Origin of the sequence: Hydrogenophaga sp. ANAO-22 (assembly GCF_042466645.1) — a bacterium.
GTDB lineage: Bacteria > Pseudomonadota > Gammaproteobacteria > Burkholderiales > Burkholderiaceae_C > Hydrogenophaga.
The window spans coordinates 2,900,820-2,954,625 of the sequence record NZ_CP159956.1 but is presented as its reverse complement, the minus strand read 5'-3'; the positions used below and the strand labels follow the sequence as shown (position 1 = coordinate 2,954,625).

Below are 53,806 nucleotides of genomic sequence, written 5' to 3'. Positions count from 1 at the left end.
TCATGGACCACCCGGAGTCCGTGGCCGTCCTGCTGTGGAACCGCGAGGTGCGGGATGCCTTCGCCACCTTGCTGGGCAAACCGATGCACGGGCATCGTGGCCAGGACCGCTGGGAACGCGCCACGATGCTGGCGCTCGACACGGGGCTGCCGCCCGAGTGGTTCAGCGGCGCCCCAAGTGACCAACGCAGAAAATCGTTCCACACCCACGTCGCCGAAAAGAGCGCGAAGCACAAGAACCACATCTGGCAGGTTCCGGGGAGGGTATCCAAGGTGTACCAGGTCGGGAAGCCCGCTCCCTACCGAGGTCTGCACGTGAACTCGCTGGTGAATCAAAACGGCAAGATCCGGGACGCGTTGTGCCGCCACATGGCGTGGGAAGCGACCATGGCCTTCATGCAAGGTTGCGAATGCTTCAAGCAGTTCTTGTGCAACGTGGCCGAAGGCACCTACCCCTTCGACGTCGACACACTGGAGCATCTGCATTACGAGCACGTGTGCGACAGCAGCGACAGCCGTGTCCAGTTCACGCCACAACACTTCGGCCGCCTCCTCGTGCGCCTGCTCTCGTGCATGAAACCGGGTGAGCGCCAAGGACACTTGATCTGCTGGAACATCCCGAAAGACCTCCATGCTCACGGCCACGAGATGGCCGTGTTGCTCGAGAAGGAGGACGATGGGATTGACAAGGTCTGGCTGTACGACCCCAATGTTTCCGGCAATGCCCTGCACATCAAGACCTCGCCCGACAGACTTTCAAGCCACAGCATCGCGGTCTATGACGCGCTGGACTACATCGTCAAATCGGCGAACGTACTGTCCATGGACATCGGCAACCGGACACTGGCCAAAGCTTGGGCAGGTCACTTCATCGAGTCGGACGACATAACGCTTCTGGAAAGCTTCGTGGAGGCCCTGGCCAACGGCACCGTGCATGAAATGGCGGCGGCACTGAAAACGATCAGGAACTGGAACGCCTTCGCTCACATGCACACGGAGGTGCGGCGCGCCCTGACCATGGCGGTGCAATGGGGCCACGTGCAGGCCATCGAATGGCTTGCACAATGGCTGCACACCACAGAGGTGCATGAGAACTTCCAGGAAGCGATCAATGAGGATGCCGAGCAGGCGGCGAAGCTGTGGAGCTTGGCGTTGAACAACGAGACCATGCTCGATCTGCTCACCCGCGAAGAAGAGGTTCCTTTGCGCACCGCAACCGCGCTGGCCTACCTGAATCTGCTCGCGGGCGCTTCACGGCACATGAACAAGGCCTCGAAGCGGGAGCTGTACCAGATCCTGCATGCCTTTCAGAACGGCTCGCCCTGCTGCTACGAGAGGCTCTCTTGGGGCCACCAACTCCTGAGTCGCGACGCCGGCTTTCGCACCGCGTTCGAGCAGCTCATGGCGAAGCTGAAGTTCTGGTGAACCCCGGACCGCCCCGCGTCCTCAGTCGATCTGGATCTTCGCGTCGCGCACGATGCGCGCATAGGTCGCGATTTCCTTGGTGATGTAGGGCGCGAACTGCGCCGGCCCCATGGGCGCGGCGATGAAGCCCTGCGCGCCCAGGCGCTCGGTCACCAGCGCCGAGCGCATGGCCTTGGCACTTTCTTCCGTGAGCCGCTTGCTGATGACCTCGGGCAGCTTGCCCGGCGCCCACAGGCCGTACCAGGTCACCATCTCGAAACCGGGGATGCCGGACTCGGCCACGGTGGGCACGTTCGGCATGCTGGGCAGGCGGGCCTTGGTGGTGACGGCCAGGGCCTTGAGCTTGCCGCTGGCGATGTGCGGCGCGGTGGACGGCAGGGCGTCGATGATCACGCTGATCTGGCCGCCGAGCAGGTCGTTCAGCGCCGCCGCCGTGCCGCGGTAGGCGACGATGGGCATCTCCAGCTTGCCGCCGAACTTGATGGCTTCGAGCGAGACGTGCATGGGCGAACCGATGGCCGAGGTGCCCAGGCTGAAGCCCTGCGGCTTGGCGCGCGCGGCTTCGAGGAAGTGCTTCAGGTCGTCGGCCGGCACGCTGGGATGCGCCGCCACCACCATGGGCACGGAGCCGAGGAAGGAGACCGGCGTGAAGTCGGTGACCACGTCGTAGGGCACCTTGCGCACCATGAGCGGGTTGGCGATCAGCGTGGGCGACTGCACCAGCAGGGTGTAGCCGTCGGCCGGGGCCTTGGCCACGAGGTCGCTGCCGATCACGCCGCTGGCGCCCGCGCGGTTCTCCACCACGAAGGGCTGGCCCATCTGCTCGGTGAGGCGCTGCGCGAGCACGCGCGCCACCAGATCGACCGTGCCGCCGGGCACGTAGGGCACGATGATGCGCACCGGGCGGTTGGGGTAGGTCTGGGCGTGCGCCGCGAGGCCGGTGGCGGCGAGCAGGCCGGCCAGCAGCGCGCGGATCCATGGGTTCTTCATCGTCGTGTCTCCTTGAAAGGTGGGTGTGGCGACTAGCAGCAGGGCATCTTCAGCAGGCGCAGCGCGTTGCCGAAGTAGATGCCCTCGCGCTCTTCTTCGGACAGCTTGAGCGAGTCGATGGCTTCTGGAATCGTGCGGATGAACATGGGGCCGCCTTCGGGATCGAAGGGGCAGTCGGACGCGAACACCACCTGCTTCGCACCGAAGAACTCGAGCCCGCATTGCAGCCCCGCGCGCCCGCCGGCCAGCGCGGTGTCCGCGTAGAACAGGCGGAAGTAGTCGATCGGGCGCTTGGCCATGCTTTTGAGCAGGCCTTCGTAGTCTTCGTCCGAGGTGCGGCTGCCGAACTGGTCCAGGCCGGGGCCGACACGGCCGTCGAAGAACGGGATCATGGCGCCCATGTGGTGGGTGATCACCTTGAGCCCGGGCAGCCGGTCGAAGAAGCCGGAGAACACCATGCGCGTCATGGCCGCGCTGGTCTCGTAGGGCCAGCCGAAGGTCCACCAGATCTCGAACTTGGACTTCTTCTCCGAGGCGTAGTCGGCCATGTTCGCGCCGCGCGCCGGGTGCATCCACACCGGCACGTCGTAGGTCTTCACGGCGGCCTCGAAGATGGGCCAGAACTCCGGCTCGTCCAGCGGGCGGCCGTTCACGTTGGTGAACACCTGGATGCCGCGCGCACCCAGGGTGTTGATCGCGTGGTCCATTTCTTCCAGGCACGCCGCCGGGTTGTTCATGGGCAGCGAGGCCACGAAGGCGGGGAACTTGTCCGGGTGCGCGTCGCGGATCTTGGCCATCTCCTCGTTGGCCAGGCGGGCCAGCGCGGGCGAGTCTTCGGGGCCGGCGATCAGCTCGATGGGCGGGTTCGACAGCGTGAGGATCTGCTGGTACTCCGGAAAGCCTTCCATCATCTTCAGGCGCGCGTCCAGGTCGTACAGCACCGGAATCGTCAGCCAGCGCTTGATGGCGCCTTTGTCCTTGGCCAGCTCGGCCATGCGCTCGAAGTACTTGCGCGGCAGGATGTGGGCGTAACTGTCGATCTTTCGCATGGGCTTTTCTCGCTCTTTATTCACCAATTGGAGAATTATAGGGAAAAGCAAAGGGGCGTGAAGCCCCCGATTTCCCCTGGTTTTCCCTGAGCAGTGAAGAAAGCCGCTACGCGAGCACGAACGCCGAGATCACCTCGGTGATGTGGGCCAGGCGCTGCGTGAGCTGCTTGGGCGCCTTGAAGTCGCGGTTGAAGCCGGCCGAGAGGGTGTGGATGTTGGAGAGGTAGAAGTACGAGCAGCCGGCGATGGTGATGTAGAGCTGCACCGGGTCGATGCCGGCGCGGAACAGGCCGGCCTTCTGCCCGCGCTCCAGGATGTCGCCCAGCGACTGCACCAGCGGCGAGTTCAGCTCGCGGATGCGCTGCGAGCCGTGCAGGTGGCGCGCCAGGTGCAGGTTCTCGCTGTTGAGCAGGGTGATGAACTCGGGGTGGGCGATGTAGTAGTCCCAGGTGAATTCCACCAGCCGGCGCAGCGCGATCAGCGGCGGCATGCCCTGCAGGTCCAGGTAGAGCTGGGCGTTGCGGATCTCGGCGTAGACGCTTTCCAGCGCGGCGGCGAAGAGGCCGTCCTTGTCCTTGAAGTAGTAGTAGACGAGCTTCTTGTCCACCGCCGCCTTCTCGGCGATGCGCTCCACGCGCGCGCCACCCAGACCGGTGCGGGCGAACTCCTCGCGCGCGGCGACCAGGATGGCGGCCTTGGAGCGCTCGGCGTCGCGGATCTTGGGCTCGGAAGGGGCCTTTCTGGCGGTCACGGCGGAGGTCCTTGTGCGGGGGAAAGTGGGGCGGGCAATGCCGCCACAGCGTACCCGAACTCCCCCGCGCAGCCCTTTATTCACCATTAAGTGAATAAAGGGCTTTGCCGGGGCGCACCGCCAGGCGCCACAGGCGCGCGGCACGGCCGATGAAGACACCCGTGAACGCGCCATAGAGTGCCGCGACGCTCAGCACGTAGGGCGTGTCCCGGACCAGCTGCGGCGCCATGGTGAGATCGACCCCGACCACGTACTTCACCAGAAAGATGCCCACGATCAAGCCCAGCGGGACGGCGCTGCCCGGCAGGCGGTACAGGCGCCGCGCCGGGTCGTACTGGGCGCCATCGGCGCGGCCGCGCGCCACCAGAGCGAAGGTCAGCACCGCGGCGATGAGCCAGGCCGAGATGGCCAGGGCCAGGTGAGGCGTCGCACCGAAGGCCGAGACCGTGCCCGAGACCGAGAAGAGCGTCATCGCCAAGGGCATCAGCGACACGCGGGCCAGGCCGGCGCTGCGCTCGCGCAGCTGGCTGGCGCCCAGCGCGAGCAGCGCCACGAGCAGGCCCCACACCCACAACGGTGTCTGGCGCAGGACGGGGACGACGGCTTCGGGGTGGTTGGCGAGCAGTTGCAGCAGCATGGTGGGCTCCGCGAGGAAGGGGTTGAGGGAGGACGCACTGTGCCGGGGGCGAGGGCGCCTGGCGATCCCGTTGCGACGAAACTGCGTGGGTGCGGCGCGAAAAGCCGTCTGACGAGGGCGAACGGCGGCGGCCGCGTCGGACGCCTCCGACACACGACCCCGCCAAGCACCCCCTGTTGCCGCGCCTCCCACTGTGCCAAGCTGTAGGGCACCGGATCTTCGCTTGATCCGGCAACTTCAAGAGTGCGCCTGTGAACAAAACCTTCGAGTTCGTCAGCGTGCGCGGCGCACGCGAACACAACCTGAAGAACGTCGATGTCGACGCGCCCCGCAATGCACTGGTCGTCTTCACCGGCATCTCCGGCTCCGGCAAATCCTCGCTGGCGTTTGGCACCATCTATGCCGAGGCACAGCGGCGCTACTTCGACTCGGTGTCGCCCTACGCCCGCCGGCTGATCGACCAGGTCGGCACGCCCGATGTGGACAGCATCGAAGGGCTGCCGCCCGCCGTGGCGCTGCAGCAGCCCAGGGGCTCGGCGGGCTCGCGCTCCACGCTCGGTTCGGTCTCGATGATCTCCAACATGCTGCGCATGCTGTACTCGCGCGCCGGTTGGTACCCGCGCGATCAGCCCATGCTGTTCGCCGAGGACTTTTCGCCCCACACGCCCCAGGGCGCCTGCCCGGTCTGCCAGGGACTGGGATTCGTCTACGACGTGACCGAGAAGGCCATGGTGCCCGACGACACGCTGAGCATCCGCGAGCGCGCCATCGCCGCGTGGCCGCCGGCCTGGCATGGGCAGAACCTGCGCGACATCCTGGTCACGCTGGGTTACGACGTCGACACGCCGTGGCGCGATCTGCCCAGGAAGGACCGGGACTGGATCCTGTTCACCGAAGAGCAGCCCACCGTGCCGGTGTACGCCGGCTTCACCCCGGCCGAGACGCGGGCCGCGTTGCGCCGCAAGATGGAGCCGAGCTACCAGGGCACCTTCACGGGCGCGCGCAAGTACGTGTTGCAGACCTTTGCCACGACCTCCAGCGAACTGATGAAGCGCCGCGTGGCGCGCTTCATGTCCGGCACGGTGTGTCCTTCGTGCCAGGGCAAACGCCTGAAGGCCGAGGCACTCTCGGTGACCTTCGCCGGCCTGGACATCGGCGAGCTCTCCCGCTTGCCATTGACCCGGCTCGCGCAGGTGCTTGAACCGGCGGCCGCCGGCCGGCTCGCATCCACCTCGGCGCCAGCGGCCACGCCCAGGGGCCGCGCCCGCCGGGCCATGGCCCCGCGCCCGGGTCATGAAGGCGCTCCCGACGTGCGGCGAACGCCCCACCTCTCGGAAGAGAAACGCATCGCCGCACAACGGATCGCCCTGAACGTGCTGGAGCGCGTCAAGACCTTGGAGGACATCGGTCTGGGCTATCTGTCGCTCGACCGGCAGACACCCACCCTGTCGTCGGGCGAACTGCAGCGCGTGCGGCTGGCCACGCAGATCCACGCGAACCTCTTTGGCGTGCTCTACGTGCTGGACGAACCCTCGGCAGGCCTTCACCCCGCCGACGGCGTGGCGCTGCTGGCGGCACTGGACCGCCTCAAGCGTGCCGGCAATTCGCTCTTCGTGGTCGAACACGATCTCGCGGTGATGAAACACGCCGACTGGATCGTGGACGTGGGCCCCGAAGCGGGCGAGAACGGCGGGCGCGTGCTGTACAGCGGCCCGCCGGCGGGCCTGCGCCGCGTGCCGGACTCCCACACCGCGCGGCACCTCTTCGCCGCGCCGCCGCCGCGCAGGCGGGCCGTTCGCCCACCGCGGGGCTGGCTGAAGCTGACCGGCGTCAGCTGCAACAACCTGCACCGCCTCGACGCGGCTTTCCCCATCGGTGTGCTGAGCGCGGTGACCGGTGTCTCCGGCTCGGGCAAGTCGAGCCTGGTGGGCCATGCCCTGGTGGACCTCATGGCGGACCACCTCGGCCATGAACCGCCCCAGCGCGACACGGGCGACACGGCGGAGGACGCCGAGGTCGGCGGCACGGTGGTGAGCGGCGGCCGGATCGAAGCCGGTGCCGATGCCTTTCGCCGCCTGGTGCGGGTTGATCAGAAACCGATCGGCCGCACGCCGCGCTCCAACCTCGCCACTTACACGGGGCTGTTCGATGCGGTGCGAAAACGCTTCGCCGCCGAGCCTGCGGCGCGGTCGCGGCGATGGGGCGCAGGGCGCTTTTCGTTCAACGTGCCGGGCGGTCGTTGCGACACCTGCGAAGGCGAAGGTTTCGTCCACGTGGAACTGCTCTTCATGCCCAGCGTGTACGCACCCTGCGCCACCTGCGGCGGGCAGCGCTACAACGAGAAAACCTTGCAGATCACCCATGGCGGCAAGAACATCGCCGAGGTGCTGGCCATGACGGTGGAGGAAGGCGTGGCCTTCTTCCAGGAAGACCCGGCGATCCACCGGCCCTTGAAGCTGCTGCAGGACATTGGCCTGGGCTACCTGCGGCTGGGGCAGCCCGCCACCGAACTCTCCGGCGGCGAGGCACAGCGCATCAAGCTGGCCACGGAGCTGCAGCGGCCCAACCGCGGGGACACGCTCTACGTGCTCGACGAGCCCACCACCGGCCTGCATCCCGCCGATGTGGATCGGCTGATGGCGCAGCTGAATGCACTGGTGGACGCCGGCAACACGGTGGTGATGGTGGAGCACGACATGCGTGTCGTGGCCGCCAGCGACTGGGTGATCGACGTGGGGCCGGGCGCCGGCCATGAAGGCGGCCGCATCGTCGTGGCGGGCACGCCCGACGCGGTGGCGGCCTGCCCCGGCAGCCCGACGGCACCCCATCTGGCGGCGACGCTCGGCGCACGCTGACCGACAATCGCCCCATGCAATTCCAGCCCATCCTCGAGGACATCGTCGCCACCCTGCGCCCGACCCTGGGGGCGCAAGGCCGGGTGGCCGACTACATTCCCGCGCTGGCGCGCGTGCCCGCGGCGCAGTTCGGCATCGCCTTGCGCACCTGCGACGGCGAGGAGGCGCAGGCCGGTGACAGCGCCACCCCCTTCTCGATCCAGAGCATTTCCAAACTCTTCGCCCTGACCCTGGGCATGCGAGCCATGGGCGAGCGCCTGTGGGAACGCATCGGGCGGGAACCCTCCGGCAATCCCTTCAACTCACTGGTGCAGCTGGAGGCCGAACAGGGCACGCCGCGCAACCCCTTCATCAACGCCGGCGCGATCGCCGTCACGGACCGGCTGGTCAGCCAGGGCGACCCCAAGGCGGCCATGCTGGAGCTGGTGTCCAGCCTGTGCAACGAGCCGGTGTACTTCGACGAGGAGGTGGCGGCATCGGAGGCCGCGACGGGCTTTCGCAACATCGCGCTGGGCAACTTCATGAAGAGCTTCGGCAAGATCGACAACGACGTCGCGGCCGTGCTGGACGCCTATTTCCACCACTGCGCGGTGCGCATGAGCTGCCTGCAGCTGGCGCGCGCCACCGGCTTCCTGTGCCGCGACGGCCGCCACCCTTTCAGCGGCGAGCCCCTGCTGAGCGAGCGCCAGACGCGCCGGATCAACGCGCTGATGTTGACCTGCGGCACCTACGACGCGGCAGGGGAGTTCGCCTTCCGGATCGGCCTGCCCTGCAAGAGCGGCGTGGGCGGGGGCATCGTGGCGGTGGTACCCGACCGCCTGAGCCTGTGCGTGTGGTCACCCGCGCTGGATGCCACGGGCAACTCGCTGCTGGGCATGCAGGCGCTGGAACTCTTCGCCTCGCGCACCGGGCTGTCGGTGTTCTGACGGGCCGCGCCCCCTCACTCCGGCTTGAACCCCGCCTCCTTCAACAAGCCCGCACTCTGCGCCACGTCGCTGGCGATGTACTTGCGGAAGGTGTCCACCGATTCCACCACCGGCTCCACGCCCAGCGAGGCGAGCGAGCCGGCCTTGGCCAGTTCTTCCGTGGCTTTGTTGATGGCCTTGTTGAGGAACTGCACGCGCTCGTCCGGCGTGCCCTTGGGCGCCCACACGCCGTACCAGGACACGTACACCAGGCCCGGGTAGCCGCTCTCGGCGGCCGTGGGCACATCAGGGGCGATGCTGCTGCGCTTGGCGCCGGTCTGGGCGATGGGTTTGACCCGGCCGCCCTTGGCCATGGGTTGCAGCGAGATGATGGAGTCCACCAGCAGTTGCACGTGGCCGCCGGCCACGTCGGTGGCGGCGGGCGCGGTGCCGCGGTAGGGCGTCATGGTGAAGTTGACCTTGCCCTGCTTGGCCAGCAGCAGCGTGGCCAAGTGGCTGGGCGCGCCGAGCGCGGGGATGGCGGCGTTCCAGTTGTTGCCGGACTTGCCGGCCGCGTCGATCACCTCGCGCAGGTTCTTCTGCGGCGCGGTGGGCGGGATCACGATGAGCAACGGCGCCTCACCGGTGCGGGCCACGGGGGTGAAGTCGGTCACCGGGTCGTAGGGCGGCGTGGCCATCACGTGGCTGGCGAGCACGTGCGTGGCGGCCGAGAACAGCAGGGTGTAGCCGTCGGGGTGCGCGGTCTGCACCGCCTTGCCGCCGATGGTGCCGCTGCCGCCGGCGCGGTTGTCCACCACCACGGTCACGCCCAGGTCGGTCTGCAGCTGCTTGGCGAGCAGGCGCGCCGCGCCGTCCACGCCACCGCCAGCCGCGAAGGGCACGATGAGCTTGATCATGTTGTCGGGGAATTTCCCCTGGGCCAGGGCGGGTGCCACGCCCACGGCGGCGAACGCCAGGCCGGCCATGCATTGCTTCATCCACTTCATGTCTGTCTCCTTCGGGTTTGTGATCAATCGGGTTGAGGGGCAGGGGCACGGCGCGCGCGGCGCCGCTCGAAAACGCTCAGCGTGGCGTCGATGTCTTCGGCATCGATGCCGCGCGTGATGAAGACGATGCGCGTGCGCCGGTCGTCGCTGGGCCAGCGCGGCAGCATCTCGGGCGGGTGGAACAGGTGCTGCACGCCGTGGATGACGAGCGGGTGCTCCGGGTCGTCGTCCAGGTGCACGATGCCCTTGACGCGCAGCAGGTCGTCGCCGCGCATCTTCGCGATCATGTCCAGCCAGGCGAAGAAGCCTTCGCGCGAGAGCGGCTGATCGCGCACGATGACGTGCGAGCGGATGCGGTCGTCGTGCCGGTTGGCTTCCGGCCCGCCGGACGCGGGGAAGAAGCTCGATCGGCCGGTGTCAGGCAGGGCGGTGAAGGCGGCGGCCGGGCGCGCGAGCAAGGCCTGCAGGGCATTCAGCGAGCCGCCGGCGTCGGTGCGGATCTCAGCCAGCGGGTTGATGTCGCGCAGGCGCTGCATCAGCGCCTCGGGCGCGGCCTGCAGGTCGGTCTTGGTGAGCAGCAGGCGGTCGGCCACCGCGGCCTGTTTCACGGCTTCGGGGTGCTGGTCCAGCGTGGCCATGGCGTGGCAGGCGTCCACGGTGCAGGCCACGCCCGCCAGGCGCCAGGCGCCTTGCAGGCGCGGGTCGCCCATGAGGGTGTGCAGGATGGGCGCGGGGTCGGCCAGGCCGGTGGTCTCCAGCACCACGTGGCGCAGCTCGCCGCGCTGCGCGGCGGGCGTGGCGGCCAGGCGCTCGAAGGCCTCCACCAGATCGCCCCGGATGGTGCAGCAGATGCAGCCGTTGGCCAGCAGCACCATGTTCTCTTCGGTGTGGTCGACCAGGTCGTGGTCGAGCCCGACGGACCCGAACTCGTTGATGACCACGGCCGTGCCGTGCATGCCGGGCTCGCGCAGCAGGCGGTTGAGCAGCGTGGTCTTGCCGCTGCCGAGGAAGCCGGTGAGCACGGTGACGGGCACGGCCTTCGTCATGACATCTCGCCCATGGGGCCATGCAGCTTGGCGAAGGATTCGAGCGTGCGCGCCAGCCGCGTGAGCAGCCAGTCGGCATCGGCCTCGTCGGCCTCGCCCGCTTCCAGGCGCGTGAGCAGGTTCATCACCGGCTGCTGCTGTTCGGCGATGGGACCGGGCTGCAGCAGAAACGCTTCCACGCTTTGCACACCCAGGCGTTCGCTCTCGGCCCAGAGGTAGTCGGCGATGTCGAGCTCGAAGTCCTGCAGCGAGACGCTGACCCCGCCCACGCCGCAGCCGCAACCCGAGCCCAGCGTGACGTGCTGGGCGCTCAGGCGGCTCCACAGGCCGAGCAGGCGGGCGGCGCGTGGGTCGGCGGCTGCCACGGTGGCGGCGTCCATGTCAGGCCCGCAGGCGGGCCGTGGCGGCCTCGTCCACTTGCTGTTGCGCGTCGAGCGCCACGCGGTAGACCTCGCGCGCCACCTCGGCGCTCACATAGCCTTCGCGCACGTCTTCGGCCACCTTCTCGGCCTCGCGCTCCAGCGGGCTGCCGAAGCCGCCGCCGCCGCCCGAGAGCATCTTGTAGGCGTCGCCGCGCTCCAGGCGCACGTTGAAGATCTTGGCGTTGAGGTGGTCGCTCTTCCACTCGCCCTTGTGGCGCACGGCCAGGCCGTTGCCCATGGCATCGCCGCCGCCTTCCAGGCCCCAGGGCTTGCAGTGCACGCGGTCGATGCGGGTGGTGACGGTGAAGGGCGAGAGCGCCTGCACCACCATCTCGGCACCCAGGCCGCCGCGGTACTTGCCGGCGCCCGCGCTGTCCTTGCGGATCTCGTACTTTTCGACCAGCACCGGGTACTTGGCTTCGAGCTGCTCGGTCGGGCTGTTGTGGGTGTCGCCGTCGTTGATGCAGACGGTGACGGACACGCCGTCTTCCGTGCTCTTGGCGCCCCAGCCGCCGCCCAGCGGGCCGATGCCGACGATGAACAGCCGGCCGTCTTCGGGCGAGATGCCGTGGATGTTGGGGAACACCAGGTCGGCGTGGTGGCCGGCGATGGCGCGGTCGGGGATGGCGGGCGCGAGCGCCTTGAAGATGGTGTCGATCACCGTCATGGGGAAGGTCATCCACACGCGCATCGGGTAGGGCCGCTCGGCGCTGATGACGGTGCCCATGGGCATGATGACCTTGAGCGAGCGGAAGCTGCCGTCGTTGACCGGGTAGTCGGTGGGCGTGGTGAGGCACTTGTAGGCCACCTGCGCGCAGGCGATGCCGGTGGTGAAGCCCGAGTTGTAGAAGCCGCGCACCTGCTTGCTCACGTCGGAGAGGTCCACCGTCATCTCGTCACCCTTCACGGTGACCTTGACGCGGATGGGGATGCGCTTGCCGATCTCCAGGCCGTCGTCGTCCATGTAGGACTCGGCTTCGTACACGCCGTCGGGAATGGACAGCGTGTTCTTGCGCGCCACGGCCTCGCTCGAATCCATGATCTGGCGGATGGAGCCGTTGACCGCGTCGGCACCGTAGCGCTGCAGCAGCTCCACGTAGCGGCGCTCGCCGGTGGTGATGGCGGTGATCTGCGCGCGCAGGTCGCCCAGCGCGCGCTCGGGCATGCGCACGTTCATGGCGATGATGTCGATCAGGTCCTGGTTGACCACGCCTTCGCGCTGGTACTTCACGATCGGGATCTGGATGCCTTCGCTGAAGATGTCGGTGGTCACGTTGCCCAGGGTGCCGCCCACGTCGAGCCAGTGCGCCATGCAGCAGGTGAAGCCTTCGAGCTGCCCTTCGTGGAACACCGGCATGGTGAAGGTGAAGTGGTTCAGGTGGCTGCCGGTGGTGTAGGCGTCGTTGGTGACGAGGATGTCACCGGGCTTGATGTTCTCGACGCCAAAGTGTTTGATCTTGGCCTTCACCGTCTCGGCCATGCCGCGGATGAACATGGGCAGGCCCAGGCCGATGGAGACGGTGTCGCCCTCTTTCGTGAACAGGCCCACCGTGAAGTCCAGCGCTTCGTAGATGATGAGGTTGTAGGCGGTGCGCGTGAGGTTGGTCTTCATCTCCTCCGTCACGGCAAAGAGGCCGTTGCGGATGATCTCGACGGTGACCGGGTCGACCGTGGCGTTCTGGATGTCTCGTGCGTTCATGAGCGGTCACTCCCGATGGCGATTTGCAGGTTGCCCAGGCCGTCGACGCGCAGTTCGTCGCCGGGCTGGACCACGGTGGTGGAGGCGTGTTCTTCGATGAGGGCCGGGCCGCTGATGAGGTTGCCGGCGCGCAGCAGGTCGCGCTTGTAGACCGGCGTGTCGGCCCAGCCGCCGGCGCGGAAGTACACCGGCTTGGTGCCGCGCAGGGCGGCCGCTTCGGGTAAGGCCGCGCCTTCGTCCACGTGGTGGCGCGGCGGTTTCTTCATGGTGCCGAGCACGGTCACGCGCAGGCTCACGAGGTCGGCCGCTTCCTTCGGTGCCGAGGTGCCGTAGCGCACCTTGTGCACCTGGTCGAAGTGGTTCTTGATGGCCGAGCGGTCCTTGTCGACGAAGAAGGCGCCGGGCAGGTCCACCGTGACGGCGTGTTCCTGGCCCACGTAGCGCATGTCGGCCGCGCGCTCGATCACGATGCCGTCGGGCGTGATGCCGGACGCCGCGAGCGCGGCACGGCCTTCGTCTTCCATGCCCTTGTAGAGCGCTTCGATCTCGTCGAAGGACACGTCGTTGAGCTTGCGGAACACGGAGCGCACGTAGTCGTAGCGCAGGTCGGAAAACAGCATGCCGTAGGCCGAGAAGTAGCCGGGCGCGTACGGAATGAGCACCTTGCGGATGCCGATCTCGCGCGCGATGGCCGAGGCGTGCAGCGGGCCCGCGCCACCGTAGACCACCATGGTGAAGCTGCCGGCGTCCAGGCCGCGCTCGGTGGTCACGGCTTTGACGGCGTGCGACATCTGGGTGACGGCGATGCGCAGGATGCCGTCGGCGGCGGCGGTGGCGTCCAGCCCCAGGGGCTTGGCCACGCGCTCTTCCATCTGGCGCTGCGTGCCGGCCAGGTCGAGCTTGAGTTCACCACCAAGGAAGTGCTCGGCGTCGAGGCGGCCGAGCACGAGGTTGGCGTCGGTCACGGTGGGTTCGGTGCCGCCACGGCCGTAGGCCACGGGGCCGGGGATGGAGCCCGCGCTCTGCGGGCCCACGCGCAGGGCGTTGCCGGTTTCCACGCGAGCGATGGAGCCGCCGCCGGTGCCGACCTCGTGGATGTCCATCATGGGAATCTGGATCGGCAGGGCGCGCTCGTAGCCGCCGATGAGCGCGCTGCCGGTGGTCAGCGGCCGGCCTTCGCTGATCACGCCGGCCTTGGCGGTGGTGCCGCCCATGTCGAAGGCGATGGCGTCGCCCATGCCGAGCTGGGCGCAGATGGCCTGGGCACCGATCACGCCGGCCGCCGGGCCGGACTCGAGCATGCGCACGCAGTCGCGCCGCGCGTGTTCGCTGGGGAACAGGCCGCCGGTGGACTGCACCACGTAGAAGTCGCCCTCGAAGCCCTTGTTGCTCAGATGCTCTTCGAGCTGGCCGAGGTAGGCCGAGACGCGCGGGCCCACGTAGGCGTTGGCCACGGCGGTGGAGACACGCTCGAACTCGCGGTATTCCTGGCTCAGCTCGTGCGAGGCGCAGACGAAGGCGCCGGGCAACTCTTCCTGCAGGATCTGTTTCACGCGCTGTTCGTGCGCCGGGTTGCGGTAGGAGTGCAGCAACAGCACGGCCACGGCCTCGATGTTTTTCCCGCCGAGTTCGCGCGCCAGCTCGCGCACTGCGGCCTCGTCCAGCGCCTTGTGCGTGCTGCCGTCGGCGCGCAGGCGCTCGGCCACCTCGTAGCGCAGCGAGCGCTTGACCAGCGGCTCGTGCTTGTTGAAGAACAGGTTGTAGGCGTCGGGCCGGTTGACGCGGCCGATTTCGTAGATGTCGCGAAAGCCCTCGGTGATCAGCAGCGCGGTCTTGGCGCCGTTGCGCTCCAGCAGGGTGTTGATGGCGATGGTGGAGCCGTGCAGGAACAGGTGGCCGTCGCGCAGGTCGATGTCGGCGCTGTCCAGCGTGGCCTGGATGCCGTTGACCAGCTGGCCGTGGGTGGACAGGGCCTTGCCGAACAGCAGCTGGCCGGTGACTTCGTCGAAGGCGGCCATGTCGGTGAAGGTGCCACCGATGTCGACGGCGACGCGCAGCCGCGCGTCATGGGGGGTGAGGTTGGTGTTGCTCATGGTGTGTGGGTACCAATGGGGTTGCGCAGGATGCCCAGGCCGGTGATCTCGACCTCGACCACGTCGCCTTCTTTCATGTAGAGCGGCGGCTCGCGGCGGTCGCCCACGCCGCCGGGCGTGCCGGTGGCGATCACGTCGCCGGGCGAGAGCGGCGTGAAGCGCGAGATGTAGGCCACGATGGTGGGGATGTCGAAGATCAGGTCGCCCACGCTGGCGTGCTGCATCACCTGGCCGTTGACGCGGGTTTCGAGCTGCAGCTTCGTCACGTCGGGCACCTCGTCGCGCGTGGCCAGCCAGGGGCCGAAGGGGCCGGTGCCGGGGAAGTTCTTGCCGGGCGTGAACTGGTGGGTGTGTTTCTGCCAGTCGCGCACGCTCACGTCGTTGAAGCAGGCATAACCGGCGATGTGCTCGAAGGCGTCTTCCTTCGCGATGTGGCGGCCGCCCTGGCCGATCACGAAGGCGAGTTCGCCCTCCCAGTCGAAGCGGTCGGAAAACGCGGGACGCAGCACGGCGTCGCCGTGCGCGGCCAGGCTGTCGTTGAAGCGCAGGAACAGCGAGGGGTGTTCGCTGTCGGCGCGCTTGGTCTCGGCCACGTGGCTCTTGTAGTTCAGGCCCACGCAGATCAGCTTGCCGGGGTTGGGGATCACGGGCAGCAGGCGCACCTGCTCGGGCGCGAGCGAGGGGCCGGCCAGGCCGTTCAGTTCGCCGAGCGCGTTGGCGGCGATGGCGGCTTTCAGGTCGGGGTGGCGCGCCTGGAAGGCGGCGGGCACCGGGGTGTGGCGGCCGTCGCTGCCGACCACCCCGTAGGTGGCGCGGCCGTCGGTCTCAAAGCTGGCGAAACGCATGGTGGGCTTGTCTCCGGGTGGGGCGCTGCGGGCAGCGCGGGGGTGATGGGGACGCAGTCTAGGAAAGCGCCCGCCATCTGCCTAGAATGCAAACGGAGATTTCAGACATGCCTTGATTGGCATATCAGACCCGGAGACCCCATGAACCCCAACGACTTCCGGCTGTTCCTCGAAGTGGCCGAACTCGGCAGCTTCACCAAGGCGGCGGCGCTGCGCCAGACGGTGCAGTCGCACATCAGCCGGCAGATCGGCGAGCTGGAGAAACAGTGCGGCGGCGCGCTGTTCCGGCGCACCGGGCGCGGCGTGACGCTGACCGACCTGGGCCGCCACGTGGAGGCGCGCGTGCGCGGCTGGGTGCGCGACACGGACCAGCTGCTGGCCGACATCCGCGTCGACGCCGGCGAGCCCATGGGCGAGGTGCGGCTGGGCATCCTGCCCTCGGCGGCGCACCCGCTGATCACCCACGTGTTCCTGCGCCTGCAGGCGGAGTTTCCGAAGATCAAGCTCAACGTGCGCGAGGGCCAGGGCGGCGAGCTGGACACGCTGCTGGACATGGGCAGCGTGGACATGGCCATCCTGTTCCGCTACCAGAAGCCCACCAGCGCGGACGAGCAGCTGCTGGCCGTGGCTGGCACCTACCTGGTGTCGCGGCCGGACGACCCGCTGACGCAGAACGAGAGCTTCGAATTCGCGCGCCTGGCCGGGCTGCGCCTGGTGCTGCCGCGGCGGCCCGCGCACTGGCGCGCGGTGCTGGACGAGACGGCGCGCAGCAAGGGCTTCGTGCTGCAGGCCGAAGTGGAGGCCGACTCGCTGCGCGTGCAGCGCGAGCTGGTGGCGCACACGCGCGGGCTGTACTCGCTGCTCGGGCCGTTCTCCATCGACGCCGAGCTGCGCGCGGGCCGGCTGCGCGCCTCGCGCGTGGTCAACCCCGACCTGCGGCGCCACGTGACCCTGGCCCTGCCGAAACAGGGCCAGCTCACGCCGGCGAGCAAGATCGTCGCGCGCATGCTGCGCGAGACGGTGGAGGGCTGGGGGAACCGGCTCAGCGAGCCCGGCGGTTCACCCGCCCTCTAGCCCCGGTTCACCAGGGCAGGGTGAAGGTCTTGCCGTTGCAGAAGGACTTCATGGCCTCCTGCACGCCTTCCTTGTAGCCCAGGCCGGAGTCCTTGATGCCGCCGAAGGGCGTGAGTTCGATGCGATAGCCCGGCACTTCCCACACATTCACCGTGCCCACCACCAGCTCTTTCGCGAAGCGGGTGGCGTGGTCCATGCGGTTGGTGCAGATGCCGGACGAGAGACCGTAGGCCGTGCCGTTGGAGATGCGGATGGCTTCGTCGATGTCGCGGAAGGTGATGATGGGCGAGACCGGGCCGAAGGTTTCCTCGCGCACGACGGTCATCTCGGGCCGCACGTTGTCGAGCACGGTCGGTGCGTAGAGCGCGCCCTCGCGCTCGTTGCCGGTGAGCAGGCGTGCGCCCTGCGACACGGCTTCGTTCACCAGGGCCTGGAAGCGCTCGGCGGCCTGGGCGTCGATCACGGTGCCCATGTCCATCGCGCCGTCCATGGGGTCGCCGTGCTGCCAGCGGCGGGTCTTCTCCACCACGAGCTCGGTGAACTCGGCCGCCACCGAGGCCTGCACCAGCATGCGCTTGACCGCGGTGCAGCGCTGGCCCGAGTTCTTGTACGAGCCCTGCACCGCGAGGTCGGAGGCCTTGTCGAGGTCGGCGTCCTCCATCACGATCAGCGGGTCGTTGCCACCGAGTTCGAGCACGATGCGGCGGTAGCCGGCCTTCTGCGCGATGTATTTGCCGATCGGCACCCCGCCGGTGAAGGTGATCAGGTCCACGTGCTCGTTGACCAGCATCTCGTCGGCGATCTCGCGCGGGTCACCGGTGATCACCTGGAACATCTCGGGCGGCAGGCCGGCCTCGTACAGGATGTCGGCCAGGAAGTAGGCCGAGAGCGGCACCTTCTCGGAGGGCTTGAGCACCATGCGGTTGTTGGTCGCGATGCTGGGCACCACCTTGTGCGCCACCTGGTTCATGGGGTGGTTGAACGGGGTGATGGCGGTGATCACGCCCTGCAGCGGCTCGCGCATGGTGATGACCTTGCGCTTCTTGCCGTGCGGCGTGAGGTCGCAGGAGAACACCTGGCCGTCGTCGCGCAGCGCCTCGTTGGCGCCGAACACCAGCACGTCGGCCACGCGGCCGATTTCGTACATCGAGTCCTTCTTGCACAGGCCCGACTCCAGCGTGATCAGCGTGGAGGCTTCCTCGGCGCGCGCGCGCAGCAGCGCCGAGGCCTTCTGCAGGATGCTGGAGCGCTCGTAGCGCGTGAGCTGGGCCTGGTAGGCGTGGGCGATGTGGTACGCGCGGCGCACGTCGTCCAGCGTGGCCAGGGGCACGGTGCCCACGCGCTCGCGGTTGTAGGGGTTGATCACGTCGAGCGTGCGTTCGCGCGCGATGCGCTCGCCGCCGATGCGCAGCGCCTCGGCGCGGAAGTGTTCGCTGTCGCGCAAGGGGTTGCGTGCGTTCATGCCAGGGTCTCCTCGGCGCTGCCAATGAAATTCTTGCCGCGCGCGCCACCCTGGGCGTGCAGCACCATCTGTTCGGCTTCTTCGTCGCTCACGCCGTAGTCGCAGAAGCGCGTGCCGACGCCGAACTGTTCGATGAAGCGCGCCAGGCGCACGGGGGCGCTGGACAGCGGCCCGCCCAGCGCCTGCTCGAGCACGGCGTCGCGGTCGGCCCGGCGGCCGATGGCGCGCGCCAGCACCATGGGCAAGGGGAAGGAGCAGGCGATGCCGTGCGGCAGGCCGTAGCGCAGCGTCATCTCGTAGGAGATGGAGTGCGCCAGCGCCGTCTTGGTGTTGGAGAACGCCATGCCGGCCTTGAGCGCGGCCAGCGCCATGCGACCGCGCAGCTCCAGGTTGCCCAGCTCGCGCATCAGGCGCGGCAACACGTCGAGGATGTCTCTCACCGCCGAGATCGCGAACGCGTCGGAGATCGGGTTGGCGTTGACGTTCCAGATCGATTCGAGCGCGTGCGACAAGGCATCGAGGCCGCTCTGCAGCGTCACCGCGGGCGGCAGCGAGAGCATCAGTTCGGGGTCGATGAGGGCCGCCGTGGGCCAGGTCTGCGGCAGGTGCAGCGAGTACTTCTTCTGGCTTTCCCGGTCCCAGATGGTGGCCCAGGGCGTGACCTCGCTGCCGGTGCCGGCGGTGGTGGGCACGGCAATCAGGGTCTTGACCGCGTGCGGCGTGAAGGCCGCGCCGGTGGCCAGCAGGTCCACCAGTTCCTGGAAGCGGCCGCTGGCGGTGCCGACCATGAGGGCCTTGGCGGTGTCGATCGCGCTGCCGCCACCGACGGCCACGATGACCTCCACGTCGGCGTGGTCGCGCCAGAAGGCCTCGTGCGTCGCCGCGAGTTCGGCCACGTCGGGGTTGGGCAGCACCTGGTCGATCACGCAGGCCAGCTGCGCGCCGAGCACGCCCTCCAGCCGGGCCAGCAGGCCGAGCTGGCGCGCCTCGGGGAAGGTCACCAGGGCGGCCTTGCGGCCCCCCAGCAGCTTCGGCAGAGACAACAGGGCCCCTGGCCCGTACACGCTGTGCACGGGATTGAAGTAGTTCGCGGTCATGGAAAGCCTTCAGGCGGTCGTGAGCACGGCGTGGTTGAGCGCCAGGTCGAAGATGTCGAAGTTGCGCAGCCGGCGCCCGGGGAGCAGGCCTTGCAGCTTCCGGTTGAACAGCAGCGGCACCTTCTGTTCGGACAGGCCGCCGTGCGAGCGCAGCGGCACGGTCAGGCCGCTGAGGTCGTGTTCGGCGGCGCGCGTGCCCAGCACGGTGAGGTGGTCGGAGATCACCACCAGGTCGCCGATGCGGTCGGGTGGCAGCTCGAAGCGTTCGGCGGCCTCGTCGCGCGTGAGCACGGCTTCGATGCCGTCGTGGCTCATGAGGGCGCTGGCGATGGTGCGGGCGTTCGCGCCGCGCGGCAGGTAGACGGTGGCGAAGGAGCCGAGCGCGCCGTGGTGCACCACGTAGGGGTCGGTGATGGGCAGGATCACGCGGCTGCCACCGGCCCCGGCGGTCTCGTCCAGCACCTCCTGCAGGAAGACGATGCGCGGCTGGCCGGCGGCGTCGGTCTTGGGGCTCATGCCGTGGTCGGCGGTGAGCGCGATCACCGCACCAAGCGCGTCGAGCTGGGCCAGGTAACCGTCCATCATGGCGTAGAAGTCGTTCGCGCCCTGGGTGCCGGGCGCGCACTTGTGCTGCACGTAGTCGGTGGTGGAGAGGTACATCAGGTCGGGCCGGCGCGCCTCCAGCAGCTTCACACCGGCGGCGAACACGAACTCGCTCAGGTCGGCGCTGTAGACCGAGGGCACGGGCTTGCCCACGAGCTCGAGCACGCGGTCGATGCCGCTGTCGGCCACGGTGGCCTTGTCGGCCTTCTCGGCCGAGAAGCAGATGCCGCCTTCGAGCTGGTGGCCCAGCAGGGTGCGCAGCTTGTCCTTGGCGGTGACCACGGCCACGCTCGCACCGGCCCGGGAGAACGCGGCCAGCAGCGTCTCGGCCCGCAGGTAGGCCGGGTCGTTCATCATCACTTCCTTGCCCAGCGCGGTGTCGAGGAAGTAGTTGCCGCAGATGCCGTGCACCGAGGGTGGCGCGCCGGTGACGATGGACAGGTTGTTCGGGTTGGTGAAGCTGGGGACCACGCAGTCGCCGACCAGCGAGGTGCCCTTGGCCAGCATCTTTTTCAGAAAGGGTGCCACGCCGGCCTGGATGGCCTGCGTGATGTAGTCGGGCTCGCAGCCATCGACACACACCACCACCACCGGCTGCGCCGGCTTGTTGTACTCGCGATCATTGACCTTGAGTTTGAATTGGTCCGGGGCCATCAACGTGCTCCTTGTTGGATCCAAGCGCGAAGCTTGCTGGAAACGTAATCGGCGGTCATGACCATGGCCACGATCACGAGAATGCAGGTGGCCGTGTCCTGGTACTGGAACAGCTTCATGCTGCCCACCAGTTCGAAGCCGATGCCGCCCGCGCCCACCATGCCCAGCACGGTGGCCTGGCGCAGGTTGGTCTCGAAGCGGTAGAGGATGACGGCGATCCAGGTCGTGACCACCTGCGGCAGCACGCCGAAGATGATGATCTGGATCGGGCCCGCGCCGGTGGAGCGCAGGGCTTCGATCGGGCCCTGGTCGATGTCTTCGATGGACTCGGCGAAGAACTTGCCCAGCATGCCGGCGCCGTGCAAGGCGAGGGCCAACACACCGGGGAACGGGCCCAGGCCGACGGCGGCGACGAAGATCAGCGCGAGGATGATCTCGTTGATGCCGCGCATGATGTTGAGCACCTGGCGCATGAAGTGGAACACCACGGGGTGCGGCGAGAGGTTGCGCGCGGCCAGGAAACACACCGGCACCGCGAGCACGAGGGCCAGCAGCGTGCCCCAGATCGCGATCTGCACGGTCTCGATGGCGGGCGTGACCAGCTTGGACGCGAATTCCCAGTTTGGGGGGAACATGCGCGAGAGGAAGTCGCCGATCCAGGGCGCGCCCTTGACCAGTTCGCTGAAGCTGACCTGGCTGCCGATGGCGGCCCACCAGATGACGGCGAGCAGGGCCAGGCCGGTGACGGCGTATTTCCACCAGCCGTCGTTGCCGCCGCTCTTGGCGACGAGCAGGTTGTAGCGTCCGATGCCGATCATGGTTGCTCCAAAGCCAGTTGGGGAGCGGCGTGCGCCGCGACAGGGGACGGCACGGCCACCGAGGCCGCCGGTGCGTCGGGTGGGGTGGGGCCTTCGAGGCCGCCGGGGTAGATGCGCTGCAGCACCTCGTCGGTGAGTTCGTCGGGCCGGCCCTCGAACACGATGCGCCCGCCGGCCACACCGATCACGCGCTGGCCGAACTCGCGCGCGTAGTCCACCTGGTGCAGGTTGCAGATCACGGTGATGCCGGAGTCGCGGCTGGCCTGCTGCAGGTAACGCAGCACCTTGCGCGAGGTCTTGGGGTCCAGGCTGGCCACGGGCTCGTCGGCCAGGATCACCTTGGGGTGCTGCGCCAGGGCGCGGGCGATGCCCACGCGCTGCTTCTGCCCGCCCGAGAGGGTGTCGGTGCGCACGTCGGCCTTGTGCTCGAGCTCGACGCGGCGCAGGCATTCGCGCGCGGCGTCGATGTCCTCGCGAGGGAACAGCTGGAACCACGACATCAGCGCGGGCATGGAGCCCAGGCGGCCGGTGAGCACGTTCTTCAGCACCGAGAGGCGCGGCACCACGTTGTAGTGCTGGAAGATCATGGCCACGTCGCGGCGCACCTTGCGCAGGCCGGCGCGGTCGCCGCGCGAGAGCTCGCCGTCCACCCGGATCTCGCCGCCCGAGGGCTCGGCGAGGTGGTTGATGCAGCGCAGCAGCGTGGACTTGCCCGCGCCCGAGGCGCCCAGGATCACGACGAACTCGCCCTTGGCCACGCTCAGGCTGACGTCGTGCAAGGCCACGAAGTCGCCGTAGCGCTTGGTGAGGTTGCGGATCTCGATCATTTCATCTTCCTCAGATCGAGGTTGAGCAGCTTGGCGGTGTCGCGGATCACGTTGTAGGCCGCGTCGTTGGTGGGGTGGAAACCGTTGAGCTGGCCCTGGTCGGACCAGGGGATGTCCTTGACCTGCAGGAAGGCGGCCTGCACGCGCTTCTTGAGGTCGGCCGGCAGGTCGGTGCGCCACACGGTGGGCGACTCGGGGATGGGGTCGGACTTCCACACCTCGACCAGGTCCTCGCGCTTGGCCAGGCCCTTGGCGATGGCCGCGTCCAGGATGCGGTCGGCGATGGCGGCGGCGTCCACCTTCTTGTTCTGCACGGCGATCGCGCTGGAGTCGTGCGAGCCCGAGAAGATCACGCGGCCGAAGTCCTTGTCGGTGTCGAAGCCGGCCTTCATGAGACCGGCCTTGGGGAACAGGTGGCCCGAGGTGGAGCTGGGGTCGACGAAGGCGAAGGTCTTGCCCTTCAAGTCGGCCACGGTCCTGATGCCGCTGTCCTTGTGCGCGATCACCTGGCTGTGATAGAACGTGCGCCCGGCCTTCTTGGTTTCGGCCACGGCGAAGGCCTCGATGGGCGCGATGGTGGCGCCGAGCACGTACGAGAACGGGCCGAGGTAGGCCACGTCCAGGCGCTTGGAGCGCAGCGCCTCGATCACGCCGTTGTAGTCGGCCGCCACGAAGGGCTTGACCGGCATGCCCAGCGCGGCGGACAGCATGTCCATCATCTTCTGGCTGTTGGCGATCATGGCGCGGGAGTCTTCCGACGGGATCAGGCCGACGGTGAGCACCTGCTGCGAGCGGGCGGGGAAGGCGATCGTGCCGGCCACGGTGGCGGCGGTGCCGATCAGCACCTTTCTGCGATTCATCATGAGCTTGTCTCCGGGGGTTTTTAGGGGCATGAAAATTCTCCATCTTCGACTGAGCGGACTTGCCCGGCTTGGAGTTTTTCAGCCGGGTGTGACGCGCCTGTGACAACGATGAAAAATCACGAGCGTCCGGTGGTTCTGTCGACTCCTGCACCGCTCTGGACGCAGTAAACCACCGCCGTTCAGCCGAGACCAATTCAAAGATTGGCGGAGTTCTATACAATTTTTCTATGCGACTGACCCAGCTTCGATCCTTCTACGCCGTGGCCCGCATGGGCAGTTTCACCAAGGCCGCGGAGCACCTGCACGTGAGCCAGCCCACCATCACCACGCAGGTGCGCTTTCTCGAGGAGAGCTACAAGGTGGAGCTGTTCCACCGCAGCGGCCGCCGCGTGCAGCTCACGCAGCTGGGCGAACAGCTGATGCAGCTGGCGCAGAACATCTTCAGCCTGGAGGGCGACGCGGTGAGCCTGCTGCGCGACGCGGGCGAGCTGCGCACCGGCCAGCTGCGCGTGGCGGCCGTGGGGCCGTACCACGTGACGAAGATGCTGGCGGACTTCAGCCAGCACTACCCGGCCATCAAGGTCAGCGTGAGCACCGGCAACTCGCAGGACGTGCTGGACCGCCTGCTCGACTACCGCGCCGACGTGGGCGTGCTCGCGCAGCTGGTGAAGGACGACCGTTTCCTCTCGGTGCCGTTCAGCCGCCACCCCGTGGGCATCTTCACCTCCAGCGAGCACCGCTTCGCGCGGCGCCGCAGCATCCGGCTGGCCGAACTGCAGGGCGAGCGCATGATCCTGCGCGAGCAGGGTTCGACCACGCGCAAGGCGCTGGAGCTGGCCTTGCACAAGGCCGGCGTGGAGCCCGAGGTGGTGATGGAGATCAGCAGCCGCGAGGTGATCCGCGAGGCCGTGTCGCAGGACATCGGCATCGCCGCGGTGTCCACGGTGGAGTTCGTGCCCGGCCCGGGCCTGCACCTGGTGAGCGTCAGCGATGCGGACATCTACACCTACGCGCACGTGCTGTGCCTGGCCGAGCGGCGCAGCGCGCGCATGGTGCACGCGTTTTTCGAGACGGTGTCACCGCCCGCCGACGCCGCGCCCCGCGCGGCGCGAAAGAAGGTGGCCAAGCGCTAGGCAAGCCTCAGGCCCAGCCTTCGAGCACCACCTTGCCGCGCGCCTTGCCCGATTCGATCAGGGCGCGGGCGCGCTTCAGGTTGGCGGCGTTGATGGGGCCGAAGTGCTCGGCCAGCGTGGTGCGGATCAGGCCGGCATCGACCAGCGCGGCCACCTCGTTGAGCAGGCGGTGCTGGCCGACCATGTCGGCCGTGCCGAACAGCGCGCGCGTGAACATCAGCTCCCAGTGCACCGAGACCGACTTGCGCTTGAACTTGGTCACGTCCAGCGAGGCCGGGTCGTCGATCAGGCCGAACTGGCCCTGCGGCGCGATGGCCTCGACGATCTGATCGAAGTGCGCGTCGGTCTGCGTGAGGCTCACGATGTGGTCCACCTGGGGAAAGCCGATGCGCTTGAGCTCTTGCGCAATGGGCCGGCCGTGGTCGATCACGTGGTGCGCGCCCAGCTCTTTCACCCAGGCCTGCGTCTGGGGCCGCGAGGCGGTGCCGATGACGGTGAGGCTGGTCAGGCGCGTGGCCAATTGCGTGAGGATGGAGCCCACGCCGCCCGAGGCGCCGATGATGAGCAGCGTTTTCGCGCTGGGCGCCTTGCCCGGGGCTATGCCCAGGCGGTCGAACAGCATTTCCCAGGCGGTGATGGCGGTCAGCGGCAGCGCGGCGGCCTGCGCGAAGTCGAGCGACGTCGGCATGTGGCCGACGATGCGCTCGTCCACCCGGTGCAGTTCGCTGTTGGTGCCCGGGCGCGCGATGGAGCCGGCGTACCAGACGCGGTCGCCCGGCTGGAACAGCGTGACCTCCGGGCCCACGGCCTTGACGATGCCGCTGGCGTCCCAGCCCAGCACCTTCCAGGCCTCGCCCTCGGCCGGCGCGCCGCTCTTGCGCACCTTGGTGTCCACCGGGTTGACCGACACGGCTTTCACCTCGACCAGCAGGTCGCGGCCCGTGGCCACGGGTTCGGGCAGGGTGATGTCGATCAACGAGTCGGGTTCGCTGATGGCCTGGGGCTTCTGGTATCCAACGGCTTTCATGGGGTGCTTTCCAAATAGAAGAACAAGAGAACAGGAACTCAGGCGGCGGCGGTGGCGTAGTCCGTGTAGCCGCGCGCGCCGCCGCCGAACAGCGTCGTCGGATCGAGCTCGGCCAGCGGCAGCTTGGCGGCGAGTCGCGCCGGCAGGTCGGGGTTGGCGATGAAGGGCCGGCCGAAGGCCACCAGGTCGGCCAGGCCTTCCTTCAGGATGGCATCGGCGCGCTGGGCGTCGTACTTGCCCGCGACGATCACGCGGCCCTGGTAGGCTCGGCGCAGCTCGCGGCGGAACGCCTCGGGCACCTGGCGCGCGTCGTCCCAGTCGGCCTCGGCCAGGTGGATGTAGGCCAGGCCGATCTCGTCGAGCTGTTTGGCCAGGTGCAGGATGGTGGGCACGATCTCGGGGCAGTCCATGTTGCGCTGGGTGATGTAGGGCGCCAGCCGCATGCCGGTGCGCTCCGCGCCGGCTTCGCTTGCCACGGCGGCGGCCACCTCGGCAGCGAAGCGCGTGCGCTGCGCCATGCCACCGCCGTAGGCGTCGGTGCGGTGGTTCGAGCTGGTGCGCAGGAACTGGTCGATCAGGTAGCCGTTGGCGCCGTGGATCTCCACGCCGTCGAAGCCGGCGCGCATGGCGTTGGCGGCGGCGCGGCGGTAGTCACCGATCGTGGCCTGGATGTCCTGCAGCGTCATGGCGCGCGGCACCGGGGCATCCACCATGCGGCCCACGCCGTCCTCGCCCATCACCCAGACCTTGGCGTCGGGCGAGAGGGCCGAGGGCGCCACCGGCAGGCCGTCGGCGTGGAAGCTGGCGTGCGACATGCGGCCCACGTGCCACAGCTGCAGCACCATGCGCCCGCCGGCCGCGTGCACCGCGTCGGTCACGCGGCGCCAGCCGTCCACCTGGGCCTCACTGTGGATGCCGGGCGTGAAGCTGTAGCCCTGGCCCTGCGGCGAGATCTGGGTGGCTTCGGACACGATCAGGCCGGCGCTGGCGCGCTGCGCGTAGTAGCGGGCCATGAGTTCGTTGGGCACGTTGCCGGGCTGGCTGCTGCGGCTGCGCGTGAGCGGCGCCATCACCAGGCGGTTGGGCAGGTGCAGCGGGCCGAGTTCGAGGGGGCGGAACAGGGGGGAGGTCATGGCGGGCTTTCGGTGAAGTGGGAATGGACAGCATGGTCTCGCGATCCATTCATTTGAAAAACCACCTGGTCTTTGAATCCATCTTCAAGCAGAATTTGAAAATCATGAAAGCCCTGCAGGACCTGGACATCTTCGTGCGCACCGTCGACAGCGGCAGCCTGTCGGCCACGGCGCGCGCGCTCGACCTCACGCCGGCCGCCACCAGCGCCGCGCTCAAGCGGCTGGAGGCCGAACTGGGCGCGCCGCTGTTCGTGCGCTCCACGCGCAGCCTGCGGCTCACGCAACAGGGCGAGCGCTTCCTCGAACAGTGCCGCCCGGCGCTGGAGGCGCTGCAGCAGGCGAGCCAGCAGATCGGCGCGGGCGAACAGGCCTTGCGCGGCGTGCTGCAGCTCGCCGCGCCGTCCGACCTGGGCCGCAACCTGCTGCTGCCCTGGCTCAATCAGTTCCAGGACACGCACCCGCAGGTGGACATCCGCCTGCTGCTGTCGGACAGCATCGCCAACGTCTACAGCAGCCCGGTGGATGCGGCCTTCCGTTATGGCAAACCGCCGGACTCCAACCTCGTGGCCCTGCCGCTGGCGGCCTCGCACCGGCGCGTGCTGTGCGCCTCGCCGGCCTACCTGGCGCGGCACGGCGCGCCCGCGACGCCGCACGAGCTGACCGGGCACGACTGCCTGTGCTTCATGCTCCACGACGAGGTGCACGACCGCTGGCGCTTCTCGCGCGGGGACGCCAGCCCGGAGATCACCGTGCGCGTGAAAAGCGTCAACGTGTCCAACGACGGCGACGCGGTGCGGCGCTGGGCCCTGCTGGGCAAGGGCATCGCCTACAAGTCGTTCTTCGACGTGGCCGACGACCTGGCGCAGGGCCGCCTGCAGGCCCTGTGCACCGACTGGACCACCGAGGCCGTGCCGCTGTTCCTCGTGATGCCCAGCCGGCGCCAGCTCACGCCGCTGGTGCGCTGCCTGCGCGACTTCATCGCCGAGCGCACCGCGCCTTTGCTCGCTCAGGCGCCGGCTTAGCGCCCCATGCGCGCCAGCAGCTCGGCGCGGATGTCCTTCTTCATCACCTTGCCGACCTTGGAGCGCGGCAGGTCGGGCCAGACCTCGACCCGCTTGGGCGCCTTCACGCTGCCGATGCGCGCCTTCACGAAGGCGATGATCTCCTCGGGCACGAGCGCGCGACCCGCGTGCGGCTGCAGCACCGCCACCACCGCCTCGCCCCACTTCTCGTCGGGCAGGCCGATCACGGCGCTGTCCTGCACGTCGGGGTGCTGCATCAGCGCCTGCTCGACCTCGACCGAGTAGACGTTGAAGCCGCCGGTGATGATCATGTCCTTGGCGCGGTCGACGATGTAGAGGAAACCGTCCGCGTCCAGCCGGCCGATGTCGCCGGTGTGGTGCCAGCCGAAGCGGCCGGCCTCGGCCGTGGCTTTCGGATCCTGGTAGTAGCCCATCATCACCAGCGAGCTGCGCACCACGATCTCGCCGGTCCCGCCCGGGGGCAGCAGCACGCCTTCGCTGTCCATGGTCGCCACCTGCACCAGCGGGCCGGGCCGCCCGGCGGACGAGAGGCGCTCGCGCGCCACGCTGCCGTCGGCGTGGAAGTGTTCGCGCGGCGACATCATGGAAATCATCATCGGCGCCTCGGTCTGGCCGAAGAGCTGCGCCATCACCGGGCCGATCTTGCTCAAGGCTTCTTCCAGCCGCGCGGCCGAGATCGGCGCGGCGCCGTACCAGAAGCACTGCAGCGAATCGAGCTTCGTCGTCGCCAGCCGCTCGTGCTGCAGCAGCATGTAGATCAGCGTGGGCGGCAGGAAGGTGTGGGTGACGCGGTGGCGCTCGATCAGCGACAGGAACTCGCCCAGGTCGGGCTTGGGCATGATGACCACGCGCCCGCCCAGCGCCATCACCGGCAGGCACAACACGCCGGCCGCGTGCGTGAGCGGCGCGAGCGCGAGGTAGGTGGGCCGGCCGTCGAACGGGTAACCCATGAGCGTGAGCGCGCTCATGGTCTCCAGGTTGCGGCCCGAGAGCATCACGCCCTTCGGGCTGCCGGTGGTGCCGCCGGTGCCCGCGATCATGGCCAGGTCGTCCACCGGGAGCACCTCCACCGGCTCGTCGCTGGTGCCGTCGGCCCATTGCGCCCAGGAGGGCGCGAAGGGCAGCACGGCGTCGAGGCACACGTACACGCGCACCTTGGGCAGCTGCGCGCGCATCTGCTCGACCATGGGCGCGTAGGCGCTGTGGAAGATCAGGCAGCTGCAGTCGAAGGCGTCGAGCACGTGGCGGTTTTCCGAGGCCTCGTTGCGCGGGTTCACCGGGCACCACACGGCGCCCGCGCGCGAGATGCCGAACACGCAGGCAAAGGCCAGCGCGTCGTTGCCGGAGAGCACCGCCACCTTGGCGCCGGGGTCGATGCCGGTGCGCGCCAGCGCGCGCGCCACGCGGTGGCTGATGCGCCGCACGTCGTCGTAGCTCAGGTCCATGCCACCCATCGAGAGACAGGGCGCGTCCGGGCCGAGCATGGCCCCCTTGTCGAGGTAGTCGATCAGTCGCATGGAGGGGCCCGTTTCACACGTGCACGGTCAGCACCGGGGCCTGCACCAGGCCGAAGCCGCGCAACGCACCGAGCAGCTCGTGGTGGCCGAAGGCCTGGCAGCCCGAGGCGAAACCCACGCGCTTCGGTGGCTGCTGCAGCAGCCAGTTGGCGGCGAAGGCCTGCATCATCCCGGTCTGCTTGTAGTTGCAGTTGCCGAAGATGACGCAGTGCGCGCGACCCAGCGGGCCCGAGGCGTGCACCGAGTCGACCGACTTGTTGATGCGCGGGTTCTCGCGCGGCGGCATGGTGTTCATCACGCCGGCCGCGGTCTGCGCGAGCGCGGCGTAGCGGTCGTCGGGGTTCATGTCCTTGGTGGCTTCCAGCGCGGCGGCCACGATCAGCGGCACGCCCTGCATCAGCGGCTTGTTGAACACGCCGCCGAGCACCTTCACGTTGGCCACGCGCGGATCGCGCTTGAACCACACCGGGTGCGAGGTGCCGCCCCAGGGCAGGGCCAGCGCCATCTCGTGCTGGCCGGGAATCGCCAGCTGGTAGAGCCCGGCGTCGGGCTGCCATTCGACGAACTGGTTCTGCTGCAGGTGGTAGGCCTTGGCCATGGCGGCATTGACCAGGATGGTCTGCGTGGACGCGATGGTCGGGCTGCCGCCCCAGAACACCGCGATGTCCAGCGTGTCCAGGCCCGGCGTCTCCAGGCAGAGCTGCGCAGCGATCTCGCCGGTGGTGTACATCTGCGCCAGGCCGGGCGAGAGCAGCAGGCCGGCGTTGGCGAACTTCTCGCCGTACTGCTCGTCCAGCGTGATCAGCCAGTCCTGCTCGCCGGTGGTGTCGGTGTAGTGGCACTTCGCGGCCAGGCAGGCCTGCACCACCTCGGGGCCGAACTTCGCGAACGGGCCGACGGTGTTGAGCACCACCGAGGCGCCCTTGAAGAGCTCGGTGAGCGCCTTGACCGAGTGATCGACCTCCACCACCTCGAAGCTCGCGGTCTCGATGCCGGGCACGTTGGCCTGCATGGCGGCGTTGAGCTTGTCGGCGCTGCGGCCGGCGGCGATGAAGGGGATGTTGTACTCGCGCAGGTACTCGCAGACCAGGCGGCCGGTGTAGCCGGAGGCGCCGTAGACGATGACGGGTTTCTTGCTGGTTTTGCTCATGGTGTTCTCCCGGTTCACATGCCCATGCCGCCGTCGACCGGCAGGCCCGCGCCGTTGATGAAGCGCGCCGCGTCCGAACAGAGGAAGACCACCGCGTCCGCCATGTCGCCCACCTCGCCCAGGCGGCCCGAGGGGGTCTGCTCGATGATCGCGCCCACCGCCGCGTCGGGCGAGGCGAACAGGCCGGCGGCCACCACGTCACCCGCGAGCTTCATGCCCATCTCGGTCGGCACCAGGCCGGGGTAGATGCAGTTCACGCGCACGCCGTAGCCGAGTTTGCCGGCTTCCATCGCGGCCACGCGGGTGAGGCGGTCCACCGCCGACTTGGTGGCCGAGTAGCCCGCGATGGCGGGGAAGGCGATGGTGGCCGCGACCGACGAGATGTTGACCACCGCCCCGCCCTGGCCGGCGGCGCCGTTGGGCCGCATGGCGCGGAAGGCGTGCTTGAGGCCCAGCGCCGTGCCGACGATGTTCACGTCCAGCATCTTGCGCAGCGCCTCGGGCTCGATGTCGGCCACCAGCGCGGTGACCTCGATGCCGGCGTTGTTGATCAGGATGTCGAAGCCGCCCAGCGTGTCCACCGTGGCCTTCACGGCGGCCTGCCAGTCGGCCTCCTGCGTCACGTCGAGCTTCACGAAACCGGCTTTCGCGCCGCCGGTGACGGGCAGCTTGCCCGCCGTCTCCTGGCCGAGCGACGTGAGCACGTCGCCAATCATCACCGAGGCACCCGCTGCCGCGAGCGCCTGTGCCATGCCTTCGCCGAGGCCGCGCGCGCCCCCGGTGACCAGGGCCTTGCGGCCGGTCAGATCGAACTTCGCCATGTTTGTCTCCTGGTGTGTGTGGACCGTGTTCTTCGAGGAACGGCTCCATGCTACGGAGCTTTCTTGACAAGTGTCAAGATTTTTCTTGACGACTGTCCAAATTCGAATGGCGCGGGCGGGCGGCCGTCCTTACAATGGCCCGATGAGCAAAGCGCCCCCCCGCAACGACAAGTTCAACGAACGCCGCGCCGAACTCGGCGAGGCCGCGCTGCAGACGCTGGCCGACCTGGGCTACGCGCGCACCAGCCTGCGCGAGATCGCGCAGAACTCGGCGTTCTCGCACGGCGTGCTGCACTACTACTTCACCGACAAGCTCGACCTGATCCTGTGCAGCGTGCGCCAGTACAAGGCGCGCTGCGTGACGCGCTACGACGAGGTCACGACGACCTCCACCCACTTCGAACAACTGCTCGACGGTTTTGCCGACGCGCTGGGCGAGACGCTGCGCACCGAGACCACCATGCACCGGCTCTGGTACGACCTGCGCTCGCAGGCGCTGTTCGAGGAGGCGCTGCGCGACGACGTGGAGGCCATCGACAAGAGCCTGGAGAAAATGATCTGGCGCGTGATGCAGCGCCTCTCGGAGCTCGCGGGCGCGCCGGTGAAGGCGCCGAGCGAGGTGGCCTATGCCCTGCTCGACGGCCTGTTCCAGCAGGCCCTGCTCAAGCACCTCTCGGGCGACAGGAAGGCCATCGCCACCCTGCAGGCCGGCGTGCGCCTGGTGGTGCTGCAGATGATCGACGCGCCCGCCGCCGCCGCGCCCCAGCGCGCGAAGAAGGCGCCCAAGCGCAAGCTCGCCATCGCCTGAGCCGGCGCTACGTCGTGGCCTTGAGGCCGGCCACGCCGACCAGGATCAGGCCCATGCAGGCGAGCCGGAACGGGTCGCCGCTCTCCCCCATCCAGGTGATGCCCGACAGCGCCACCGTCACGCAGCCCACGCCCACCCACACAGCGTAGGCGGTGCCCATGGGCAGGTCGCGCAGGGCCAGCGTCAGCAGGCCCAGGCTCAGCGCGACCACGCCGAGGCCGATCACGCTGGGCCAGAACACGGTGAACTCCTGCGAGCGCTTGAGCGCGATCAGCCACACCGGCTCCAGCAGGGCCGCGAAGAGCAGGATCAGCCAGGCGGTTTTTTCCTGAGAGGCGATCATGCGGCGTACCCCCCGTCGACGGCGATCGATGCGCCCGTGATGAAGCGCGCGCCGTCGCCGGCCAGGAAGGCCACCAGCGCCGCCACCTCGTGCGGCTCACCGTACCGGCCCAGCGCCACATGGGCGCGCTCGCCCTCGGCCTGCGGGCTGTCCGCCGGGTTCATGTCGGTGTTGATCGGGCCGGGCAGCACCAGGTTGGCCGTGATGCCGCGCGGCCCGAGGTCGCGCGCCAGGCCCTTGGTGAGGCCGACCAGCGCGGCCTTGCTCATCGCGTACAGGCTCCAGCCCGCCTCCGGCACGCGCTCCGAGAGGCAGCTGCCGATGCTGATCACGCTGCCGCCCGGCGCCATGTGCGGCACCGCGGCGCGCGTGGCGATCACCGTCGCGGCCATGTGCACGGCGACCAGCGCGTCGAGCTGCGCATCGGTGGTCTCGTCGATGGCGCCACCGGCGTAGATGCCCGCGTTGTTGACCAGGATGTCCAGCCGGCCGTGCACCTCGCGCGCGCGGCCCACCGCGGCGGCCAGGGCCAGGCGGTCCGCGCTGTCGGCCTGGATGGCGCTGCAGCGCACGCCCTCGGCCACGATGGCGTCGTGGGTGCGCTGCGCCTGCGCCGAGACGTGCTGGTGGGTGAAGGCCACCTCGGCGCCGTGCTGCGCGAGCTGGCGCGCGATGGCCGCGCCGATGCCCCGGCTGCCGCCGGTGACGAGCGCCACTTTGCCTTGGAGCGGTTTCATGTCGAGTCCTTTTCGTAGTGATGACTTCAAAATGGTAGAAAGGCGGACCGGTTCGCGCCCGGCCCGAATTCTTCGACCACTCATACAGAAAGGAAACGCCATGGCCACCCGAGGTCGCCCACCCGGTTTCGCGCGCGATGCCGTGCTCGCCAAAGCCATGCTGGTGTTCTGGGACCGCGGCTACGACGGCACGTCCATCGCCGACCTCACCACGGCCATGGGCATCAACCCGCCCAGCCTCTACGCGGCCTTCGGCTCCAAGGAAGCGCTGTTCCGCGAGGCGGTGGACCTCTACGAGCGCACGGAGAATCCCGAGGCCGAGCTGGCGCTGACCGACGAGCCCACGGCCTTCGAGGCCATCGCGGCCATGCTGCGCAGCCACGCCATCGCCTACGTGAACCCGAGCCGGCCGAGCGGCTGCATGGTGGTGCTCGGCGCCACCGTGGGCGTGCCGGCCAACGAGAAGGTGCGCGCCCACCTGCGCGAGCTGCGCCTGCGCGCGCAGGACGCGATCCAGCACCGCATCGAGTGCGGCATCGCCGACGGCGACGTGCCGCCGCAGGTCGACTCGGCGCTGCTCGCGATGTACTACACCACGGTGCTCGAGGGCCTGTCGATGCAGGCGCGCGACGGCATGGGCGAGGAACAGCTGCTGCGCATCGTGGACTGCGCGATGGCCTCGTGGCGCAGCTCGGTGGTGGTGGCGTCGAAGCGTTAGCGCCGGGCGCGGTTGCGCCGTTGATCGGGTGAAATATGACGGTCGTCATATTGACGGCTACAATCCCGCCACCATGGAAATCGCGCCCAACCGCAAGGCCCTCACGCACGAACGCATCGTGGACACCGCGTCGCGGGCGATCCGCCGCGCGGGTTTCCAGGGCGTGGGCGTGGGCGACATCATGAAAGAGGCCGGCCTGACCCACGGCGGCTTCTACGCCCACTTCGCCTCGCGCGACGCGCTGCTGGCCGAGGCTCTGGCGCACGCCGGGCAGCAGAGCGCGGCGCGCATCGCCAAGGGCAACGCCGCGCGCGAGGCCGAGGGTGCGAGCCCCCTGCGCGCGCTGGTGGACGGTTACCTGTCGGAGCGCCACCTGAGCGGCACCGAAAACGGTTGCGCGGTCGCGGCCCTGGTGTCGGAGATGCCGCGCCAGTCGCCCGATGTGCGCGCCGCCGCCGCCGAGCGCGTGCGCGGCCTGGTGTCGGCGGTCGAGCGCGCGCTGCCCGAGGGCGCGGCCCCCGGCCTGGCCGCCGCCATCGCCAGCCAGCTGGTGGGCGCGCTGCAGCTGGCGCGCGCGCTGGGCGACAACGCCGAGGGCAAGGCCCTGCTGGCCGACAACCGCCGCGCCCTGCTGGCGCGGCACGACGTTTCTTCTTCCCCTTCCACCTGAACCCTGCCGGCTTTCATGTGCCCCGTTTTGCTTCGCCCACAAATATGACGATCGTCATATTCACCTTGTCTCCCTTCCTTCATTGACTGGACTTTCACCATGCAGCTTCACAACGCCACCGTTCTCATCACCGGCGCCAACCGGGGCATCGGCCTGGCCTTCGCGCGCGAGGCGCTGGCGCGCGGCGCGCGCAAGGTCTACGCCGGGGCGCGCAACCCGGCCAGCGTGACGCTGCCGGGCGTGGAGCCGATCGCGCTGGACGTGACCGACCCGGCGGCGGTCGCCGCCGCGGCGCGCCACGCGAGCGACGTGACGCTGGTGGTGAACAACGCCGGCATCGCTTCGCTGGGCGGCTTCTTCGCCGATGGGGCTGAGGCCTCGGCGCGCGCGCACCTGGAGACCAACTTCTTCGGCCTGCTGCGCGTGAGCCAGGCCTTCGCGCCGGTGCTCGCGGCCAACGGCGGCGGCGCGCTGCTCAACGTGCTGTCGATCGCGAGCTGGATCAACTCGCCCATGCTGTCGGTCTACGGCGCGAGCAAGTCCGCCGCCTGGGCGCTCACGAACGGGCTGCGCCACGACCTGCGCGCGCAGGGCACGCAGGTGCTGGGCCTGCACATGGGTTTCGTGGACACCGACCTCACGCGCGGCATCGAGATGCCCAAGTCCACACCCGAGGCCATCGTGCGCCGCGCCTTCGACGCGCTGGAAGCCGGTGCCGAGGAGGTGCTGGGCGACGAGCTCACGCAGCAGGTCAAGCGCGGCCTCTCGGCCGAACCCGGCATCTACCTGCGCGATGCGCGCGCCTGAGCGGAGCCCCCCATGAGCGCTGTCCTGCCCGTCGACGCACCGCGCGCCGACCCCGCCCAGACCCGCGTGCAGCAGATGCTGCACGCGCCGCTGCTGCCCACGCTGTTCCGGCTGGCCACGCCCAATGTGATGGGCCTGTTCGCCATGACCATCGTGATCGGCTACGACGGCTACATCCTCGGGTTGGTGGGGGCGGACGCGCTCGCCGGCATCGCGCTGGTGTTCCCCTTGTCGATGCTGATGCTGCAGATGTCGGCCGGTGGCATCGGCGGCGCGACCACCGCCGCCGTGGCGCGCGCGCTGGGCGCGGGCCGGCGCGAGGACGCGAGCCGGCTGGCGCAGCAGGCCTTGTTGATCGCCGCGCTGCTGGCAGTGCTGTTCATGGCGGCCATGCTCGGCGGCGGGCGCGGCATCTTCGCCGCCATGGGTGGGCGCGGGCCGGCGCTGGAGGCGGCGCTGGCGTATTCGAACGCGCTGTTCGCGGGCGCCGCGGTGATCTGGTTCACCAACGTGCTGGCCGCCGTGGTGCGCGGCGCGGGCAACATGCTGCTGCCCTCGCTGCTGCTGGTGGCCACCGCGCTGATGCACCTGGGCCTGAGCCCGCTGCTGGTGTTCGGCTGGGGCCCGGTGCCGGGCATCGGCGTGGCCGGCGCGGCCCTGAGCACGCTCACGGTGAACGCGCTGTCGGCCGTGGTGATGGTGGCCTGGCTGCTGCGCCGCGACGGCGCGGTGCACCTGGGGCGCACACCGTGGTGGCCCCAGCGCTCGCTGTGGCGCGAGATCCTGCGCGTGGGCCTGCCGGCCTCGCTCAGCCCGGTGATCAGCAACGCCTCCATCGCGGTGGCCACGGCGTTCGTGGGCCACTACGGCACGGCCGCGCTCGCGGGCTACGGCGTGGCGGCGCGGCTCGAGTACATCCTGGTACCGATCGCGTTCGGCTTCGGCACCGCGCTGACCGCGATGGTCGCGACCAACATGGGCGCGGGGCAGGCCCCGCGCGCGGTGCGCGTGGCCTGGGCCGGTGGCGCGGTGGTGGCGGCCATCACGGGCGCCATCGGCGTGGCGACCGCGATCGCACCCGGGCTGTGGATGAACCTCTTCACGCAGGACGCCGCGGTGCTGGCCTTCGGCGCCAGCTACCTGAACATCGTGGGCGGCTGTTACGGCTTCTTCGGCCTGGGCCTGGCGCTGTTCTTCGCTTCGCAGGGCGCGGGCCGCATGTTCTGGCCGCTCGCGGGCAGCATGGGCCGCCTCGTCATCCTCGGGGTGGGCGGCTGGCTCTGCGTGCATGTGTTCCAGACCTCGGCCAGCGGCCTGTTCGCGGTGGTCGCGCTCAGCCTGGTCGTTTATGGTTCCACCCTGGCGATCGCGATCCGGCTGGGCAGCTGGACGCGCTGAGCCCCTCGCCCTTTCATTCCAAAAAACAGGAGACCCGCATGACCGACCTCACCGAACAATTCAACCAACGCGGCGTGGGCAAACTGCCGGGCCATCTCGGCCTGGTCTTCACGCAGGTGAGCCCGCAGGAGGTGCGCGCCGAACTCGCGGTGCAGCCCCACACCATGGCACCCAATGGTTTCCTGCACGCGGGCAGCGTGGTCACGCTGGCCGACACGGCCTGCGGCTACGGCTGCGTGGCCAACCTGCCCAAGGAGGCCAACGGCTTCACCACCATCGAGCTCAAGAGCAACCACCTGGGCACGGCGCTGGAAGGCACCATCGACTGCGTGGCCAAACCCGCGCACCTGGGCCGCACCACGCAGGTGTGGGACGCGGTGGTCACGCACCGCGAAACGGGCAAGACGATCGCCCTGTTCCGCTGCACGCAGATGGTGCTGTACCCCAAGGCGGTGGGCTGAGCGCGCACCGGGTTGAATCCAGTGGCGGGATGAGCGCGTATCCAGTGGGCAAGCCAACGCCGGCACCGCCGGCACAACCCCAAGGAGCCTCCCATGAAACTCGCCCGCCTCTCCCTCATCGCCCTGGCCCTCTCCACCGCCTGCGCCGGCATGGCGCTGGCCGCCGACGCTGCGTCGCCCAAGACGCGCGACCAGGTGCGCGCCGAACTCGCCGAAGCGCAGCGCAACGGCACGCTGATCGCCGATGGCCAGACCGGTGCCACCTACCGCGACCTCAACCCTGGCCGCTACGCCACCATGCCCATGGCATCGATGAAGACCCGCGCCGACGTGCGGGCCGAGCTGCGCACCGCCTGGGCGCGTGGTGAGCTGGTGGCCGACGGCCAGACCGGCATCACCTACCGCGAACAGGCGCCGCACCGCTACATGACGCAGACCCTGGTGGTGGTCCAGCGCTGAACGGCCCGCCCACCGGAGCCCCGGCGTCTTTCGGCGACACCGGGGCTTCAGCGCATGGGGTGCGCGCCGCGCTACAGTTCAGCCCCATGTCCCGCATTGCTGTCATCGACTTCGAAACCACCGGCATCTCGCCCACCATGGGCGACCGCGCCACCGAGGTGGCCATCGTCATCACCGAACAGGGGCGCGTGGTGGACCGCTACCAGAGCCTGATGAACGCGGGCGTGCGCATCCCGTCTTTCATCACGCAGCTGACCGGCATCACCAACGCCATGATCGAGACCGCGCCACCGGCCGACACCGTGATGCGCGAGGCCGCGCGTTTCGTGGGCGAGGTGCCCATGGTGGCGCACAACGCGGCGTTCGACCGCCGCTTCTGGACGGCCGAGCTCGAGCGCGCCGGCGCGCAGGCGCCGCAACCCTTTGCCTGCACCGTGCTGCTCTCGCGCCGGCTCTACCCCGAGGCGCCGAGCCACAAGCTGGGTTCGCTGGTGGATTTTTTCCGGCTGCCGCGCACCGGCCAGGCACACCGGGCCTTGGCCGACGCCGAGATGGCGGCCGAGCTGCTGGGCCGCATCCAGCACGACCTGCGCGCACGCCATGGTGTGGACGAGCCCGATCACGGTTTTCTGATGGCCCTGCAGCGCTGCACGCGCGCCGCCCTGCCCCGCTTCATCCAGACGCACACACAGCGCCCGGATGCGCAGGCCCTCAAACCACGCGCAGCTTGATCAGCCCCAGCGACCAGGGCTGCCAGTTCATGGCCACGTACGAGGTGGTCTTGTGCACGCTGTTGTCGTAGGCGCCGGCCATGTAGGACAGCTCGGCGCTGGTGCGGTACCCGGCGCCCAGGCCCAGGTTGTTCTCGTTGTAGCCGTTGTGGCGGGCAAAGTGGCGCGAGAAGCCGCCCACGTTGATCCAGACCTCGTTCTTGAAAGGCTCCAGCACCCTCGCGGGCGGGTCGCCGGGCGCGGTCGTCTGCGCCAGGGCCGGGCCGCTGCCCAGGCACACTGCCACGAGTCCGAGGTAAAAGGTCTTCATCGTCCTGTCCATCTTCCATCGCCCACACGGTGGGCCTGTCTCTGTCGACCGCGCGCTTCAACGCCTGAAACCGCCCATGCCCCAGAATCCACCGAACGTGACTTTTTTGCGCGCCCACGGACCTCGGGCCGCTTCTTTGTCATCAGCCCGACATTTCGATCTGTCATGAAAACCCACACCCCGCACACCGTCCTGTCCACCCACGACACCACCCGCATCGACGACCTGCGCATCGGCGCGGTGCGCCCCCTCATCACGCCGGCCCTGCTGCAGGAATGGCTGCCCGCGCCCGATCCCGCGCAAGCCCTGGTGGAAAGCAGCCGCGCCGCGATCTCGCGCGTGCTGCATGGGCAGGACGACCGCCTTGTGGTCGTCGTCGGCCCGTGCTCCATCCACGACCACGCCCAGGCCATCGACTACGCCGAGCGCCTCAAGGCCCAGGCCGACGCCCTGCAGGAGGACCTGCTGGTGGTGATGCGCGTGTACTTCGAGAAGCCACGCACCACGGTGGGCTGGAAGGGCTACATCAACGACCCGCACCTCGACGGCAGCTTCGCGATCAACGAAGGGCTGGAGATGGCGCGCGCACTGCTGCTGGAGGTGCTCGCGCTGGGCCTGCCGGTGGGCACCGAATTCCTGGACCTGCTCAGCCCGCAGTTCATCAGCGACCTGGTGAGCTGGGGCGCGATCGGCGCGCGCACCACCGAGAGCCAGAGCCACCGGCAGCTCGCCAGCGGGCTGAGCTGCCCGGTGGGCTTCAAGAACGGCACGGACGGCGGTGTCAAGGTCGCGTCCGATGCGATCCAGGCCGCGCGCGCCGCGCACGCCTTCATGGGCATGACCAAGATGGGGCAGGCCGCGATTTTCGAGACGCGCGGCAACGACGACTGCCACGTGATCCTGCGCGGCGGCGCGCAGCCCAACTACAGCGCCGCGGACGTCGCCGCCGCCTGCGGCCTGCTGCAGAAAGCCGGCCTGCGCGAACAGGTGATGGTCGACGTGTCGCACGCCAACAGCAGCAAGCAGCACCGCCGGCAGATCGACGTGGCCGCCGATGTGGCCGCGCAGATCGGCGCGGGCGAGCGCCGCATCGTGGGTGTGATGATCGAGAGCCACCTGCACGAAGGCCGGCAGGACATCGTGCCTGGCCAACCCCTGCAGGCGGGCGTGAGCGTGACCGATGCCTGCATCTCGTTCGAGCAGACCGTGCCGGTGCTCGAGGGCCTGGCGGGCGCCGTGCGGGCCCGGCGCACACGCGGGTAGGCCCCATGGCCCTGCGCTGGCGCGGTCCGCCCACCGTCAACCTGGCCCTGCAGGGCGGCGGCGCGCACGGCGCCTTCACCTGGGGCGTGCTCGATGCCCTGCTGGAGGATGGGCGCCTGCGCTTCGACGGCGTGAGTGGCACCAGCGCGGGCGCGATGAACGCGGTGCTGCTGGCGCAAGGCCTGATGGCCGGGGGAGCGGAGGGCGCGCGCGCCGCGCTCAGGGGCTTCTGGAGCGCCGTGGCGGCCAGCATGCCGTTCGAGGTGGCCTTGCCCACGGCCGACGGCAAGGACATGCGGCTGGCGCCGGCCATGCAGCTCATGCTGCAGTGGACCCACTACTTCTCGCCCGAGCAGCTCAACCCGTTCGACCTCAACCCCTTGCGCAAGATTCTGTCGAGCCAGGTCGATTTCGAGCGCCTGCGCGCGCGCAGCCCGGTCAAACTGTTCGTCGCGGCGACCAACGTCAACACCGGCAAGCTGCGGCTGTTCCGCTCAGGGGAGCTCACGCCCGACGCGGTGCTGGCCTCGGCCTGCCTGCCCACCATGCACCGCAGCGTGGTGATCGATGGAGAGCCTTACTGGGATGGGGGTTACGCGGCCAATCCGGCGGTGTTCCCGCTGTTTCACGAGTGCCGCGCGCGCGACATCGTGCTGGTGATGCTGGCCCCGCTCAAGCACAGCGCCACGCCGCAGTCGGCGGCGGACATCAAGAGCCGCATGATGGAGCTGGCGTTCAACGCCACGTTCCTGCGCGAGATGCGCATGTTTGCGCACCTGCGCGAGCGCGCGGCCCACAGCCCCTGGTGGCGCCGGGGCGAGCTCGACCGGCGCCTGGCCGGCACGCACTTTCACGTGATCGAGGCCAGCGAGGTCATGCGCGAGCTGAGCACCGAGAGCAAGGCCGCGGCGAACATGCGCTTTTTTGAAATGCTGTTCGCGCTGGGCCGCGAGCACGGCAGTGCCTGGCTGTCGGCGCACCACGCCGACGTGGGCCGACGCAGCAGCGTCGACCTGCAGGCCCTGTTCTACTGAGAAAAACGAAGGATCAGCGCGGCTTGCGCGGCACCATCGGGCCGCGGCCTTCGATGTGGCGGAAGTTGATGCGGCCCTTGGTCAGATCGTAGGGCGAGAGCTCCAGCGACACCCGGTCACCCGCCAGGATGCGGATGTGGTTCTTCTTCATCTTGCCGGCCGAATAAGCGATCAATTGATGACCGTTGTCCAGCGTGACGCGAAAGCGCGTGTCGGGCAGCACCTCGTTGACGATGCCCATCATGTCGATCAGTTCTTCTTTGGCCATGGTGTTTCCTTTGCTTGAAGTGTATCGGTCAGTTCGGGCGGGCGGAAAGGCGGACCGAGTCGTGCACCCAGTCAATGCCTTGCGCAAGGGCGTAATCGGCCGCCGCGTCGTGTGTGGGAAAGGCGCTGTCGAACCGGATCACCCGGTCGGTGGACGCGCTGCCATGGCCGCTGGCAATGGAGACCTGCGCGGCAAAAAGGCCGTCCGGCAGAAGGCGGGGCAAAGCCGCGATGCGGTATTTGCCCATGGTGAGGGGAGACAGTCTCGTAATCGTTGTGTCGTTCGTGTGAATCATCAAAAACATCAGTGGGCGGGACGCGCGGTCGGTACCGTGGCGTCGTGGATGCCCGAAACAAATAACAGGTGGCAGCCCCATGCGCCGGGGTGCCCCACCGGTTCATCCGATCTCGGCGTGGCGCGGATGCGTCAAGCCAGAACCGGCGCACGAGCCACGGCAGAGGCATCGGCAACAGCAGGGAGGAAGAAGGCCACGGTGCTGTGAGAAAGCGGTGTGGCGGCACCTTGGAGGGGCTGGACCAGCAGCCCCTCTGCCGGGGGCGGTTGCATCCTGGCAGTGAAGTCGGGATGCGGCTGGTCGCTCAAGGCGACTGCGTAATGTAACACAAAAGGGCCAGCCGCGCTGGCCACCTTCAGGGAGCGTTGCCTGACGCCTGGGCCCCAAAGGAAGAAATGGTCTCCTGGATGAGATTTGCCAGCTTTTCGTAGGGCAGGGGCTTGTAGGCGATGACAACGGCGGTGGCGGTGCTTTCCGGGCCATGCCGGATTTCCACATCCCCGGTCAGCAGAATGGACGGGATTTGTGCCCCGGCCCGCTTGCGGACCCGCTTGATCAATTCATAGCCAGACAGTCCGGCGTCCAGATGAAAGTCGGTCAGGATCAGGTCGATCGGGCTGGACGTCATTTCCAACTTGGCTTCCAGGCCAACCCAGTCGCACGCGGCGATGACGCGGCAGCCCCACTCCTCCAGCGTGCGCGCCATGCTTTCCAGCACGATTTCATCGTTGTCCACGACGACGATGCGCAACCCACGAAGGTAGGTGTCCTTGGCGGGTGCGACCACTGCCTGCAGGTCCTGGCTGCGGGGCAGGGTCAGGAAGAAGGTGGTTCCCTGCCCCACCAGCGATTCCACCTGAATGGGGGCTTTGATGAGATCGGCCGTCTGTTTGACGATGGCCAAACCGAGCCCGATGCCATCCACCGAGTCCTTTCGATAAGGCAATCGGACAAAAGGCTCGAATATCTTGTTCAGGTCGTCCGTCGGGATGCCGATCCCGTTGTCCGCGACGGTGATCACCACCGACTGTGGCGCCGGCGACGTGGCGGTGATCCGCACCAGGCCGCGCGACGAATACTTGATGGCGTTGGACAGCAGGTTCGTCAGGATCGTTCTCAGATGATGGGGATCGGTCAGCACGTTCAGTTCGTGCGCCTCGAAAACGACGCTCAAACCACTGGTGCTGGCCGTCTCTTCAAACTCATTGGCCAAGGAGCTGAACATCTTTTCCAGCGAGATGGCCTCCGACAACGTCGTGACCTGCCCGGAGTTCAGCCGGGTGACGGCCATCAACATGGTGAGAGATTTCGAAAGCGAGTTGACCACTTCGTTCACCGCTTCGACCTCCACCCGCAGCGACGACAGCGAGGCTTCGGGCACCCAAAGCCGCCGAAGCCTGCACATGGTGACGTTGCGGGACGTGCTCAGCATCGTTGCCGAGATCGATGACATTCTGGCGCGCGAGTTCGGCGGCAAAGGCCGGGGCATTCACAGCAAGCTCGACAGCGTGCATCCGGCCCTTCCGAACCAGCTGGACAAAAGGCTGCGCTACTTCGAGGCGGTGCGCAACAAGGCCTTGATGCAACCCGACTGGCGCATTCCAGACCGCACCCACTACATCACCGAATGCCAAGCGGCAGCGCGGCGCCTGCATCTCATCGCTCAGCAGCGCGAGCGCCGACGCCGCATGCTGGCTCCTCTCCAACGCTTGCGCGGGATGCCGGGGTCGTTCGCGATCGTGATGGCGGCGGTGGGCGCCCTGTTGTTGCTGGTCAGCGGCGCGATCTCCTTTTCGGCCTAGCCCGCGCAACGGAGATGGGGTTCCTGCGCCGGTGACCGGTGCAGGAAATGAATATTTCATTCCACAAACAGGCAATTTGGTTCCCATCCGGCATGGCTTGGTGTCCAACGCCGACGGAGCGCGACCGGGCCGATAGCCTCAGGTCCGGGGCATGCATGCAGAACGGGAATCGGTCCATTCCACATCCCCACATGTTCGTCCCGCAACCCGAGGTCAACGCACATCGCGCGGGCGCCTCATTCGCCACAAAGGAAGTTCCATGAAGACCCCGTTCCGCGTTCTCCTGCTTTGCGCCGTCGGCCTGGTGGGCCAGCAAGCACTGGCCGCCAATGTCAGCGCCACCTTCAACGCGTCCGTCACACTGACCTCCGTCTGCCGGGTCAAGACCGGCTCCGACAACCAGACGCTCAGTTTCGGCACCTACATCGCGTTCCAGGGCGGCGCACAAAACGCCGCCGGCATCAACATCGATTTCGAATGCACGCGCGGTTTTGCCGCCGCCCCCACCGTGGCCTTCGACACCGGCACCGACATGACGAGCACCGCTGCGGCAGCCACGGCGACGGGCGAAGGCGTGGTTGCCGGCCTGCGCTATACGCTGGCCGTCGCAGCAGGTGCCATCACGGCGGGCTCGGCGGCCACAACCTCCAGCACCGGCACAGCCGACACCTACCGCTATGCCGTGTCAGGCGCCATGCCTGCAGGCCAGGCAGGCACTCACAACCCGGGCCTGCTGACTCAGGTGCGCCAGCTGATCATCACCTACTGATCTCTGGAATGCCATGAACGCAGCCTGCAACGCCTGCCGCCGGGTGGCGGGCATGTTGTGCGGCCTTCTTCTGACGTGCCCCTTCGCGGCCGGCGCCGCTGCCACGGCGAGCCGCGGCAGCACCTGCAACAACAACAGCAACTGGCGCGCGCCCGCCACGGGCACTGGCAATGTTCAAATCGGCACCTTGAACTTTGGTGCCGCCTTGACGGCCACGACCACGCTGAACTACTGCATCCGGGTTCAGGTGGGCGCTGGCGCCAACCCCCCTTCACCCGCGGCCGGCGTCTACAGCGACACCTTCAACATCTTCGCGCAATACCCCAACAGCAACGCGGGCGCGCTCAGCCCCAACGCACCGGTGGTGATGACCGTGGGCGTGAACAACCAGTGCGTGTTCAACACCTATCCGGGCAACCTGGCGTTCAACTACACCGCGTTCAGCGCCACAGCACAAACCTCAACCACCAGCTTCATGTTGCGCTGCAGCTCGGGCCTGCCGTGGACCATCTCGGTGAGCCCGAACCCCGCCGTGCTCCAAGGTCTGCGCTACACCATCACCCCTTCGCCCGCTTCGGGCAGCGGCAATGGCAACACCGGCCAGGCGGTCACGCTCACCGGCAACATGCAGGCGGGTCAGGCAGGCACCTGCACCGGGCCCACATGCTCGGGTACCCAGGCGCACACGGTGTTCATCACCTACTGAACGCCCGTGGGTCCGCGGTCAAAAAAACCGTTTCCGAAGACCGGGTGCCGGGGAGACAATGGCGGTCGATCCCAGGAGACGCAGCATGGACCGATTCACGGGTGGTTGCCTGTGCGGCAACGTTCGAATTGAAGCCACCGGCAGACCCCATCGGGTGGGCCTGTGCCACTGTCTCGACTGTCGGAAACACCACGGCGCGCTCTTCCACGCCTCCGCGATCTTTCCGCAGAACGCCGTGACCGTCGAAGGCGAAACGAGCGACTACGCCGGCAGGTTCTTCTGTCCTCGCTGTGGCTCGTCGGTGTATGGGCGCAGTGGCGACGAAATCGAAGTCAACCTGGGCACCCTCGACGCGCCCGACCAGTTCGTGCCCACCTACGAACTCTGGACCGTGCGCCGCGAATCCTGGCTGCCACCGTTCCCACTCGCCAGGCGGTATGAGCGCGACGAGGAGGAAACGGGCCGTCCCGAGGCATAAGCGGCGAATCCTTGCGCCCACCGCGGCCACGATGCTGCCGCGGCTAACATCTGGCGATGTCAGAAAACCAGCGATGCAAAACGATACTGGCCGTGGACGACCACGAACTGGTGCGGATGGGCTTGCGCCAGGTGATTGTTCAGCACTTCGCGGACCGGTTCCATGTGGCCGATGCGCACAGCCTGGAACAGGCCCTGCTGTTTCTAAAGCAGCGCGCCGAGGAGGTCTTTCTGCTGTTGCTCGATCTGAACCTGGGCGACACCCGCGGCCTGACCGGCCTCAAACTCCTGCGGCAGCTCTATCCGCAGTTGCCGATCGTGGTCGTGTCGGGCACGCACGATCCCCGCGTCCGCGAAGAAGCCTTGGCGCACGGTGCCTGGGGCTACTTCTGCAAGACGGGCGATACCGATGGATTGAAGGGCATGCTCGCGGCGATTGAGAGCGCCTCCACGGCAAACCATCGCCCGGGGAAGCACGGCGCGGCGGCCCGCAGCCAGAACCTGAGGCCTGGGGTCCGGTTGACCGACCGCCAGATCCAGGTCCTGGAGCTGCTGCTCAGCGGCCTCGACAACCAGGCGATCGCCGCCGAAACCGGGCTGGTGCTGGGCTCGGTGAAGAATTGCGTTTCGACGATTTTTCTCGTCTTCAACGTTCGCTCCCGCGCCGAGCTGATCGGGCTGTTTTCCTGAGCCTGGTGTGATCGAGAAGCTGCTGACGAACATCCACCAGTCGATGGGCGTGCAAGCCCGGTCGCCACTGGCCGTGCAGCGCATCCAGCTCGCGCTCCTGCTGCAAAAGACCGGGCCGGTGCGCATCCTCTCGCCCATCCCTTTCGCCACGCCGCTGGCGATCCTGTTCTACCTGAATGGGACGTCCCTGCTTCCCCTGGTCTGGCTCGGCCTGTTCTACATCGTCGTCTTCACGAGCTACGTGCAGCGCAGAAAGCTGGAAGCCCACGGCCCCCTGCAGGACCACGAGTTGCCCCGCATCCTGCAAGGCCGTGTCCGGGACATCTTTCTGCTGGGCGCCATGTGGGGGGCCGCACCCTGGCTGCTCCACGCGCACCGGAACGTGGACCCTCTGATTCTCATCTCCGTGTTCATCATGGGTGCGATATCGCTCGGCTCCGCGATCGTCTCCACCCACCGCCAGACCATCGCCGCGTTCAGCATCCCGGCGGCCGCCGGCATGATCTCCGCCTGCCTCTGGCACGGTGGCCTGGTCGGTTCGGTGCTGGCCTTCTGCATGACGCTCTTTCTGGTGATGACGCTCAAGTGGACGTTCCAGCAGGCGGACCTGCTCGAGCAGTCGCTGACGGTGCGCTTTGAAAAGGAAGACCTCGCCCGCCGCCTGGCCCAGCAGGTGGAACTGGTCGAAAACGCCAACCGGGAAAAGAGCCGCTTTCTCGCGTCCGCCAGCCACGATCTGCGCCAACCGCTTCATGCCATCTCGCTGTTCACCTCGGTGCTGGAACGGTCCCGGCTCGATCCGGACAGCGCACAGACGGTCACGCGGTTGAGCCACTCGGTGCGCATGCTGAACCAGTCGCTGGACACCATGCTCGACATCTCCCGGCTGGATGCGGGCGCCGTGCAACCCACGCTGGAGCCCGTGCGCGTGCACGAGCTGTTCCTGTCGCTGCACCACATGTTCTCCGGCAGCGCCCAGGAGCGCGACCTGCAGCTTCGGTTCCGGGCGCCGGGTGATCTGGTCGTCGTGAGCGACGTGCAGCTGCTCACGCGCCTGCTCGGCAATCTGATCGACAACGCCATCAAATACACGCGCACCGGTGGTGTGCTCGTCGCGGCAAGGGCGGGGGTCCCCGCGGGACGGGCCGGCTGGGTCCGCTTCGAGGTGGTCGACACCGGCATCGGCATCGCGACAGAACATCAACAACGGGTGTTCGACGAGTTCTACCAGCTGGCCAATCCACAACGCGACCGCGCATCCGGTCTGGGCATCGGCCTGTCCATCGTCAAACGGCTCTCGAGCCTGCTGGAACATCCCATGGCGCTCTCATCGATGCCGTCGCGAGGCACCCGCTTTCGGGTGTGGGTGAAACAGGCCGACGGGCGCAGGCTCCACCCGGCAAGCCCGGCAGACGCTGGCCTTGTTCCCCCGGTTCACGCCGCGAACAGCCTGCCGCGCCATGTGCTCGTCATTGACGACGAGCCGGCCAGCCGCGAGGCCATGGCATTGGTGCTCTGCGCGCGCGGTTGCACGGTGTATCCCGCCGGCGATCTGGCGCAGGCGCAGCACCTGCTGCAGCGACACCCGATCGACGCCGTCGTTTCCGACTTCCGGCTCCCGGGAGAACGCAACGGCCTGGACTACCTCCTGGTGCTGCGCAACACCTCACCCCACCTGCGCACCTTGCTGGTGACCGGCGAGACCGCGCCGCAACGCATCACCGACATCCGAACCAGCGGTGTGCCCTTCCTACACAAACCTGTGCAAGCGCAACAGCTGCTGGACGCGCTGGCGCGCTGATCTGCCGTTCTCACCCGCCGCCATGTGACCGGGGTCACTTCACGCCAGGGAGGGTCGCGATGAATACTCGCGATCGTCTGTTGACCCTCGCCCCTTCCGATCCAACCACGTCCCGCCCGGGACCCGTTCCCATGCGCAAACTCCTTCTTGGCCTGACCCTGTCCTTGCTCGCCGCGGTGTCCACCGCGGCACCCGATCCGCAATGTGCCGAGTACGACAAGCTCCGCACCCAGAGAGACAACGCATTGCGCGTGAAGAACTTCAAACAGTATTGCGATGCCCTGTCGGGTTTGATCAAGCTGATGCCGGCAAAACCGCCCGAACAGGCGCGGCTCCAATGCGAAGCCAAGGCCACGAACATGAAGGTCGAGACCTGGCTCGGCATCCGCCCCGAAGTGGTGTCCACCATGACGAGCACGTTTGACGAGCAATGCAGGTGACAGGGGGCATGCGCTAAGGTGTCGGGATGAGGGCCGAGTACGTCCATCGCTGGGGCCTGGTGCCCGATGGTGCACCTGTCGTCACGAACAGCGGGCAGCTCCTGCCCGTGCGGTTCCACGGGACGCCCGCCATGTTGAAGCTGTCCACCCAACAGGAGGAGCGGGCCGGCGCGGCATTGATGGCCTGGTGGCAGGGCGACGGTGCGGCCAGGGTGCTGGCCCACGAGGGCCCGGCGCTGCTGTTGGAGCGAGCGCCAGGCGGCATGGCGCTCGCCGAGATGGCTCGCCATGGGCGCGACGATGAAGCCAGCAACATCCTGTGTGCCGTGGTCGCCCGACTGCACGCGCCGCGGCCAGAGCCGCCACCGGCACTCACCGACTTGCCCACCTGGTTTCAAGGGCTGGAGGCCTGCGCGGCAGCAAGAGGCGGCATCTTCGCCACGGCCGCAGCGACCGCACGGGACTTGTTGGCCTCGGCGCGGGATGTCGGTGTGCTTCACGGGGACATCCACCACGGCAACGTCCTGGACTTCGGTCCGCGCGGTTGGCTCGCGATCGACCCCAAGGGCCTGTGGGGCGAACGCGGGTTTGACTACGCCAACCTCTTCTGCAATCCCGACGCTGAGACCGCCACCTCGCCGGAGCGGTTTCTTCGCAGGCTGGAGGTGGTTGCCGCCTCGGCGGGTCTCGAGCGCAGGCGGCTGCTTCAATGGATCCTGGCCTGGGCGGGTCTTTCCGCTTGCTGGCATCTGGAGGATGGCTCCGCGCCGGACACGGCCTTGGCCATGGCCCACATGGCATCGGCCCATCTCTGAGCGGTCACGAGCACCGTTTCTTCTCCAGCCGCATGGCGCCCGAACAGGGCCGCTTCACAGGTCCTGTTCAGGCCCGCGCCAATGCCCTGAGAGGAGAGGCGCGGCTGAGGCGGTTCACGGGGTCACAAGCTCGAAACCTATAATTGTGGGGCTCACGCGCCAAGTGTGAGGCCGAATGGGGACGACCCCATCGGCATGGATTCAACCGCGAGGGACGGCCCCCGCACTGCTTGTGAAAGTGGTCGCCATGGTCAACGCCTCCCCCCTCCACCCGCCCGCCGCGCGCGCGCGGCTCATCTCTCCGGCCACCTGGGCGCTTCTGCTCGGTGCATGGGTCGTGGTGGGGTTGTTCTCTTTTTACGGTGCCTCCTGGCTGGCCGCGCCACTCACACCCGGTGTCGCCGGCCTGAGCTTCGCCGTGCTGCTGGCCACCATCGTGGCGGCATCGTTTGGTGTCGTGCATGAGGCGGACTACCTGGCGCACAAACTGGGCGAGCCGTACGGCACGCTCATCCTGACGCTGTCCATCGTGTCCATCGAGGTCATCCTGATTGCCTCGGTGCTGTTGGGACCGGGGGAAGCCCCCACGATCGGGCGCGATTCCATTTTTGCCGTGTTGATGATCATCCTGAACCTCGTGATGGGGATCTGCCTGACGGTGGGCGCTGCCCGGCATGGCGAACAGGAATTCAATGCGCAGGGGGCGACGGCTTACCTGTCGATGATTGCCCTGTTGACCACGGTGGCCCTGGTGCTGCCGAAGTTCACCAGCACGGCGGGTGAATTCGGGCCTGAGCAGGCGATGGGCATCGGTGTCCTCACCGCGCTGCTGTACGCGGCCTTCCTGTGGAAGCAGATCGGCAGCCACAAGCGCCTCTTCGTTCAGCCCCCTCCCGGGGCGATGGTGGTGCGCCGCATGGAGCGGACCTCCAGGGCGCCGACCGAGACCGAAAAGGCGGAGGGTTCTGTCCAGCAAAGCAGGAAGGATGTCTGGGTGCATTCGCTGCTGCTGCTGGCCATGATTGTTCCGATCGTTCTGCTGGGCCACCACCTGGCCGTCGTGCTCGACTACGGCATTGCGGCCGCGGGCGCGCCCGTGGCCGTGAGTGGCGTGCTCATCGCCCTGATCGTGTTCACCCCCGAGTCCTTGACCGCCGTGCGCGCGGCGCTGGGCAATGAGATGCAGCGGGCCGTGAACCTGTGTCTGGGTGCCTTTGTCTCCACCGTGGGGCTCACGGTTCCCGCGGTGCTGGCCATTGGCTTGTTGTACGACAAGCAGGTCGTCATGGGCATCTCCCACATGGACACGGCGCTGTTTGTGGCCACCGCCGTGCTGAGCATGCTCACCTTCAACGGCCAGCGCACCTCGGCGCTGCAGGGTTACATGCACCTCGCGCTGTTTGCCGTGTTCGCCGTCCTGTTGTTCTTTCCCTAGCCGCGCCATGGGCAGCCCACGGTGGATGCGGTCGAAACATCTGCGAACAGCATTTCAGCGGCCATGCGGGCAGACTAGGGCCCATGAAAATCCTTGCCCTTGTCTTCTCCCTGAGCGCCGTGGCGTTCGCGCCCATCCCGGTGATGGCGCAGCAGACCCCCGCGAAGCCCGCCGCCAAGCCGGCGGCCAAACCCACCACCACGACCAAACGCGCGCCGCTGGCGCGCTCCGCGGCCAAGGCCGTGGAAGAAGTGACGCCGATCGAAGAGGATTCCAGCGTGAACCTCACCGAAGCCGATCTCGCGGTCGCGCAGCGCGTGTACCTCGGCAACATCCCCTGCGAACTCGGCTCGGCTGTGGAGATCGTGCCCGCCAAGCGGCAAGGGTTCTTCATCGTGCAGGTGAAGAACATGCGCAACGCGCGGTACTACATGCACCCGGTGGAAAGCCGCACCGGTGCCATCCGTCTCGAAGACCCGAAGCGGGGCGCCATGTGGCTGCAGCTGGGCAACAAGTCCATGCTCATGAGCCAGCAACTGGGCAAGCGGCTCGCCGATGAATGCATGAGTCCCGAGCAGCTGACGCTGGCCGGTGAAATGAAGCGCAACCCGCCCAAGGGCCTGCTGGATCCGGTGGACCCCCACCGACCGCCGCGCCACCCACCCCGCCGGCCAACCCCAATTAGCCGCCGTCCACCTCGAGGCGTATATAATTCATATACGTTTCATATAGAGGTGATGAATGGGGATCGTCAAGATTTCGGACCTGATGCACGAGAACCTGCGCGTGGCGGGGAATGCGCTGAGCAGGTCCATCAATGCGCAGGCCGAACACTGGATGCGGGTCGGCATGCTGACCGAGCTTCACCCGGCGCTGGACCACCGGGAGATCTGCCAGCTGTTGGTGCGGGCGGAACTCGCGGGGGGCCTGGACATCACCGTGGCGGCCGCGACCCCAGCGGGCAAGGCCCGCACAGCCCCAGCGGGCCAGCGCTAGTGGCTCGCGGCATCACCATCAAGTCGGCCGAGGACATTGAGATGGCGCGGCGCGCCGGCAGGCTGGCCGCGGAGGTGCTCGGCATGATCGAGCCCCACGTCGTCCCCGGGGTCAGCACGGAGACGCTGGACCGGATCTGCCACGACCACATCGTGAATGTCCAGGGCGCCATCCCGGCCAACCTGGGGTACCACGGGTATCCCAAGACCATCCTCACCTCCGTCAACCAGGTGGTCTGCCACGGCATCCCCTCGCCCGACAAGCTGCTGAAGAAGGGCGACATCATCAACATCGACGTGGCCGTCAACCAGGATGGCTGGTTCGGCGACACCAGCCGCATGTACTTCGTCGGCACACCCAACGTGCTGGCCCGGCGTCTGGTGGAGACCACCTACGAAGCCCTGCTGGCCGGCATCCGGCAGGTCAGGCCCGGCGCGACGCTGGGGGACATTGGCCATGCCATCCAGTCCGTCGCCCATCGAGAGCACTTCAGCGTGGTGCGCGAGTACTGCGGGCACGGCATTGGCCGGATCTACCACGAAGAACCGAACGTGCTTCACCATGGCCGGCGCGGCGAGGGGCTCAGGCTGGAGCCGGGGATGGTCTTCACCATCGAACCCATGCTCAACGCAGGCCAGCGCGAGACCCGGACCTTGGCCGATGGGTGGACCGTCGTGACCAGGGACCGCTCCCTGTCCGCCCAGTGGGAACACATGGTGGCCGTCACGCCCGAGGGACACGAGGTGCTCACGCCCTGGCCTGGTGGCACGGGTGCCCGCGCACCGGTGTGACGCCCGGGTTTTGACCCTCTGATAGACTGCGACGCTCTGCGGGAGAGCGAGGCGTGTCGCGCCTCCGCCGAAGGCGCAAACTCCCATGATCGCTCAGGCCACCGGACCGCAGACACATTTCGCCGACTGGAGAGAGGCCGGGCCGCACCACGCGCGCACCGGCACACCGAAGGGGCAGACTGCCGACGCAGTCGAAACTCTCAGGTAAAAGGACAGGGGGAGAGGCGCTTTCACCTGAGCCTTGCCCATGTTCCCCTTTCGAACCCCTTTCACGGTCCGGTTCTTCGCCGCGCTGGCCCTTGGCCTGTGCATCGGCGTTGCCCTCGGCGCCGCCCATGCCTTGCACCGCCTGTGGCAGCAGGTGCCCGAGGTCGGTCACCTGGCCCACTACGAACCGATGCTGCCCATGCGCATCCACGCCAGGGACGGCAGCCTGCTCGCCGAGTACGGCGAAGAGCGGCGCGAGTTCGTGCCGATCGAGCGCATCCCGTTGCGCATGCAGCAAGCCTTGCTGGCCATCGAGGACGCGCGGTTCCACGAACACGGGGCGGTGGATTACGCGGGCCTCGTTCGCGCGGCGCTCGGCAACCTCGTGGCCGGTGGGCATGCGCAAGGTGGCAGCACCATCTCCATGCAGGTCGCGCGGGTCTTCTTCCTGAGCCGGGAGAAGACCTACCGGCGCAAGGTCATGGAGATCATGCTGGCCTACAAGCTCGAATCGGTCTACAGCAAGGACAAGATCCTGGAGCTGTACATGAACCAGATCTACCTGGGCGAACGGGCCTACGGTTTCGCGGCGGCCGCATCGGTCTACTTCGACAAGACGCTCGACCAGCTCAGCGTCGCCGAGGCGGCCATGCTGGCCGGCCTGCCCAAGGCGCCCTCCGCCTACAACCCGGTCGCCAACCGCGAGCGCGCCACCGTGCGCCAGCAGCACATTCTCAAGCGCATGCGCGAGCTGGGGCATCTCGATGAGCCGGCCTACGAGCAGGCCCGCGCCGAGCCCCTGACCTTGGCGCTGAACCACCCGTCGACCGATCCGGCATCGGCCTACGCGGTCGAACAGGTTCGCAGGATGCTGGTGGAGCGTTATGGGGACGAGGCCTACTCGCGGGGCCTGGATGTGACCACCACCATCCGCGTGGCCGAGCAGCGCGCCGCCACCCATGCCTTGCGCACCGGCCTGTTGAACGCACAGCACCAGCGCGGCCCCGCCGGGCCGGAAGGCCATCTGAAGCAAGCCGTGCAGGCCGCCGACCCGGCCGGCATCCGCCGGGCCCTCGCGCCCTACCGGGACAGTGGCGCCTTGCGCGTGGCCACCGTGCTGGAAGCCTCGACCTCCGCCGGCATCACGGCCGCCCTGCGCGACGGCACCGTGATTCGCATTGCACGCCACACGCTGAGCCCGGGCAGCAGCGCGCTGCTCAAACCGGACGCACCGGCGCGCAGGCGCATCGAACCGGGCGCCGTCGTTCGTGTCGTGGCCGACACGGCCGGGCGCTGGCGGCTGACACAGCTGCCGCAGATGCAGGGCGCGCTGGTGTCCATCGATGCGAGGTCGGGTGAGATCCTGGCACTGGCCGGGGGCTTCGACTTTGCGTTCAACCAGTTCGACCACGCGGTGCAGGCGGTGCGCCAGCCGGGATCGACCTTCAAGCCCTTCGTGTTTTCCGCCGCGCTGGAAAAAGGTTATTTCCCCGGCACCCTGGTCGACGACACGCAGCGGCTGGTCACGCCCTCGGCGCGCGGCCGCAAGGCCTGGCGGCCGCGCAACTACGGCAACCAGTACGAAGGCTTCATCACGGCCCGGCGGGCCCTGGCGCGCTCGAAGAACGTG

56 protein-coding genes and 1 riboswitch (2 of these 57 only partly in view) are annotated in these 53,806 nt (G+C 68.2%); of the genes, 28 read left to right on the top strand and 28 right to left on the bottom strand.

Features of this window, described 5'->3' with window-relative positions:
* Nucleotides 1-1,424, top strand: partial view of a hypothetical protein gene (locus ABSY19_RS14230; protein ID WP_382152390.1) — the 3' portion only. The gene continues 100 nt to the left of window position 1, outside the view; 1,424 of the gene's 1,524 nt are visible here — the last part of the coding sequence; its start codon lies off the left edge, out of view; the stop codon is at nt 1,422-1,424.
* A gap of 21 nt (nt 1,425-1,445) precedes the next feature.
* On the opposite strand, the gene ABSY19_RS14225 is transcribed toward ABSY19_RS14230, so the two are convergent.
* The 4 genes from ABSY19_RS14225 to ABSY19_RS14210 form a co-directional block, all read right to left on the bottom strand.
* Entirely contained in the window at nt 1,446-2,414 is a 969-nt protein-coding gene (locus tag ABSY19_RS14225; protein ID WP_382152388.1) for a Bug family tripartite tricarboxylate transporter substrate binding protein, read from the bottom strand.
* A 32-nt stretch (nt 2,415-2,446) separates the two neighbouring features.
* Nucleotides 2,447-3,463 (bottom strand): amidohydrolase family protein, encoded by a 1,017-nt coding sequence (locus ABSY19_RS14220; RefSeq protein WP_382152385.1) that lies wholly within the window; start codon nt 3,461-3,463, stop codon nt 2,447-2,449.
* 106 nt (nt 3,464-3,569) lie between these two features.
* Nucleotides 3,570-4,214: a TetR/AcrR family transcriptional regulator gene (locus tag ABSY19_RS14215; RefSeq protein ID WP_382152382.1), complete on the bottom strand. Its 645-nt coding sequence runs from the start codon at nt 4,212-4,214 to the stop codon at nt 3,570-3,572.
* A 76-nt stretch (nt 4,215-4,290) separates the two neighbouring features.
* A complete protein-coding gene (locus tag ABSY19_RS14210; RefSeq protein WP_382152379.1) occupies nt 4,291-4,851 on the bottom strand; it encodes a DUF6622 family protein in 561 nt (186 codons plus the stop codon).
* Nucleotides 4,852-5,102: 251 nt separating this feature from the next.
* Here ABSY19_RS14210 and ABSY19_RS14205 point away from each other — a divergent pair, with 251 nt between their 5' ends.
* Together ABSY19_RS14205 and ABSY19_RS14200 are read left to right on the top strand one after the other, a co-directional pair.
* Nucleotides 5,103-7,706 (top strand): excinuclease ABC subunit A, encoded by a 2,604-nt coding sequence (locus ABSY19_RS14205; RefSeq protein ID WP_382152375.1) that lies wholly within the window; start codon nt 5,103-5,105, stop codon nt 7,704-7,706.
* 14 nt (nt 7,707-7,720) lie between these two features.
* Nucleotides 7,721-8,632, top strand: a complete 912-nt coding sequence (locus tag ABSY19_RS14200) for a glutaminase (protein ID WP_382152372.1) — start codon at nt 7,721-7,723, stop codon at nt 8,630-8,632.
* Between the two features lie 14 nt (nt 8,633-8,646).
* Here ABSY19_RS14200 and ABSY19_RS14195 read toward each other — a convergent pair whose 3' ends face one another.
* Genes ABSY19_RS14195 through ABSY19_RS14170 form a run of 6 tightly spaced genes read right to left on the bottom strand, consistent with a single transcriptional unit; the run spans nt 8,647 to nt 15,723 of the window.
* Nucleotides 8,647-9,618, bottom strand: coding sequence for a Bug family tripartite tricarboxylate transporter substrate binding protein (locus ABSY19_RS14195; RefSeq protein ID WP_382152369.1), 972 nt, complete (start codon nt 9,616-9,618; stop codon nt 8,647-8,649).
* Between the two features lie 23 nt (nt 9,619-9,641).
* Nucleotides 9,642-10,664, bottom strand: coding sequence for a CobW family GTP-binding protein (locus tag ABSY19_RS14190; RefSeq protein ID WP_382152367.1), 1,023 nt, complete (start codon nt 10,662-10,664; stop codon nt 9,642-9,644).
* On the bottom strand, nt 10,661-11,044 hold the full coding sequence (locus tag ABSY19_RS14185) for a hypothetical protein (protein WP_382152364.1): 384 nt from the start codon (nt 11,042-11,044) through the stop codon (nt 10,661-10,663). The genes ABSY19_RS14190 and ABSY19_RS14185 overlap by 4 nt, the downstream gene beginning before the upstream one ends.
* A 1-nt stretch (nt 11,045) precedes the next feature.
* A complete protein-coding gene (locus ABSY19_RS14180; protein ID WP_382152362.1) occupies nt 11,046-12,785 on the bottom strand; it encodes a hydantoinase B/oxoprolinase family protein in 1,740 nt (579 codons plus the stop codon).
* Nucleotides 12,782-14,878, bottom strand: a complete 2,097-nt coding sequence (locus tag ABSY19_RS14175; protein ID WP_382152359.1) for a hydantoinase/oxoprolinase family protein — start codon at nt 14,876-14,878, stop codon at nt 12,782-12,784. Before ABSY19_RS14175 ends, ABSY19_RS14180 begins: the two co-directional genes overlap by 4 nt.
* Nucleotides 14,875-15,723 carry a fumarylacetoacetate hydrolase family protein gene (locus ABSY19_RS14170; protein WP_382152356.1) on the bottom strand — a complete coding sequence of 283 codons (849 nt, stop codon included), beginning with the start codon at nt 15,721-15,723 and terminating at the stop codon, nt 14,875-14,877. The genes ABSY19_RS14175 and ABSY19_RS14170 overlap by 4 nt, the downstream gene beginning before the upstream one ends.
* 141 nt (nt 15,724-15,864) lie before the next feature.
* Between ABSY19_RS14170 and ABSY19_RS14165 the strand changes: the two genes are divergently transcribed.
* Entirely contained in the window at nt 15,865-16,797 is a 933-nt protein-coding gene (locus ABSY19_RS14165) for a LysR family transcriptional regulator (RefSeq protein WP_382152353.1), read from the top strand.
* A gap of 7 nt (nt 16,798-16,804) precedes the next feature.
* Here ABSY19_RS14165 and phnY read toward each other — a convergent pair whose 3' ends face one another.
* From phnY to phnD, 6 genes are read right to left on the bottom strand one after another with little or no spacing between them, the layout of a single operon-like run.
* Complete coding sequence (gene phnY / locus ABSY19_RS14160) at nt 16,805-18,259, bottom strand: phosphonoacetaldehyde dehydrogenase (protein WP_382152350.1); 1,455 nt, start codon at nt 18,257-18,259, stop codon at nt 16,805-16,807.
* A complete protein-coding gene (gene psrA, locus ABSY19_RS14155; protein WP_382152347.1) occupies nt 18,256-19,356 on the bottom strand; it encodes an iron-containing alcohol dehydrogenase PsrA in 1,101 nt (366 codons plus the stop codon). Before psrA ends, phnY begins: the two co-directional genes overlap by 4 nt.
* Before the next feature lie 9 nt (nt 19,357-19,365).
* Nucleotides 19,366-20,613 (bottom strand): phosphonoacetate hydrolase, encoded by a 1,248-nt coding sequence (phnA, locus tag ABSY19_RS14150; protein WP_382152344.1) that lies wholly within the window; start codon nt 20,611-20,613, stop codon nt 19,366-19,368.
* Nucleotides 20,613-21,431 (bottom strand): phosphonate ABC transporter, permease protein PhnE, encoded by an 819-nt coding sequence (gene phnE / locus ABSY19_RS14145; RefSeq protein WP_382152341.1) that lies wholly within the window; start codon nt 21,429-21,431, stop codon nt 20,613-20,615. The genes phnA and phnE overlap by 1 nt, the downstream gene beginning before the upstream one ends.
* Nucleotides 21,428-22,258: a phosphonate ABC transporter ATP-binding protein gene (gene phnC, locus ABSY19_RS14140; RefSeq protein ID WP_382152338.1), complete on the bottom strand. Its 831-nt coding sequence runs from the start codon at nt 22,256-22,258 to the stop codon at nt 21,428-21,430. Before phnC ends, phnE begins: the two co-directional genes overlap by 4 nt.
* Complete coding sequence (gene phnD, locus ABSY19_RS14135; protein WP_382163802.1) at nt 22,255-23,118, bottom strand: phosphonate ABC transporter substrate-binding protein; 864 nt, start codon at nt 23,116-23,118, stop codon at nt 22,255-22,257. Before phnD ends, phnC begins: the two co-directional genes overlap by 4 nt.
* Nucleotides 23,119-23,348: 230 nt before the next feature.
* Between phnD and ABSY19_RS14130 the strand changes: the two genes are divergently transcribed.
* Nucleotides 23,349-24,254, top strand: a complete 906-nt coding sequence (locus ABSY19_RS14130) for a LysR substrate-binding domain-containing protein (protein ID WP_382152335.1) — start codon at nt 23,349-23,351, stop codon at nt 24,252-24,254.
* A 7-nt stretch (nt 24,255-24,261) separates the two neighbouring features.
* Here the strand turns inward: ABSY19_RS14130 and ABSY19_RS14125 are convergent, their stop codons facing one another.
* Together ABSY19_RS14125 and ABSY19_RS14120 are read right to left on the bottom strand one after the other, a co-directional pair.
* Nucleotides 24,262-25,281: a zinc-binding alcohol dehydrogenase family protein gene (locus tag ABSY19_RS14125; protein ID WP_382152332.1), complete on the bottom strand. Its 1,020-nt coding sequence runs from the start codon at nt 25,279-25,281 to the stop codon at nt 24,262-24,264.
* A 38-nt stretch (nt 25,282-25,319) separates the two neighbouring features.
* Nucleotides 25,320-26,414, bottom strand: a complete 1,095-nt coding sequence (locus tag ABSY19_RS14120; protein WP_382152330.1) for an alkene reductase — start codon at nt 26,412-26,414, stop codon at nt 25,320-25,322.
* A gap of 104 nt (nt 26,415-26,518) precedes the next feature.
* Here ABSY19_RS14120 and ABSY19_RS14115 point away from each other — a divergent pair, with 104 nt between their 5' ends.
* Nucleotides 26,519-27,436, top strand: coding sequence for a LysR substrate-binding domain-containing protein (locus ABSY19_RS14115; RefSeq protein ID WP_382152327.1), 918 nt, complete (start codon nt 26,519-26,521; stop codon nt 27,434-27,436).
* Here ABSY19_RS14115 and ABSY19_RS14110 read toward each other — a convergent pair.
* Genes ABSY19_RS14110 through ABSY19_RS14100 form a run of 3 tightly spaced genes read right to left on the bottom strand, consistent with a single transcriptional unit; the run spans nt 27,433 to nt 30,945 of the window.
* Nucleotides 27,433-28,974 (bottom strand): AMP-binding protein, encoded by a 1,542-nt coding sequence (locus ABSY19_RS14110; RefSeq protein ID WP_382152324.1) that lies wholly within the window; start codon nt 28,972-28,974, stop codon nt 27,433-27,435. The two genes, ABSY19_RS14115 and ABSY19_RS14110, sit on opposite strands and share 4 nt — an antisense overlap.
* A 13-nt stretch (nt 28,975-28,987) precedes the next feature.
* Nucleotides 28,988-30,124 carry a DUF5938 domain-containing protein gene (locus ABSY19_RS14105; RefSeq protein WP_382152321.1) on the bottom strand — a complete coding sequence of 379 codons (1,137 nt, stop codon included), beginning with the start codon at nt 30,122-30,124 and terminating at the stop codon, nt 28,988-28,990.
* A 14-nt stretch (nt 30,125-30,138) separates the two neighbouring features.
* Entirely contained in the window at nt 30,139-30,945 is an 807-nt protein-coding gene (locus ABSY19_RS14100) for an SDR family NAD(P)-dependent oxidoreductase (protein WP_382163664.1), read from the bottom strand.
* A 142-nt stretch (nt 30,946-31,087) separates the two neighbouring features.
* Between ABSY19_RS14100 and ABSY19_RS14095 the strand changes: the two genes are divergently transcribed.
* A complete protein-coding gene (locus ABSY19_RS14095; protein WP_382163662.1) occupies nt 31,088-31,753 on the top strand; it encodes a TetR/AcrR family transcriptional regulator in 666 nt (221 codons plus the stop codon).
* A 7-nt stretch (nt 31,754-31,760) separates the two neighbouring features.
* On the opposite strand, the gene ABSY19_RS14090 is transcribed toward ABSY19_RS14095, so the two are convergent.
* Together ABSY19_RS14090 and ABSY19_RS14085 are read right to left on the bottom strand one after the other, a co-directional pair.
* The gene (locus ABSY19_RS14090) at nt 31,761-32,096 is read right to left on the bottom strand and encodes a multidrug efflux SMR transporter (protein WP_291111674.1); all 336 of its coding nucleotides are present in this window, start codon (nt 32,094-32,096) and stop codon (nt 31,761-31,763) included.
* Complete coding sequence (locus ABSY19_RS14085; RefSeq protein ID WP_382163660.1) at nt 32,093-32,833, bottom strand: SDR family NAD(P)-dependent oxidoreductase; 741 nt, start codon at nt 32,831-32,833, stop codon at nt 32,093-32,095. The genes ABSY19_RS14090 and ABSY19_RS14085 overlap by 4 nt, the downstream gene beginning before the upstream one ends.
* Nucleotides 32,834-32,933: 100 nt before the next feature.
* Here ABSY19_RS14085 and ABSY19_RS14080 point away from each other — a divergent pair, with 100 nt between their 5' ends.
* The 7 genes from ABSY19_RS14080 to ABSY19_RS14050 all read left to right on the top strand — a co-directional run bounded on the left by ABSY19_RS14080 (nt 32,934) and on the right by ABSY19_RS14050 (nt 38,077).
* A complete protein-coding gene (locus tag ABSY19_RS14080) occupies nt 32,934-33,551 on the top strand; it encodes a TetR/AcrR family transcriptional regulator (protein ID WP_382163658.1) in 618 nt (205 codons plus the stop codon).
* 73 nt (nt 33,552-33,624) lie between these two features.
* Nucleotides 33,625-34,221, top strand: a complete 597-nt coding sequence (locus tag ABSY19_RS14075; protein ID WP_382163657.1) for a TetR/AcrR family transcriptional regulator — start codon at nt 33,625-33,627, stop codon at nt 34,219-34,221.
* A gap of 99 nt (nt 34,222-34,320) precedes the next feature.
* A complete protein-coding gene (locus ABSY19_RS14070; RefSeq protein WP_382163655.1) occupies nt 34,321-35,028 on the top strand; it encodes an SDR family oxidoreductase in 708 nt (235 codons plus the stop codon).
* A gap of 12 nt (nt 35,029-35,040) precedes the next feature.
* A complete protein-coding gene (locus ABSY19_RS14065) occupies nt 35,041-36,426 on the top strand; it encodes an MATE family efflux transporter (protein ID WP_382163653.1) in 1,386 nt (461 codons plus the stop codon).
* Nucleotides 36,427-36,464: 38 nt separating this feature from the next.
* Nucleotides 36,465-36,887, top strand: a complete 423-nt coding sequence (locus ABSY19_RS14060) for a PaaI family thioesterase (RefSeq protein WP_382163651.1) — start codon at nt 36,465-36,467, stop codon at nt 36,885-36,887.
* Nucleotides 36,888-36,980: 93 nt separating this feature from the next.
* The gene (locus ABSY19_RS14055) at nt 36,981-37,346 is read left to right on the top strand and encodes a DUF4148 domain-containing protein (RefSeq protein WP_382163649.1); all 366 of its coding nucleotides are present in this window, start codon (nt 36,981-36,983) and stop codon (nt 37,344-37,346) included.
* An 86-nt stretch (nt 37,347-37,432) separates the two neighbouring features.
* Nucleotides 37,433-38,077, top strand: coding sequence for a PolC-type DNA polymerase III (locus ABSY19_RS14050; RefSeq protein ID WP_382163648.1), 645 nt, complete (start codon nt 37,433-37,435; stop codon nt 38,075-38,077).
* Here the strand turns inward: ABSY19_RS14050 and ABSY19_RS14045 are convergent.
* The gene (locus ABSY19_RS14045) at nt 38,058-38,387 is read right to left on the bottom strand and encodes a hypothetical protein (protein ID WP_382163646.1); all 330 of its coding nucleotides are present in this window, start codon (nt 38,385-38,387) and stop codon (nt 38,058-38,060) included. The genes ABSY19_RS14050 and ABSY19_RS14045 overlap by 20 nt on opposite strands.
* Before the next feature lie 165 nt (nt 38,388-38,552).
* On the opposite strand from ABSY19_RS14045, the gene ABSY19_RS14040 reads away from it, so the two are divergent.
* Nucleotides 38,553-39,650, top strand: a complete 1,098-nt coding sequence (locus ABSY19_RS14040) for a 3-deoxy-7-phosphoheptulonate synthase (RefSeq protein ID WP_382163644.1) — start codon at nt 38,553-38,555, stop codon at nt 39,648-39,650.
* A gap of 5 nt (nt 39,651-39,655) precedes the next feature.
* Nucleotides 39,656-40,684, top strand: coding sequence for a patatin-like phospholipase family protein (locus ABSY19_RS14035; RefSeq protein WP_382163642.1), 1,029 nt, complete (start codon nt 39,656-39,658; stop codon nt 40,682-40,684).
* Between the two features lie 13 nt (nt 40,685-40,697).
* Here ABSY19_RS14035 and infA read toward each other — a convergent pair whose 3' ends face one another.
* From infA to ABSY19_RS14020, 3 genes are all read right to left on the bottom strand, one after another.
* On the bottom strand, nt 40,698-40,952 hold the full coding sequence (gene infA / locus ABSY19_RS14030; protein WP_056265133.1) for a translation initiation factor IF-1: 255 nt from the start codon (nt 40,950-40,952) through the stop codon (nt 40,698-40,700).
* Between the two features lie 28 nt (nt 40,953-40,980).
* A complete protein-coding gene (locus tag ABSY19_RS14025; RefSeq protein ID WP_382163640.1) occupies nt 40,981-41,247 on the bottom strand; it encodes a hypothetical protein in 267 nt (88 codons plus the stop codon).
* A gap of 355 nt (nt 41,248-41,602) precedes the next feature.
* Nucleotides 41,603-42,544 (bottom strand): ATP-binding protein, encoded by a 942-nt coding sequence (locus tag ABSY19_RS14020; protein WP_382163638.1) that lies wholly within the window; start codon nt 42,542-42,544, stop codon nt 41,603-41,605.
* Here ABSY19_RS14020 and ABSY19_RS14015 point away from each other — a divergent pair.
* The 9 genes from ABSY19_RS14015 (at nt 42,528) to ABSY19_RS13975 (ending at nt 50,182) form a co-directional block, all read left to right on the top strand.
* Complete coding sequence (locus ABSY19_RS14015) at nt 42,528-43,049, top strand: hypothetical protein (RefSeq protein ID WP_382163636.1); 522 nt, start codon at nt 42,528-42,530, stop codon at nt 43,047-43,049. The two genes, ABSY19_RS14020 and ABSY19_RS14015, sit on opposite strands and share 17 nt — an antisense overlap.
* A 259-nt stretch (nt 43,050-43,308) precedes the next feature.
* Nucleotides 43,309-43,818, top strand: coding sequence for a spore coat protein U domain-containing protein (locus ABSY19_RS14010; protein ID WP_382163634.1), 510 nt, complete (start codon nt 43,309-43,311; stop codon nt 43,816-43,818).
* Nucleotides 43,819-43,831: 13 nt separating this feature from the next.
* Nucleotides 43,832-44,524, top strand: coding sequence for a hypothetical protein (locus ABSY19_RS14005; protein WP_382163632.1), 693 nt, complete (start codon nt 43,832-43,834; stop codon nt 44,522-44,524).
* A gap of 85 nt (nt 44,525-44,609) precedes the next feature.
* The gene (locus ABSY19_RS14000) at nt 44,610-45,002 is read left to right on the top strand and encodes a GFA family protein (RefSeq protein WP_382163630.1); all 393 of its coding nucleotides are present in this window, start codon (nt 44,610-44,612) and stop codon (nt 45,000-45,002) included.
* 92 nt (nt 45,003-45,094) lie between these two features.
* Complete coding sequence (locus ABSY19_RS13995; protein WP_382163628.1) at nt 45,095-45,691, top strand: response regulator; 597 nt, start codon at nt 45,095-45,097, stop codon at nt 45,689-45,691.
* Between the two features lie 7 nt (nt 45,692-45,698).
* Nucleotides 45,699-47,492, top strand: a complete 1,794-nt coding sequence (locus ABSY19_RS13990) for an ATP-binding protein (protein ID WP_382163626.1) — start codon at nt 45,699-45,701, stop codon at nt 47,490-47,492.
* A 131-nt stretch (nt 47,493-47,623) separates the two neighbouring features.
* Nucleotides 47,624-47,932 carry a hypothetical protein gene (locus ABSY19_RS13985; protein WP_382163624.1) on the top strand — a complete coding sequence of 103 codons (309 nt, stop codon included), beginning with the start codon at nt 47,624-47,626 and terminating at the stop codon, nt 47,930-47,932.
* Nucleotides 47,933-47,958: 26 nt separating this feature from the next.
* Nucleotides 47,959-48,747, top strand: coding sequence for an aminoglycoside phosphotransferase family protein (locus ABSY19_RS13980; RefSeq protein ID WP_382163622.1), 789 nt, complete (start codon nt 47,959-47,961; stop codon nt 48,745-48,747).
* A 247-nt stretch (nt 48,748-48,994) separates the two neighbouring features.
* The gene (locus ABSY19_RS13975; RefSeq protein WP_382163621.1) at nt 48,995-50,182 is read left to right on the top strand and encodes a calcium:proton antiporter; all 1,188 of its coding nucleotides are present in this window, start codon (nt 48,995-48,997) and stop codon (nt 50,180-50,182) included.
* Nucleotides 50,183-50,256: 74 nt separating this feature from the next.
* Here the strand turns inward: ABSY19_RS13975 and ABSY19_RS13970 are convergent, their stop codons facing one another.
* Nucleotides 50,257-50,841, bottom strand: coding sequence for a hypothetical protein (locus tag ABSY19_RS13970; protein ID WP_382163619.1), 585 nt, complete (start codon nt 50,839-50,841; stop codon nt 50,257-50,259).
* 82 nt (nt 50,842-50,923) lie between these two features.
* On the opposite strand from ABSY19_RS13970, the gene ABSY19_RS13965 reads away from it, so the two are divergent.
* The 3 genes from ABSY19_RS13965 to ABSY19_RS13955 form a co-directional block, all read left to right on the top strand.
* On the top strand, nt 50,924-51,178 hold the full coding sequence (locus tag ABSY19_RS13965; RefSeq protein ID WP_382163615.1) for a ParD-like family protein: 255 nt from the start codon (nt 50,924-50,926) through the stop codon (nt 51,176-51,178).
* On the top strand, nt 51,178-51,969 hold the full coding sequence (gene map / locus ABSY19_RS13960) for a type I methionyl aminopeptidase (RefSeq protein WP_382163611.1): 792 nt from the start codon (nt 51,178-51,180) through the stop codon (nt 51,967-51,969). The genes ABSY19_RS13965 and map overlap by 1 nt, the downstream gene beginning before the upstream one ends.
* Nucleotides 51,970-51,998: 29 nt before the next feature.
* A riboswitch (glycine riboswitch) is annotated at nt 51,999-52,088 on the top strand.
* Nucleotides 52,089-52,216: 128 nt separating this feature from the next.
* On the top strand, nt 52,217-53,806 hold the 5' portion of the coding sequence (locus ABSY19_RS13955; protein ID WP_382163609.1) for a penicillin-binding protein 1A. Its footprint extends 699 nt past the window's final position; the window shows 1,590 of its 2,289 coding nt (coding positions 1-1,590); the start codon lies at nt 52,217-52,219; the stop codon falls past the right edge of the window.

Coding starts and splice junctions, on each gene's coding strand:
- phnD (WP_382163802.1), bottom strand. CDS start 23,118: ATGAATCGCAGAAAGGTGCTGATCGGCACCGCCGCCACCGTGGCCGGC.
- ABSY19_RS14120 (WP_382152330.1), bottom strand. CDS start 26,414: ATGACCTCCCCCCTGTTCCGCCCCCTCGAACTCGGCCCGCTGCACCTG.
- ABSY19_RS14075 (WP_382163657.1), top strand. CDS start 33,625: ATGGAAATCGCGCCCAACCGCAAGGCCCTCACGCACGAACGCATCGTG.
- ABSY19_RS14060 (WP_382163651.1), top strand. CDS start 36,465: ATGACCGACCTCACCGAACAATTCAACCAACGCGGCGTGGGCAAACTG.
- ABSY19_RS14200 (WP_382152372.1), top strand. CDS start 7,721: ATGCAATTCCAGCCCATCCTCGAGGACATCGTCGCCACCCTGCGCCCG.
- phnC (WP_382152338.1), bottom strand. CDS start 22,258: ATGATCGAGATCCGCAACCTCACCAAGCGCTACGGCGACTTCGTGGCC.
- ABSY19_RS14175 (WP_382152359.1), bottom strand. CDS start 14,878: ATGAGCAACACCAACCTCACCCCCCATGACGCGCGGCTGCGCGTCGCC.
- ABSY19_RS14090 (WP_291111674.1), bottom strand. CDS start 32,096: ATGATCGCCTCTCAGGAAAAAACCGCCTGGCTGATCCTGCTCTTCGCG.
- ABSY19_RS14165 (WP_382152353.1), top strand. CDS start 15,865: ATGAACCCCAACGACTTCCGGCTGTTCCTCGAAGTGGCCGAACTCGGC.
- ABSY19_RS14040 (WP_382163644.1), top strand. CDS start 38,553: ATGAAAACCCACACCCCGCACACCGTCCTGTCCACCCACGACACCACC.
- ABSY19_RS14070 (WP_382163655.1), top strand. CDS start 34,321: ATGCAGCTTCACAACGCCACCGTTCTCATCACCGGCGCCAACCGGGGC.
- ABSY19_RS14130 (WP_382152335.1), top strand. CDS start 23,349: ATGCGACTGACCCAGCTTCGATCCTTCTACGCCGTGGCCCGCATGGGC.
- ABSY19_RS14185 (WP_382152364.1), bottom strand. CDS start 11,044: ATGGACGCCGCCACCGTGGCAGCCGCCGACCCACGCGCCGCCCGCCTG.
- psrA (WP_382152347.1), bottom strand. CDS start 19,356: ATGACCGCGAACTACTTCAATCCCGTGCACAGCGTGTACGGGCCAGGG.
- ABSY19_RS14170 (WP_382152356.1), bottom strand. CDS start 15,723: ATGCGTTTCGCCAGCTTTGAGACCGACGGCCGCGCCACCTACGGGGTG.
- infA (WP_056265133.1), bottom strand. CDS start 40,952: ATGGCCAAAGAAGAACTGATCGACATGATGGGCATCGTCAACGAGGTG.
- ABSY19_RS14225 (WP_382152388.1), bottom strand. CDS start 2,414: ATGAAGAACCCATGGATCCGCGCGCTGCTGGCCGGCCTGCTCGCCGCC.
- ABSY19_RS14065 (WP_382163653.1), top strand. CDS start 35,041: ATGAGCGCTGTCCTGCCCGTCGACGCACCGCGCGCCGACCCCGCCCAG.
- ABSY19_RS14005 (WP_382163632.1), top strand. CDS start 43,832: ATGAACGCAGCCTGCAACGCCTGCCGCCGGGTGGCGGGCATGTTGTGC.
- ABSY19_RS14045 (WP_382163646.1), bottom strand. CDS start 38,387: ATGAAGACCTTTTACCTCGGACTCGTGGCAGTGTGCCTGGGCAGCGGC.
- ABSY19_RS14105 (WP_382152321.1), bottom strand. CDS start 30,124: ATGAGCAAAACCAGCAAGAAACCCGTCATCGTCTACGGCGCCTCCGGC.
- phnE (WP_382152341.1), bottom strand. CDS start 21,431: ATGATCGGCATCGGACGCTACAACCTGCTCGTCGCCAAGAGCGGCGGC.
- ABSY19_RS14025 (WP_382163640.1), bottom strand. CDS start 41,247: ATGATTCACACGAACGACACAACGATTACGAGACTGTCTCCCCTCACC.
- ABSY19_RS14020 (WP_382163638.1), bottom strand. CDS start 42,544: ATGTTGATGGCCGTCACCCGGCTGAACTCCGGGCAGGTCACGACGTTG.
- ABSY19_RS14210 (WP_382152379.1), bottom strand. CDS start 4,851: ATGCTGCTGCAACTGCTCGCCAACCACCCCGAAGCCGTCGTCCCCGTC.
- ABSY19_RS14115 (WP_382152327.1), top strand. CDS start 26,519: ATGAAAGCCCTGCAGGACCTGGACATCTTCGTGCGCACCGTCGACAGC.
- ABSY19_RS14190 (WP_382152367.1), bottom strand. CDS start 10,664: ATGACGAAGGCCGTGCCCGTCACCGTGCTCACCGGCTTCCTCGGCAGC.
- ABSY19_RS14010 (WP_382163634.1), top strand. CDS start 43,309: ATGAAGACCCCGTTCCGCGTTCTCCTGCTTTGCGCCGTCGGCCTGGTG.
- ABSY19_RS14035 (WP_382163642.1), top strand. CDS start 39,656: ATGGCCCTGCGCTGGCGCGGTCCGCCCACCGTCAACCTGGCCCTGCAG.
- ABSY19_RS14050 (WP_382163648.1), top strand. CDS start 37,433: ATGTCCCGCATTGCTGTCATCGACTTCGAAACCACCGGCATCTCGCCC.
- phnA (WP_382152344.1), bottom strand. CDS start 20,613: ATGGCCCCGGACCAATTCAAACTCAAGGTCAATGATCGCGAGTACAAC.
- ABSY19_RS14180 (WP_382152362.1), bottom strand. CDS start 12,785: ATGAACGCACGAGACATCCAGAACGCCACGGTCGACCCGGTCACCGTC.
- ABSY19_RS14095 (WP_382163662.1), top strand. CDS start 31,088: ATGAGCAAAGCGCCCCCCCGCAACGACAAGTTCAACGAACGCCGCGCC.
- ABSY19_RS13975 (WP_382163621.1), top strand. CDS start 48,995: ATGGTCAACGCCTCCCCCCTCCACCCGCCCGCCGCGCGCGCGCGGCTC.
- ABSY19_RS14125 (WP_382152332.1), bottom strand. CDS start 25,281: ATGAAAGCCGTTGGATACCAGAAGCCCCAGGCCATCAGCGAACCCGAC.
- phnY (WP_382152350.1), bottom strand. CDS start 18,259: ATGAACGCACGCAACCCCTTGCGCGACAGCGAACACTTCCGCGCCGAG.
- ABSY19_RS14220 (WP_382152385.1), bottom strand. CDS start 3,463: ATGCGAAAGATCGACAGTTACGCCCACATCCTGCCGCGCAAGTACTTC.
- ABSY19_RS14110 (WP_382152324.1), bottom strand. CDS start 28,974: ATGCGACTGATCGACTACCTCGACAAGGGGGCCATGCTCGGCCCGGAC.
- ABSY19_RS13985 (WP_382163624.1), top strand. CDS start 47,624: ATGCGCAAACTCCTTCTTGGCCTGACCCTGTCCTTGCTCGCCGCGGTG.
- ABSY19_RS14085 (WP_382163660.1), bottom strand. CDS start 32,833: ATGAAACCGCTCCAAGGCAAAGTGGCGCTCGTCACCGGCGGCAGCCGG.
- ABSY19_RS14195 (WP_382152369.1), bottom strand. CDS start 9,618: ATGAAGTGGATGAAGCAATGCATGGCCGGCCTGGCGTTCGCCGCCGTG.
- ABSY19_RS14055 (WP_382163649.1), top strand. CDS start 36,981: ATGAAACTCGCCCGCCTCTCCCTCATCGCCCTGGCCCTCTCCACCGCC.
- ABSY19_RS14080 (WP_382163658.1), top strand. CDS start 32,934: ATGGCCACCCGAGGTCGCCCACCCGGTTTCGCGCGCGATGCCGTGCTC.
- ABSY19_RS14000 (WP_382163630.1), top strand. CDS start 44,610: ATGGACCGATTCACGGGTGGTTGCCTGTGCGGCAACGTTCGAATTGAA.
- ABSY19_RS13980 (WP_382163622.1), top strand. CDS start 47,959: ATGAGGGCCGAGTACGTCCATCGCTGGGGCCTGGTGCCCGATGGTGCA.
- ABSY19_RS14100 (WP_382163664.1), bottom strand. CDS start 30,945: ATGGCGAAGTTCGATCTGACCGGCCGCAAGGCCCTGGTCACCGGGGGC.
- ABSY19_RS13965 (WP_382163615.1), top strand. CDS start 50,924: ATGGGGATCGTCAAGATTTCGGACCTGATGCACGAGAACCTGCGCGTG.